This window comes from Bacillus sp. FSL R5-0431, from assembly GCF_038002985.1.
GTDB lineage: Bacteria > Bacillota > Bacilli > Bacillales > Bacillaceae > Bacillus.
Genome location: NZ_JBBOOG010000001.1, coordinates 1 through 57,671, shown reverse-complemented (window position 1 = coordinate 57,671; position 57,671 = coordinate 1). Strand labels below are relative to the sequence as shown.

Here is a 57,671-nt window from a genome sequence, read left to right as displayed (position 1 = left end):
AATATCTCCATTTACAAAGTCTCCAGCTGGCGTTAATGGAATCTGCCCTGAGCTGTAAAACATGTTATTGACAATAATCCCTTGAGAGTAAGGTCCAATGGCTGCTGGTGCATGTTTGGTTTGAACAACTTTTGTCATATCAATCTCTCCCATTCAACTACATGTTTGATCAAAGCTTAAGCTTTCGAATGAAAAAACTCGTGGAAATTGCCTTCATTGATCTCAATGATCTTCTGCTTCATATCAATGGTTGAAAGCTTTAAAAGCGATACATATTCATCAACGAGACGTTCATTTACGCCTTCATCTTCTAAAAGAACACCGATCCCTGCAACATTTGCATTAAATTCCTCAAGCAAATTCATCATGCCGTTAATGGTTCCGCCCGCTTTCATAAAGTCATCAATGATTAGGACATTGGATCCTTTATCTAAACTCCGCTTTGCAAGTGACATGGTTTGAATTCGGTTAGACGAACCTGACGCGTAGTTAATACTTACAGTTGATCCTTCGGTTACCTTATTATCTTTTCTAACGATCACAACAGGCACATTTAAATAACCCGCAACAGAATAGGCAATTGGAATACCCTTTGTCGCAACGGTCATGACGACATCAATCGCACGGTCTGCAAAGATGGTCGCAAACAGCTTACCGATTTTCGCAAGAATTGATGGATTACCTAAAACATCGGTTAAATATAAATAACCGCCAGGAAGTACACGTTCAGGAGTCGATAGAGCCTCTCCGATATCGTTTACTACGTCGTCTGCTTCTTTTAGGTGAATCTTTGGAATATATTTCACTCCGCCAGCAGCACCAGGTACAGTAAGCAATGTGCCTATTCCCTGCTGTTCGAAGGTCTGTTTGATAATCGTTAAGTCTTCACTAATGGAGGACTTCGCAGATTGATATCTTTCTGCAAAAAAAGTTAATGGTACTAGTACGTGCGGGTGGGCTAACAAATAATTTGTTAAGTCCACCAATCTGCCGCTTCGACGAAACTTCATGAACTTACCCCCAGAACCCGAATAATTTATGATAAATATAACTTAATATACGGATTTAATCAAGGGCATTTTGTTCGCCGATCATGCGGACAGCGTATACTTGATCACAAAATCCTCTCAGTCCGTTATATATTCTTTGTACCTTCGATTCATATTGAATCAAGCCAAATACTGTAGGGCCGCTTCCACTCATTAAAACAGCGTCAGCACCGAAACGCTTCATCTGTCTTTTGATCATATCTACTTCTGGGTACATCTTTAATGTCACAGACTCTAGAACGTTGCCGAGTGAGCCGCACATCTCTTTATAATCTTTCGCTTCAATCGCTTCAATCATACGCTTTACATTTGGGTGTTCTACTTTGCTTGCGTCATATTGTCTATAGACTTCAGCTGTAGATACCCCAATCACCGGCTTCGCTAAAATCACCCAGCAATGCGGCGGTGTCGCAATATGCTTCAGCTTTTCTCCACGTCCTGTCGCTAGTGCTGTGCCTCCGTGTACACAAAAAGACACATCTGAGCCGATCTCCGCTCCAAGATCAGCTAGTTCATCTAACGTGAGGTTTAATTTCCACAAACGATTTAAGCCGCGAAGAGCTGCTGCCGCATCACTGCTGCCCCCAGCTAAACCTGCTGCGACTGGAATTGCTTTTGTGATGACAATTGATACACCTTTTTGAATACCGAACCTTGTTTTGAGTAATTTAGCCGCCTGATAAGCCAAATTACGCTGATCATCTGGCACGAATCGATTATGAGATGATACACGGATTTCATCCTTGTCCAGCTCCGTCAGCTCTAGTCGATCTGCAAGGTCTATTGTTGTCATCACCATCTCCACTTCATGATATCCATCCGGTCTTTTTCCATGAACATCAAGTGAGAGATTAATTTTTGCCGGTGCTTTTTCTAAAATACGCAAACATTTCACCTACTTCTCCATCTAAACATAAGTATCAATATTGTATCACATTTGATGGATCTGATGAATATAGGCTTTTACGCCGAGCACACTGACTTTTTCATCAAAAAAAGCCAGAGACACCCGAGGTATCCCTGACCGTTTTTCTATCGTTGATTCTCATCCTGAGCCATGTGCTGTTGAGCTAATTCAATGGCACGTTTGACCATATTACCTGCGTCACGCGCACGAATCTCTCCCCAGCCTCCATTTTTGACGGTATCATAAAATCCAAGATCCTTCGCCAGCTCGTATTTGAACTCATCTGACATAATGCCTCGGCGTCTACCCAAACGAAACAGCCCCTTTAGTCGAGAATTCGAATCAGTGCCACTGCTTTTGTGGCTTTCTTATTTTGTATCGATTCCTTCCTTTTACCCCTTTCAAAAAATGGACAGACTCCCATTCAGAAAAAAAGGCAAAACAAAAAGCAGTAAACAAGAAGTTCACTGCCCATTAATAGGCGACTGAGCTAGCGGTATCATCGAACGTTAATTCGACCGTCTCAGTCAGTATATCTGCATAACTATAAGAAACTCTTTCAAACGAATTCTCATCTTGATCTAATTGAATCACAAATACAGAAGGGTACGTTTCAGCTAAAATGCCCGAACGCTCAATTGTTTTACGGCGGCCCCCGTTAGCCTTTAACGTCAAACGTTTACCTAAGTTACCATCAAGCGATCTTTTGATGTCGGACAAAGTCTTCGCCATTGCATCCACCTCACTGAGATAATTATACAACAACGGCCCGTTTTTGTCAAATAAAAATTAAATTATATCAACGAACACGAGCCATTGTCAACAAAATAATTTTGACAAACTTCTACCTTTTCTTCTCCCTATTTTTCTCAAATTCCGGTGAATTATGTATCCTTTTGCAATTTCTTTTTGAACATAAAAAAAACCAGACTGAAATCAGTCGGGTTGTGTCGATTCATGGTCTCTTTTATATGGCATACCTACCCTTAGAACGCCCTTCGTCTCGATGCCTCCGAGGCCTTTTTCTCTTGTTAATGTATTTCGGAGCACATCCCACACGTTGATTCGATCTACAAATGGAGTGAAGCTGATCTTCGCAACGATATAGACGGGGTCGAGCGCATGGATATTCACACGGGAAGGCGAGCTCGCAAAATTGGCACCTGCTTGGATCAATGATTCGAAATGAGATTGACAGGCACCTGCAAAGATCACAAGCTGATCTAAATGAGGAATTTTCCGTCTTGCTTTTTGAACCGTTTCAACGAAATGACGAGAATGGCGATAGGCACTGATATCATGTACGCCGCCCTTTTGCTTGGAATACGCATCATGTCCTGTGATAACCAAGATATCTGGTCGATATTGATCAATTAACGAGTCAATCATGCTTGGCATTTTCTTCTCATGGCAATGCACACCGTACACAGGTACACCAATTCGTTCATATACATCCAAGCATTTCTTTAAGTATGAAGCATCTCCATCTAAATGAAGGACCTTTCCAGGCATGTGAAAATACTGCTCCTGATGCTGATATTGTCCAGAAGTATAATACTCTTGTTTTTCCCGCAGCAGCTGATAATCCTGTCTAAGTAAGTCAAGCGATTCATTGATTTTTCGTTCGTCATTTTTCTCTCTAGTCAGCTGTTCCTCTTTTTGAACCTTGACGAGATCTGACAACTTGGCATCAGCAATCAGCCTCACTTCATTCCCATGCAATATGGCGGTAGCTTCGTGCTGATCGGTCTCATCAATTCGAATGATTCGAAACAAAATATCCATTTGATAGGATGCCCTTGTCACCATATCTCCTATTTGAAATTGCATGCTTTTCACTCCACAATCAGGCTCATATCCTGTTGGTATCGTCTTACGCTAAAATATGTTCTTCTTTCATGTGTGCTGTTCTTTCTAGCCTATGCCCGAACGAACAAAGTGGTGAAAAACAAAAGAAAAAAGCCCTTAAGACAGGGCTTTTTGTAAAACGTTCGACAAACGGGCAAATTCCTCAATGGATAATGACTCGCCGCGGCGCTTTCCATCAATGTCTGCTGTTTGAAGTGCTTCTTCGATGATGGCTTTATGTTTTTTTCCATCAGGTAAATTGTTCATGAGATTATTCATCAATGTTTTTCGGCGCTGACCAAAGCTCGCACGGATCAATTGAAAGAAAAACGCATCATTTTCTACTGAGACAGCAGGCGTTTCACGAACGGTTAGTTTAATCACAGCCGAATCCACATTAGGCTGTGGAACAAAAACGGTTTTAGGCACAACCATTACTGTTTTCGCTTCCGTATAGAATTGAACTGCGATAGACAGCGAATTGTATTCCTTTGATGAAGGGACTGCTGCCATACGATCTGCTACTTCTTTTTGCAGCATGACCACAATCCCTTTCAATGGAAGGTTTTCTTCAAGCAGCTTCATAATAATCGGTGTCGTCACGTAATATGGAAGGTTGGCGACAACCATCACTTCTTTACAGTCAGCAAAATTTTCCTCGATGACCTTCCTCACATCCGCCTTTAATACGTCTTGATGAATGATCGTGACATTATCATATGGAGAGAGTGTATCGTTTAAAATGGGCAATAAACGCTGATCGATTTCAAAAGCGGTGACTTTCTTTGCACGCTTAGCGAGCTGCTCGGTCAATGCACCGATACCAGGCCCAATCTCAATCACGCCGGTCTCATCCGTCACCTCTGCGTGATCGACAATACGATCGAGTATATTTGTATCAATTAAAAAGTTCTGCCCTAAGCTCTTTTTAAAAGAGAAACCGTATTTCTTCAGTATTTCCTTCGTTCTGATGGGTGTCGCAATATCTTTATTCATCGACTTCCTCCTGCATGACGGTCTTTAAAGCCGCAATAAAATCATGTTTGGTTATTTGGAACATGTGAAGGCGCTTTTGCAGCTGCTTCGCATTGGTATATCCTATATTTAAAAGCACACCTAGTCGTTCGCGGCGGCGTTTCGATGCTTCGCCTCCGATAAGGCCTGCGTCAAATAAATCATCTAATGTAATGTCACTTTCCGATTCTTCCATTTCCTCATGGACATGGGCAAGGCATTCCCGAATACTGTCCACGGAAGCATGCTCGACACCAATTCCTTTGTCCCTCTTCGCCTTCGCAAGATGTTTTGGCAAAAATGCGTGCTTACAGCCAGGAACCGCTTCTGCGATGGTTTTTCGGATCTTCTCACCAGGGAAATCAGGATCAGTTAAAATAATGACCCCTCTCGTCTCCTGAGCAAGACGCACTTGTTGAATAACTGTATCACCAATGGCTGATCCGTTTGTTTCGATCGTATCTGCATCAACTGCCATCTTCACTCTGGCAGTGTCATCACGACCTTCCACCACAATGATTTCTTTGATTTTCATGTATTCCTCCGCTTGCAAAAACAATAAACAATTTTTGGTTAAAAAATGAAACCTTTCATGCTGTTTTTGCGTCTAATTAATTAGAAAACAGTGCTTCTATTATAACCAAAAAAACAGAGGGTGCGCAAAGCCCTCTGTTCATATAAATGATTTGATGTGTTTATTTGAGTACTCTAATTTTCACTCGTTTATTTCCCCATTGATAAGCTGCCGACTTATTTGGGACGAACACATCGATTTTATTCCCTTTTATAGCAGATCCAGTGTCTGATGCAACGGCATATCCATAGCCTTCCACATACACTTTAGAGCCTAGCGGAATGACACTCGGATCTACTGCTATGACCTTTGCACCCGGATTTGCTTTTAAATCAAAGCCTGTTGACGTTCTGCCCGTACATCCAGCACAGCTCGCTGTATAGGCTGTCGACGCCACATAAAATTCTTTTCCAGACGATTCATTGCTTCTTGAAACGGCAGGTGTCGCTTTAGGCTCTTTTTTGGATACTTGTGTACCAATAGCCACTAAACGATCCTTGCTATCTTTTTCAGTCACTTCTTTAATCAATTCTTTAGACACCACTTTGCCGTTTTCTTTCACAATGGCATAGTGCTTCTTCAATTTACCTTCTTCACCTTTTTTAAGCACCTTCTCTTTTCCTTTTTCAAGAGAACGATCCTTTTTATGTTTGGTATCAAAAGCAATTTTCTCTTCCACTACATCGGTGACTTTTTCCACCCGAGTGATCTGGATATCTGCGCTTTTTTTAGAAATATGACTATGTAACGCAGGCTTGATCTTATCGTGCTTCTTGAGCCTCAGCTCTTGTTGCTTTAAAAAGTCAGCGACCGTAGTCGAAGTGGTCCACACCTTTTTATCTTTGCCTCCATCATTTACGCTGACCTGGAAGGCCTGCTGAACCACAAGATTCATATCCTTTCTAATCTTGTCATGCTTTCCTGGAGTTACTTGATCGTGCTTCCCAATATCTATCTTCTCATTCTTCAATAATGCTCCAACCGTCTGATCTGTTGTCCATATCGTTTTCTCTTTCCCATCTAGGGTCAGATGAACCGGTATAGCCGCATCATACACAATGTTCATGTTGTCTTCAATTTTTGTATTTAGACTTGGAGAGATATGATCCTCCGCCCTGGTCTTTATTCCAAGGTCTGAAAGCAGCTGTGCTACTGTCTCTTCATGTGTACGAATTGTCTTCTCTTTACCATTGATTGAAATGGTAATAGACTGCTTAGTGAGCTCATGCGCACCGTAAGCCGTCCCAGTTCCAGCTAAAAGCAAGCAAACAACTAGTAATAAAACCTTGCCTTTTCCTAGCTTAACAGAAAACAGATTTTTCATTTTTTGTACGATGAAAAACGCCTCCTTCTCCTCGGAGAGATTATATAGAGTATCTCAAAACCTGTCAACCCTTCCTCCCACTGTACAAAAATGCTCGATTGTAACCCTATTATGGGAGATTGATGGAAGGAAGGGAAGAAAGACTTATCGACAACTTATCCTATGAGGAGGCGCAAACGTGTAGAACATTTTCGTTATGTTTCACAATTGGACAAGCTTAAACAAGGATTGACATCATATACTGTCAGTTTATACCGAAAACTTTTTTTGCATTTTTTGTGGTCAATTCAGCAAGCTCTTCAAAGCTTGTTTCTCGTAACTCCGCGATCTGTTCTGCGATATATTTCACATAACTTGGCTCGTTACGTTTCCCTCTAAATGGCGCTGGCGTTAAGTAAGGGCAGTCTGTTTCAATTAAAAGCCGGTCACTTGGTATGTCCTTGACAACTTCCTTCGGTTTTTTGGCATTTTTAAATGTCACGGGTCCACCGAATGAAATATAAAAGTTCATATCCATACACGCTTTTGCGATTTCTAGGCTGCCCGTAAAGCAATGCATAATCCCTCCAACATCAGCCGCTCCCTCTTCCTTTAAGATCGTCACGACATCTTCCGTTGCGTCACGATTATGAATAATGATTGGAAGATTCACTTCCTTCGCAAGAGCAATTTGACGTCTAAAGACTTCCTTTTGTACATCTTTTGGCGACTTCTCCCAATAGTAATCCAGACCCATTTCTCCAATCGCAACGACTTTTTCATGTTGAGATAATTCTTTGATCCACAGCAAATCCTCATCTGTCATATCAATGGCATCGACTGGGTGCCAGCCAATGGCTGCATAGATGAAATCATACTCTTCAATTAATTCCATTGCTCTCGTAATTGTCGGGCGGTCAAACCCCACCACCACAATTTTTTCGACTTTTTCACTTTTCGCTCTTTCGATCACCTGCTCTAAGTCTTCATTATATTGTTCAGCATTTAAATGGGCATGTGTATCAAATAACATCGTTGATTGCTCCTTTCGACAATTCTTCTAAAAAACAAAAGGTGTTCGACGAAATGTTACACGTGGAACACCTTTTGTTGATTTATAAAATTTTTGTTCCATTTGCTAGAGATCGGTCTACTTCAAGAACCTGCAATTTCCCATCAGTTTCTCCAGTTAAAATCATTCCCTGGGAAATTTCCCCTCTGAGTTTGACTGGTGTCAGATTCGCTACGCAAACGAGCTTTTTCCCTACTAATTCCTCAGGTTGATAATGCTTGGCAATCCCTGAAACAATTTGTCTTTTTTCAAATCCAAAATCAAGCTGAAGCTTTAAGAGACGATCCGCTTTTTTCACTGGGGCTGCTTCCAGTACCTGTGCTACTCGAAGATCAACTTTTGAGAAATCATCAAATGCAATTTCTGCTCCAAGCTCAGGTAATTCCGTTTCTTCTATTTCTACTTTCTCTTCTTCCTTTGGTGCACTTCCCTGCATTTTCTCTTTAATATACGCTACTTCTTCTTCAACCTCTAAACGAGGGAACAAAGGCTCTCCTTTTTGTACCGTCGCTTGTTGAATGGCACCAAAAGATAGAATGCTATCCCAGCTTTTAAGCTTCTCTTCTTCAATGCCAAGCTGGAAGAAGATTTTCTCAGGTGTTTTCGTTAGGAATGGCGTTAAGAGAACCGCTGTGATGCGCAGTGATTCTGCTAAATGATACATGACAGAATGCAGCTCTTTTCGTTTTGTTTCATCCTTTGCCAGCACCCATGGAGCTGTCTGGTCAATATATTTATTGGTTCTGCTGATTAATGTCCAAACATTTGAAAGAGCCACCGAGAATTCAAGGTTTTCCATCGCTTCTTCATAGGCTTTGACTGTTTGCTCAGCTACCGCTTTCAGCTCCTCATCAAACTCATTAACTGGACCCTTATAGCTGCTTAATGTACCGTCAAAATATTTTTGTACCATCGCAACTGTACGGTTAAGCAAGTTACCTAAATCATTGGCAAGGTCATAGTTTACACGTTCCACGAATCCTTCTGGTGTAAACACACCATCCGCACCAAATGGTACTTCACGAAGGAGGTAATAACGAAGGGCATCAAGGCCATAGCGATCAATTAATGTGACGGGATCTACTACGTTCCCTTTTGATTTAGACATCTTACCATCTTTCATCAGCAGCCAGCCGTGTGCGAAAATTTGTTTCGGCAGCGGCAGATCTAGTGCCATCAGCATAATTGGCCAATAAATCGTATGGAAGCGTACAATTTCTTTCCCTACGAGATGCACGTTAGCAGGCCAATATTTTTTATATTTTTCATCCTGATCAGTTCCGTAGCCAATCGCAGTTAAATAGTTGAATAACGCATCAATCCATACATAGATGACGTGTTTTGGATTGTTAGGAACTTTAATTCCCCAATCAAAGGTTGTTCTTGATACAGCCAAATCCTCTAAACCTGGTTTAATGAAGTTATTGATCATTTCATTTTTTCTTGATTCAGGCTGAATGAACGTTGGATTCTTTTCGTAATAGTCTAGTAAACGATCCGCGTACTTACTCATACGGAAGAAATATGATTCCTCCTTAATTAATTCGACAGGATGTCCGCTGTCAGGGCTCTTCCCGCCAATGACTTCTCCTTTTTCATTCCGCTCAACATCCACAAGCTGTGTTTCCGTATAGAATGTCTCATCAGGAATACTGTACCAGCCTTCATATTGATCTAAATAAATATCACCTTGATCAAGCAGCTTTTGAAACACTTGCTCAATGATTTTCGTATGTCTTTTTTCTGTTGTACGGATGAAATCATCATTCGAAATGTCGAGTTTCTTCCATAATGATTGAATGTCTGCTACGACCGGATCTAAATACTCGATCGGTGTAATATTTTGTTCTTCAGCTTTTTGCTGAATTTTTTGTCCGTGCTCATCTGTACCCGTTAAATACATCACATCATAGCCTTGAAGACGTTTATAACGAGCCATAGCATCCCCTGCTACTGTCGTATAAGCATGTCCAATATGTAATTTTCCGCTCGGATAGTAAATAGGTGTTGTCAGATAAAACGTTTTTTTCTTTTCCGGCATGTCGGAACCTCCTGCGTGTGTGTAAATGTCAAAAACTCCCGCCCAATGGACGAGAGCGGTTATCATCATTACATGAAAATGTGTTAGATCAATTCATTAAATTTTGCACTTGTGCTTTCTCTATGATACCATCTTAGCCTTTAAGATCAAGCATATATACATAGAACAAGATGAAATGATCGAAAAAGATGAGTTTTTCGAAAAAAACGACAAACCTGTCGACATTTTGTCGAATATTGTCGTATGAAATCTATTTCCAGATTTACAATTGTCTAATTTAGGGCAAAAGTCTTGTTAATCTGAACTCGTCATTTCTCATATTTTCATAGAAAAAACCCGAGAAATCCTTATAAATCAATAGTTTCAAGGTCTTTTGACTTTAAGAGTCATATTTTACAAACAATAGTAAACAAAATGATTGACGATTTATGGAAACCTTGTTATGCTATGAATGTAAGGAATTTGTCGAATAATGACGAAGATAATATTATATTAAGAATAAGAACTCTTTGGGAGGAGAATGAAGATGAAATCTACAGGTATTGTACGTAAAGTTGACGAATTAGGACGCGTGGTGATTCCAATCGAACTTCGCCGTACTCTAGGAATCGCTGAAAAAGACGCTTTGGAAATTTATGTTGATGATGAAAAAATTATCCTAAAAAAATATAAACCAAACATGACTTGCCAAGTTACAGGTGAAGTATCAGACGATAACCTTAAACTTGCTAATGGTAAATTAGTTCTTAGCCGTGAAGGTGCAGAGCAAATCATTAACGAAATCCAAAACCAACTTCAATCACAAAAATAAGTTTGATATAAAAAAGGTTCTTGCACCGTTTGCAAGAACCTTTCTTTATTGTTCAATATGATAGGCATCGTATATCATGCGCTTTGGTACACCACGTTCGACGGCTGTACGTTTAATGGCTTCCTTCGACGTTAACCCTTCTTCTATGTAATGGATCACGTGTTCCTTTTCAGATAAGGGCTTCCACCAGACATTTTCATTTAGCTCTTCTTCATCTTGATCATTACCTTGTACGACAAGACAGAATTCACCCCGGATTTGATGCTCTGCGGCCCATGTCAGCACAGACTCTAAATCTCCACGAATAAACTCTTCAAATTTTTTCGTCAGTTCTCTCGTAATGGCGATATTCCGGTTGCCCCACACTTCCTTCATCAAAGTCAGCGTTTCTTTTAATCGATGGGGCGCTTCATAGAAAATGATTGTTTCTTGACGCTTCTTCAAAGCTTCGAGCTGTTTTTTCTTTTCCTTTTTTTGTCGGTCAAGAAAACCATAAAAGAAAAATGGCTGAGGTGTAATCCCTGATGCAATGAGTGCTGTAAGTGCAGCATTTGCTCCAGGTAACGGAACGACATAGCCGCCGATATTAGTAAAGTCTCGAACCACTTCAGCACCTGGATCTGAGATCGTCGGTAAACCAGCATCGCTCACGAGCGCGATGTTTTTTCCTTCTTTTAACCATTCGATTAACTTGTGGCCGCTGCTGTCTTTGTTATGCTCATGATAACTCGTTAATGGCGTATCAATTTCATAGACATGACAAAGTTTTTTCGTTTGTCTTGTATCTTCTGCGGCAATATAGTCTACATCTTTTAATGTTTGTATGGCTCGAAACGTCATATCTTCTAAATTGCCAATTGGGGTTGGGACGAGATACAGAATGCCCATATCTGATTGACCATCAAAGCTTTTCTGTGTTTTCATGTGCCGCCTCCTTTTCTATTCGCATTTCTTCTATATAAAGGTCTTTCTTTTTCCGCGTCCACGTTTTAAAACGGTATTCTTGCTGCATGGCTTCTCTTTTGGTTGCAAAACATTCATGATAATACAGCTCAACCGGCCGTCTTGCTCTTGTATACTTTGCTCCCTTTCCACTATTGTGGATCGTCAGTCTTTTTTGCAAATCATTTGTATAACCTGCATACAGGCTGCCATCTGCACATTTCAATACATAGAAGTAATGATTATGCTTCTCCATACAGTATCGTCCTGATTTCTTCTGTATACTCTTGATCATCTCCATAAACAAAAAGAGGCGGGAGGATTTTCAGATCTGGTTTTCCATCTTTTATACCCTCTACTAAGATGGTATTGGCTTCTTTCCCCTGTTTGGGATAAACAAATTGAATTCGTTTTGGCTCAATTCGGTACTTCTTCATCAATTCCACAATCTCAAGCAGCCGACCCGGCCGATGAACCATCGCCAGTTTACCCCCCTGCTTCAGCAGCGTGGAAGAAACGCGAATGACATCTTCTAATGTACAATGGATTTCATGCCGAGCAATTGCCAAGTATTCATTTTCATTGATTTCTTCCTTAGAAGGTGTCTTAAAATATGGCGGATTACATGTGATGACATCTACTTTGTGGTTGCCGTAGCGTGCTGGCATATCATTCAAATCACCATGAATCAATTTAATCTGCTTTTCAAGTTGATTATACGCCATACTTCTTTTTGCCATATCAAACAGCCGTTCTTGAATTTCGACCCCAGTAATGGAGGCTTTAGATCGAGTCGAAAGCAGCAATGGCACAATGCCATTTCCCGTACAAAGATCAATGATCTCTCCTTTTTGGATTGGCACATACGCAAATTTCGCTAATAATACTGCGTCCAATGAAAAGGCGAAAACCGTTTTACTTTGAATAATCTTCATATCTTCGGCGAGCAAGTAATCTAATCGTTCATCTTCTCTTAACGAAACCATGATGTATCCTTTCTTTTCCTGTGAAAAAGGCTTCCGATTCAGCGGAAGCCTTTTCTCATTTTTTATTTAAAAATGACAGACAGAACAAACAGTCTCCCTCTTTACGAATGCTCCCATAATGTACATTACAAATATGGAAGCCCTCCTGATATAACCGAGCCAGGTTATCATGACCTTCTCCTATATCAGAATGACCTGGCTTCTGAGCAGAATCATTCTCTGTCTCAGACGATTTGTCCCGATCAGACTGATCCAGACGTTCACGCAAGTGCTGATTCTCCATCTGCAGCTGATGATTTTCTTCAATCACTTCACCGATATGATTTTTCAAATCACCTAACTGGCGATAAAGAGAACCGATTTGTTCTTCTAAATTGATCACCGTATCAAATAGTTCCTTTTTATCCAAGGTGGCACACCTCGTTACTCAGTTGTTTGTGCAGATACAACGCCTTCTTGTAATAATTCTTCCCAAGTATATTCTATCACTTTTTCTTGCCCGGTTAATTCAACTTGCAAAATTCGTTCTAAAATATTGAGCCCTACTACCTTTGCAGAGCCACTAGATGTCTGAATCGTTTCACCGATATCGGGCAATTGTTCTTTCGCTGTTTCATACTCATCATTCTCATATTTCAAGCAGCACATCAAACGGCCGCAAAGCCCTGAAATTTTTGTAGGATTTAGCGACAGGTTTTGATCTTTTGCCATCTTAATGGATACTGGTTCAAAGTCTCCTAAGAATGTCGAACAGCAAAGCATTCGCCCGCAAGGACCTATGCCGCCCAGCATTTTTGCCTCGTCTCTTACACCAATCTGGCGAAGTTCAATTCTCGTCTTGAAAATTGAAGCAAGATCTTTCACTAGCTCGCGGAAATCTACTCTTCCATCCGCTGTGAAGTAGAAGATGACCTTGTTTCGGTCAAATGTAAATTCAACATCGACCAGCTTCATTTCTAGCCCGTGTTCACTTACCTTCTGAAGACATGTATCAAAGGCTGTCATCGCTGCTTCTTTGTTTTCCTCAACGATGAGCCGGTCTCGTTCGTCTGCTACACGAATCACCTTACGCAGAGGAAGAACGACATCGTGTTCATCTACTTTTTTATTAGCGATGACCACTTGTCCGTACTCAACTCCTCTGACCGTCTCTACAATGACACAACTATCATTTTCTATATGAAATCCATTAGGATCGAAATAATAGATTTTGCCCGCTTTTTTAAAACGAACACCAATTACGTTGTACAAACTTATCCCTCCTGCAACATCAACACCAATTGCTCCATCAGCCCTTGGGCATTCACGTTGGATTGAAGTCTCTTTTTCGCTTCTAATACAGCAAGGATCTGGTTCGTCACCATCTGCTGTGTGGAATGCAGCGCGTGCTGCTTCATTGTCTGGAATAAGTCTTGATAAATGACTTTATCTTCATTTCCTATTTGAATCGACAATACATCACGATATATAAATAAAAGCATATCCAGACCTGTTTCTTGAAGGTCTTTCTCTTTGAAAAAAGGCATCCATTGATCCTGTATATAAAAAAATGCATGTTCTTTTCGCTGGTGTAAGACTTCATACAATTTTATCACTTTCGCTCTAGACTCTGCAAACTGATCATTTCGACTTAATTCGAGTGCTTCTGCTAAATTGTTGGTTAAATTCGACAAAAGCCTTGCAAGATGCTGAGATACGCCTTCTTGTAATAGCTGCTGCTCCAAGGATTGCGGCTGCAGCGGCTGAAAGCTAAGCATCTGACATCTTGAAATAATCGTATCCAGCATTTTATGCGATTGCTCAGTGATTAAAATTGCCATCGTTTCCCGGTTAGGCTCCTCTAGGAACTTCAATAAACTGTTCGCGGCATTGACTGTCATTTTGTCCGCATGAAGAATGATATACATTTTTCGGTGAGATTCCACACCTGCTTTTGTAAATTCCTCTTGCAATGCCTGCACTTGCGCTTTCTTAATCGATTGACCATCAGGCTGCACGAGATGTAAATCGGGATGGTTCCCTGACTCAATCCTTTTGCAGTTTTGGCAGGATTCACATGGTTTCACTCCTGCTTTCAAGCAAAAAAAGCTCTTAGCCAAAAGCATCGCAGCATCCAGCTTTCCCGTCCCTTTTTTTCCTTCAAATAAGTAGGCATGCGCAAGTCGGTCTTTATCAATACTATTAAAAATCAGCCGCATGACGCGCGGCTGCAAATCATTCATGTCATCCCAGCTAATTGCCATGTTATCACTCTCTATGTGTAAAGGTTAATCAATAAACCTTTTATTTCTCCAATACGTTCAAGCAAATCAATAGAAGGTTTCTCTTGGTCCATCATATCCTCTGTTAATTCAATCAGCTTTTCATCTAATGCTTTGACTAAAGCGAGTGTACGCGTGTTGCCATAAATGTCAAAGCTCCTTGATGTTTCTATATTGAATCCATTATCGACTGTCTCTTTTACAAAGCGCTTCACAAGCCCTTTAAACCTAGCCAAGTCCTTTAGGTTTCGTGACTTTGTCAGCTTTTTACCGAACACTTCGATATCACTCAGCATGACCGTCAGCTGCTCTAAGCGCATTTTGCCGCTTTGCGTCTCCATCGATGCTTTAAAGGAGGCAGATGTTTGGCTTCCTTTAATGCCTTGGAGTTCACGCTTTTCTAAAAGCAGCCGCATATCTTGATTAATTTTCACAGCAACCCATCCTTAGAATTGATGAAATTGTTCAACTGGCAGAATAAAGACAGTAGCTCCACCAACTTCAACCTCAACAGGGTATGGTACATATGAATCTGCGTTACCACCCATTGGAGATACAGGTGCAATCATTTGATCACGTTTGCGGCAATTTTCTTTTATAAGCTGTAATGCTTTATCCACTCGGACATCTTCACAACCAATGATAAAAGTCGTATTCCCAGACTTTAAAAACCCACCAGTTGAAGCTAATTTTGTCACTCCGAAATGATGTTCAGTCAATATTTTCAACAACTTGCTGCTATCTTGGTCCTGTACAACGGCAACAATTAATTTCATTTGATTGGCCTCCTTTGTTTTAGGCACAGGTGACATGCCGATGTCTTCCTCTATATTATAACAACGATTGGGAATGAGGTCATATTTGATTTTTCTTTAATGTGTCCTGAATCACCCGAAGTACTTCTTCATAGACATCCTGCATCGGCTGAGACGCATCTACTACACGGAATCGTTCTGGCGATTGCGCAATAAGCAGTTCATAGCCTTCTCTGACCAACTGGTGGAAATTCAGCGTCTCCATGTCTAATCTGTTTTTTTCTCTTCCTTGATTGGCGTGAATTCGTTTTAACCCTTCTTCAGGTGTAATGGAAAAATAAATGGTCATTTGCGGCATCGTGCCATCAATAGCAAAGTCGTTAATTGATCTGACTTGGTCAATTCCAAGCCCTCTCGCATAGCCTTGATAAGCGAGAGAGCTATCAACAAAACGATCACATAAGACTGTGTCTCCGCGCTGTAATGCCGGTTCTACCTTTTCAGCCAAATGCTGCCTTCTCGCTGCTGCATACAGCAATGCCTCTGTTTTCGCATCCATTTTCGTGTTTTTTTCATTTAAAATGACTTCACGAATCTGCTCAGCAATCTCAATGCCTCCCGGCTCACGTGTCGCCATGACTGCATATCCTTGACGTTCCATTTCTTCGTACACTTTTCGAATCACTGTCGTTTTTCCGGCGCCCTCTGGCCCTTCAAACGTAATAAACATACCGCTCATAGTGTCTCCTCTTCTATATAAACATATAATTTTCTCTGATGAATGACCTGACTTGCTTGAACATGAACCTGATGTCCAAGCAAACGGCTTAACGCCTCAATTTGATCTATCTCAATACGCTCTCCCTTAATCATCAAAGGAATACCAGGCGGATAGGGAATAATTGATTCTGCACTCATCCGGCCTGCTGCATGTTCAAATGGGACAGCCTCTATGTCTTGATTTTGCTCATCAGTCTCAATAGATAACGTCTCATTTTGGATATGTTTTTTTCCTTTGAGCAATGAATCACTTTGCTTAAGAGCCTGCTCGATCCGCTTGAAAGGAACGTCCTTCCTCTGTTCTAAGCTAAGAATAAGTAAAATCTGATGTTCGTCCGCAAGCTCTGGATGAACATCCACTGATTCAAGCACCCGTTTTAGTTCGTAACCAGTCAGTCCTTTTGTTGATCGAATGACGCATTTTAATGGATCGGAAAGCAGCGAGTCAGGCTCAACCACTTCAAGATGAGTCATACGGTTGAACTGATCTTTCAGCTCTGTCAGTTCTTTCATGATTACATCCAATGTCCCTTTTCCTTTGATCTCCTCGACATAAGCTCTCGCCACATCTAATGAGGCCATAATTGGATAAGACGGCGAACTGCTTTGAAGCATCGTGAGCAATGTTTTCAATCGCTTCGCATCGATTCGGCCCCCTTGAAGATGAAGATAGGAACCCATCGTCATTGCCGGAAGGGTTTTATGTGCTGATTGTACCACCACGTCCGCTCCATAGGAAAGAGCAGATGGAGGAAATGCGCCGCCTAATACAAAATGCGCGCCATGAGCCTCATCAACCAAAACAACCACATCTGCTTCATGACACATGTGAATCAGCTTTGATAAATCAGCTGCATGTCCATAGTAGTTCGGATAAGTCAAAACGATTGCTCGGCAATTAGGATGTCTTGCTATGGCTTTTCTGACTGTATCATCCGTCACATGTGTTGGAACATGCAAGTGTGGGTCTATCTCAGCATCTACCAGAATAGGCGTTGCCCCTGCAAGCTCGATCGCATGGAAGACAGACTTATGGCAATTACGCTGGACAAAAATCTCGTCTCCCGTGCGGCATGCCGCCATCACCATCGCCAAATTTCCGACTGTTGTGCCATTTACAAGGAAAAAGCTTTGATCTGAACCATATAGCTTAGTCAATAAATTTTCTGCCTCTTGAATCACACCAGTCGGGTGATGGAGGTCATCTAGACCTTCAAGCTCCGTCACATCCAGCTGAAGGATTGAAGCATAGTGGGACCGTGCCTCATCAAAAAAGACATCTCCATTGTGATGTCCTGGAACGTGAAAAGAATAAGGCTTCTTTTCCGCATGCTGTGCTAATGCTGTATATAAAGGTGTTCTCAAACAAATCGACCCTTTTCACTTTAACGATATCTTAAGTCTATTATAACGTTCAAACAAGTGAACCGAAAGATGGTTTCTCATTCCTTTATTGGATTCGCCAGCTGCTGCTCTGCCTCATACATACTGCTTTTCAATTGAGCTCGCTCTTGGCTTCCATGCTCTTTCACCTGTAACGTTTCCTGTAATGTTTCAGCTAATTGACGTTGGACCTTTTTCAACGTATCTATAGGAGCAAAAGATGCCTCTTCAAGAAGCTGTTCCTGTTGCTTCGATACCTTTTCATATGTTTTTTGGATTCGGTTCTCAAGAGCTGAATTGGCCCGTTGCTGAATATGCGTTAACGCAATCGACATTTGGTTGATCCATAGAGGAATAGACGCAGAAACAGTTGATTGAATATGATTGGCCAATGTATGATTCGTATGCTGGATCATCCGAATTTGTGCATTACATTGCAATGCAATTTGCCGGCTTAACAGCAAATCATACTTTCGTTCCTTTAGTCTCTCCACATACTCTTCTTCATTGACTTCTTGACTCATCAATTGCTCCTCTATTGGCCGGTCAACAGAAAGTTGCGTTTCTGAAATAGGCCGCTGCTCTAACGTTGTCATTTTCGCTTCAACTGCTGCGACCTGCAGCGTCATCTCTTGAAAATAAGTTTGATTTTCTTCAAATAAACGCTCTAATAACATATGGTCCGAGATTAATACGCCTCTTGCATAACGAAGTCTTGCTGACAATCTCTCGATCTGTGATTTTGCATGTTGAAAACGCGATATGATCTCCTGAGTAGATCGTTTATCCCGTTGAAACCATTTTAAAAAAATGCCCTGTTTCTTTGGCAGTAAATCCTCAGGCTCCACTACATGCAGCTGCTGCAAAAAGGTCTCAAGCACGTCTCCTATTTGATCGATATCTTTTTTCTCAACATATTTCATCATCTGTTGTGATTGTTCCAATAATTGTTCCTGCACACGTGTACCATAGAAAAGCAGCTTTTGCGGATTGTCAGGGATCTGCTTAGCACGTTGCACGGCTTCTTTTTTCTCCTCATCAGATAAGGTATCAAACACCCGAAACTGAAGATCTGTAGTGGAGGCAGGTGATGGTGTGGCGTGATCTTCCGGTTTCATCGAGTTTGACTCCTTTCATCTATTTCTTCATCATTTTATCTGCTACTTCAAGCTCAATATGAAGAGCTTCTATGTCTCTTCCTAAGACTTGCTGCAAATCATTGGTCAATTGCTTTTGCAGCTCTGTCAATGTCACTCGGGTTTGGCTCAATGTCATTTCCAGCTCATGACTACGATTAGGCTGATTATACAATAGTGCATATTTCTCAGTTAGTTCAACGACAGAATCCAAGCTTTCGAAATAAAAACGCTGTGCATCATAAAATCGATTTGGCTCTTTTTTTGTTATTGTATAGATTCGTCGTGCAAGCCGAAGAACTTCATAATTATGTTTGATCGTTTGTACGTTTTTCACAGCAAATAAAGCTTTTTTTAAACGCACAAGTTTTTGCCCTGCTTCTTTTAAATGCTGTTTGATATATACATAATCACTACGAGACAGTCCGTGTTTCTTTAAAAACAATTGGAAAGCAGCCCATCTGCCCCCTGCAAACATCACACCCCACCCAATCATCGCATACAGTATCGATAATCCAGCATGATGATGGAAAACCCCAATACTGACGGTTAAAATCACAAGCGAAAAAAAAGTAGAGAGGATGGCCCATATAAATGTATAAAAGATTAATTTCATGTTTATCGACTCCTATGAATAATCAGGCTCTCTGTTTATCTTATTATGAATTACGGGTGATGTCCAAACTAAGTTCCCAAAAAACAAGCCCAATCCTTCATAGCTCATAAAAAAAGACCATCTAATGGTCTATGAATACAAAGGCGGCGTATGAAGATTTTTAAGCTTTCTCACATAATCGGCATAGCTAGGATCCGAGGTCGATGTAGAAATTAACTTTCGCTCACAGTCTCGGCACAAAAACTGATGATATAAATAAATTCCCTTTGTCTTTTTCTCTTCACAAATCAAACAAATCGCTTCTCGCTCTTTTTTGCTCATTGTGACACCTCCACTTATAGCTTCAGTATGCCCTAGCGCTTTCAATTGTATACAAAATTAAGAATGTTTTAGATGGTAGTTTAGTATATGTATCCATGTCAGATCGGGTGTTTGTTCCTTTTCTTAAAAAACAAAAAAGACCAGTTCGTATGGAACTGATCCTTAGAAAAGCTTGGCGGCGTCCTACTCTCACAGGGGGAGACCCCCAACTACCATCGGCGCTGAAGAGCTTAACTTCCGTGTTCGGTATGGGAACGGGTGTGACCTCTTCGCTATCGCCACCAAACCTGATGGAGAGAATGTTCTCTCAAAACTAGATAACAATGTTCAAGCTTCACATTAGAATATAGGTTAAGTCCTCGATCTATTAGTATCTGTCAGCTCCACGTGTCACCACGCTTCCACCTCAGACCTATCAACCTGATCATCTTTCAGGGATCTTACTTCCTTGCGGAATGGGAAATCTCATCTTGAGGGGGGCTTCATGCTTAGATGCTTTCAGCACTTATCCCGTCCGCACATAGCTACCCAGCGATGCCCTTGGCAGAACAACTGGTACACCAGCGGTGCGTCCATCCCGGTCCTCTCGTACTAAGGACAGCTCCTCTCAAATTTCCTGCGCCCGCGACGGATAGGGACCGAACTGTCTCACGACGTTCTGAACCCAGCTCGCGTACCGCTTTAATGGGCGAACAGCCCAACCCTTGGGACCGACTACAGCCCCAGGATGCGATGAGCCGACATCGAGGTGCCAAACCTCCCCGTCGATGTGGACTCTTGGGGGAGATAAGCCTGTTATCCCCGGGGTAGCTTTTATCCGTTGAGCGATGGCCCTTCCATGCGGAACCACCGGATCACTAAGCCCGACTTTCGTCCCTGCTCGACTTGTAGGTCTCGCAGTCAAGCTCCCTTGTGCCTTTACACTCTGCGAATGATTTCCAACCATTCTGAGGGAACCTTTGGGCGCCTCCGTTACATTTTAGGAGGCGACCGCCCCAGTCAAACTGCCCACCTGACACTGTCTCCCTGCCCGATAAGGGCAGCGGGTTAGAAGGTCAATACAGCCAGGGTAGTATCCCACCGATGCCTCCACCGAAGCTAGCGCTCCGGTTTCCAAGGCTCCTACCTATCCTGTACAAGCTGTACCAACATTCAATATCAGGCTGCAGTAAAGCTCCACGGGGTCTTTCCGTCCTGTCGCGGGTAACCTGCATCTTCACAGGTACTATAATTTCACCGAGTCTCTCGTTGAGACAGTGCCCAGATCGTTGCGCCTTTCGTGCGGGTCGGAACTTACCCGACAAGGAATTTCGCTACCTTAGGACCGTTATAGTTACGGCCGCCGTTTACTGGGGCTTCAATTCGCACCTTCGCTTACGCTAAGCGCTCCTCTTAACCTTCCAGCACCGGGCAGGCGTCAGCCCCTATACTTCGCCTTACGGCTTCGCAGAGACCTGTGTTTTTGCTAAACAGTCGCCTGGGCCTATTCACTGCGGCTTCTCGGGGCTTTAACACCCTAAGAAGCACCCCTTCTCCCGAAGTTACGGGGTCATTTTGCCGAGTTCCTTAACGAGAGTTCTCTCGATCACCTTAGGATTCTCTCCTCGCCTACCTGTGTCGGTTTGCGGTACGGGCACCTCTCACCTCGCTAGAGGCTTTTCTTGGCAGTGTGGAATCAGGAACTTCGCTACTAAATTTCGCTCGCCATCACAGCTCAGCCTTTACGGGAAACGGATTTGCCTATTTCCCAGCCTAACTGCTTGGACGCGGATATCCAATACCGCGCTTACCCTATCCTCCTGCGTCCCCCCATTGCTCAAATGGTGAGGAGGTGGTACAGGAATATCAACCTGTTGTCCATCGCCTACGCCTTTCGGCCTCGGCTTAGGTCCCGACTAACCCTGAGCGGACGAGCCTTCCTCAGGAAACCTTAGGCATTCGGTGGACGGGATTCTCACCCGTCTTTCGCTACTCATACCGGCATTCTCACTTCTAAGCGCTCCACCAGTCCTTCCGGTCTGACTTCACAGCACTTAGAACGCTCTCCTACCACTGTTCGTAAGAACAGTCCGCAGCTTCGGTGATACGTTTAGCCCCGGTACATTTTCGGCGCAGAGTCACTCGACCAGTGAGCTATTACGCACTCTTTAAATGGTGGCTGCTTCTAAGCCAACATCCTGGTTGTCTAAGCAACTCCACATCCTTTTCCACTTAACGTATACTTTGGGACCTTAGCTGGCGGTCTGGGCTGTTTCCCTTTCGACTACGGATCTTATCACTCGCAGTCTGACTCCCAAGGATAAGTCATCGGCATTCGGAGTTTGACTGAATTCGGTAACCCGGTAGGGGCCCCTAGTCCAATCAGTGCTCTACCTCCGAGACTCTTACCTTGAGGCTAGCCCTAAAGCTATTTCGGAGAGAACCAGCTATCTCCAGGTTCGATTGGCATTTCACCCCTACCCACACCTCATCCCCGCACTTTTCAACGTGCGTGGGTTCGGGCCTCCATTCAGTGTTACCTGAACTTCACCCTGGACATGGGTAGATCACCTGGTTTCGGGTCTACGACCACGTACTCATGCGCCCTATTCAGACTCGCTTTCGCTGCGGCTCCGCATCTTCTGCTTAACCTTGCACGGGATCGTAACTCGCCGGTTCATTCTACAAAAGGCACGCCATCACCCATTAACGGGCTCTGACTACTTGTAGGCACACGGTTTCAGGATCTATTTCACTCCCCTTCCGGGGTGCTTTTCACCTTTCCCTCACGGTACTGGTTCACTATCGGTCACTAGGGAGTATTTAGCCTTGGGAGATGGTCCTCCCGGATTCCGACGGAATTTCACGTGTTCCGCCGTACTCAGGATCCACTCTGGAGAGAACAACATTTCAGTTACAGGGCTGTTACCTTCTTTGGCGGGCCTTTCCAGACCTCTTCGCTTATATCGTTCCTTTGTAACTCCGTATAGAGTGTCCTACAACCCCAAGAGGCAAGCCTCTTGGTTTGGGCTGTTCCCGTTTCGCTCGCCGCTACTCAGGGAATCGCATTTGCTTTCTCTTCCTCCGGGTACTTAGATGTTTCAGTTCCCCGGGTATGCCTTCTCATACTCTATGTATTCAAGTATGGATACTACTCCATTACGAGCAGTGGGTTTCCCCATTCGGAAATCTCCGGATCAAAGCTTGCTTACAGCTCCCCGAAGCATATCGGTGTTCGTCCCGTCCTTCATCGGCTCCTAGTGCCAAGGCATCCACCGTGCGCCCTTTCTAACTTAACCATTTCTTACTTTAGAAAGAATCACTATGTGTGATGAACTTTGCATTGCATTCAATGTGAATGTATTACTTATTGTTATCTAGTTTTCAAAGAACACGTTGGTGGAGCCTAGCGGGATCGAACCGCTGACCTCCTGCGTGCAAGGCAGGCGCTCTCCCAGCTGAGCTAAGGCCCCGATTTAATAGAAGATGGTGGGCCTGAGTGGACTCGAACCACCGACCTCACGCTTATCAGGCGTGCGCTCTAACCAGCTGAGCTACAGGCCCATCTTTCATATCGAAGATATGATATTGTAGGATCTTTTGCAAGTTCCTTCAAAACTAAACAAGACGAAAACGCACACTGCTCCATATATCCTTAGAAAGGAGGTGATCCAGCCGCACCTTCCGATACGGCTACCTTGTTACGACTTCACCCCAATCATCTGCCCCACCTTCGGCGGCTGGCTCCATAAAGGTTACCTCACCGACTTCGGGTGTTGCAAACTCTCGTGGTGTGACGGGCGGTGTGTACAAGGCCCGGGAACGTATTCACCGCGGCATGCTGATCCGCGATTACTAGCGATTCCAGCTTCACGCAGTCGAGTTGCAGACTGCGATCCGAACTGAGAACAGATTTATGGGATTGGCTAAACCTTGCGGTCTCGCAGCCCTTTGTTCTGTCCATTGTAGCACGTGTGTAGCCCAGGTCATAAGGGGCATGATGATTTGACGTCATCCCCACCTTCCTCCGGTTTGTCACCGGCAGTCACCTTAGAGTGCCCAACTAAATGCTGGCAACTAAGATCAAGGGTTGCGCTCGTTGCGGGACTTAACCCAACATCTCACGACACGAGCTGACGACAACCATGCACCACCTGTCACTCTGTCCCCGAAGGGAAAGCCCTATCTCTAGGGTTGTCAGAGGATGTCAAGACCTGGTAAGGTTCTTCGCGTTGCTTCGAATTAAACCACATGCTCCACCGCTTGTGCGGGCCCCCGTCAATTCCTTTGAGTTTCAGTCTTGCGACCGTACTCCCCAGGCGGAGTGCTTAATGCGTTAGCTGCAGCACTAAGGGGCGGAAACCCCCTAACACTTAGCACTCATCGTTTACGGCGTGGACTACCAGGGTATCTAATCCTGTTCGCTCCCCACGCTTTCGCTCCTCAGCGTCAGTTACAGACCAGAGAGTCGCCTTCGCCACTGGTGTTCCTCCACATCTCTACGCATTTCACCGCTACACGTGGAATTCCACTCTCCTCTTCTGCACTCAAGTTTCCCAGTTTCCAATGACCCTCCCCGGTTGAGCCGGGGGCTTTCACATCAGACTTAAGAAACCGCCTGCGAGCCCTTTACGCCCAATAATTCCGGACAACGCTTGCCACCTACGTATTACCGCGGCTGCTGGCACGTAGTTAGCCGTGGCTTTCTGGTTAGGTACCGTCAAGGTGCGAGCAGTTACTCTCGCACTTGTTCTTCCCTAACAACAGAGCTTTACGATCCGAAAACCTTCATCACTCACGCGGCGTTGCTCCGTCAGACTTTCGTCCATTGCGGAAGATTCCCTACTGCTGCCTCCCGTAGGAGTCTGGGCCGTGTCTCAGTCCCAGTGTGGCCGATCACCCTCTCAGGTCGGCTACGCATCGTCGCCTTGGTGAGCCATTACCCCACCAACTAGCTAATGCGCCGCGGGTCCATCTGTAAGTGACAGCCGAAACCGTCTTTCATCCTTGAACCATGCGGTTCAAGGAACTATCCGGTATTAGCTCCGGTTTCCCGGAGTTATCCCAGTCTTACAGGCAGGTTACCCACGTGTTACTCACCCGTCCGCCGCTAACATCCGGGAGCAAGCTCCCTTCTGTCCGCTCGACTTGCATGTATTAGGCACGCCGCCAGCGTTCGTCCTGAGCCAGGATCAAACTCTCCGAAAAAGTACAAAACCGAAGTTTTGTTTTTCGCCAGTTTGACTGACTACCTATGATGTTTCATAGGATTTTTTTATAAAAACTCGAATTAACAGGTACGTTTTGTCTTGTTTAGTTTTCAAAGAACTTGTTTACCGCTTCAGAAGCGACTAGAACATCTTACCACATTTAAATTGTTAATGTCAACAACTTTTTTGTTATAATGTTTTTTCGTTTCTTCGTCATCAGCGACGTATATTAATTTACCACCATACAGGATCAAAGTCAACAATATTTCTCATTAAATAATAAACTTTTCAATTACGACTAAAGCTGCTACGCCTGGGATGCCCAATAAACCACTAATTCCACTCGTTACAGGGTTAATAGAGACATGTAATCCTAGACTCTCTCCAAATAGATTGAGGCAAAATAAAAAAAGAGCGCCTGCCACAAACTTTACTCCGATCAGCCCTAACCATTTGAAGGGGTTCGCTTGAACACCTGACATAAACAACAATAGTACAGCTAGCAAAATTGACCCGATCACAATAACAGGTTCCATAATCCTCTCATCTCCTCTTCATATGAATAGTACAAGCATATGAGAGGACTATGTAAAATAGACCTGCTATCTCCAGTTGTTTAAACGTAAATTCCTCTTTTTCGCTTCTCTTAGATAGAAAAAGTACTTCGCTTGAGCAAGCTTTAATTCGAATAGAATGTCCGGTGAAGGCTCAACGCTATTTGCGACAAGCTTTTTTTGTCTGTTCCATTCTTCCTTTTGCTTAAAAAGCTGTTGAATTAATTTCTCATCGAATTCTTTTCGAATTGATTTTCTGCGAAGAAAACCCATGTACCGTACTTCTCCTTCCTACATCTCACGTCTGCCTTCTAGAGCTTTAGACAGTGTGACTTCATCCGCATACTCTAAGTCTCCACCTACTGGAAGTCCGTGAGCAATGCGAGAGAGTTTAATTCCTGATGGTTTCAACAGTCTAGAGATATACATGGCTGTAGCCTCTCCTTCAATGTTTGGATTGGTTGCAAGGATCACCTCTGTCACTTGATCGTCTTGCAATCTTTTTAACAGGTCAGGAATTTTAATATCCTCTGGGCCAATTCCATCCATCGGTGAAATGGCACCATGAAGCACATGGTATAAGCCGTTGTATTCTTTCATCTTTTCCATTGCGATCACATCTTTTGGGTCTTGCACTACACAGATAACAGATTGATCTCTTCTTGTATCTTCACAAATATAGCAAGGATCTTGGTCTGTGATATGGCCGCATACCGAACAATAAGTTAAATTACGCTTTGCATTAACAAGCGCCTTCGCGAAATCTAGTACGACATCTTCCTGCATACTAAGAACAAAAAAAGCCAGACGAACCGCAGTTTTCGGTCCGATTCCTGGCAATTTCATAAAGCTGTCAATCAGCTTTGATATTGGTTCAGGATATTGCATCTTCAGTTATTCCTCCTAGAATAAACCTGGCATGTTCATTCCTTTTGTGAATTGACCCATTGTTTCATTCGTTAACTCATCGACTTTTTTCAATGCGTCGTTTGTTGCTGCAAGTACAAGATCTTGAAGCATATCGATATCTTCTGGATCAACAACTTCTTCATTAATTGCTACATCAACAACTTCTTTTTGTCCATTTACTTTTACAGTGACCATACCGCCACCAGCTGTACCTTCAAGGACTTTTTCTGCAAGCTCTTCTTGAGCCTTAGCCATATCCTTTTGCATTTTTTGCATTTGTTTCATCATTTTTTGCATATTTCCCATTCCACCGCGCATATGAACACCACTCTCTTTCATTTTTATTAATCTTTAATTTCAATTAAATCGTTTCCTACTAACTTCTTTGCTTCTGCAATCAATGGATCCTCTTCAGCAGAAGTCCCCTGACCATCTGCCTGTTCATCCGGCTGATGATCTCTTAAAAATTCTTCTCTTATTTTACCCCATTGAGCGTCAGGAACGCCAACTAATTCCACTCTTTTTCCTAACATAGACTCTAATAGCTGCTCAAGGTTGGTTCGAACACCGCTTTTATCTTCGGCAACCATTTTACAGTGTATTTCAAACTTGAATTTTAAAACAAAGGCATGAGAAGCAGCAGCAACTGGTTCACTATCCGTTAATAGCGCAGCATGAGACACCTTATTCTGCTGTTTCAAGTGGGCAAGGAGTTCTCCCCATTTACCTTTAATTTTTTCTAGCTCTGGACGTTTTGCTTCTTTTAGAATCTCGTGAATTCGGCCGACAGGTGCACGGTATCCATTTTTGTTACTCGTTTGTGGTCGGGGTGTTTCCTTTTTTTCTTGAGGATGATGAGAATGAGACATTGGCACACCCTCAGCTCTTATCCTCGATAGCTCCTGTTCCAACCTGTCTATTTTATCCGTTAGCGCCGTTAAATCAGCGTTAGCATGAGCTTGTGTTATTCCAGCCGTTGATTGACATAGCTTGACAACAGCTACCTCAAAGAAAATCCTTGGATGATTCGTCCATTTCATTTCTTGGTGGCTTTTATTCAGCACTTCAATTGTTTCATATAGAAATTGAGGTGTCACACGATCCGAAAGCGTCACGAAATTTTCATCGACCTTTACCTTTTCAAGGACCCCCTCCAGATCTGGTGCCGTTTTATAAAGCAGCATATCTCTAAAGTAAAAGATCATGTCCTCTATTAATTTAGCAGCATCTTTTCCCTGCTGAAGTAATTCATTTAAGGTATCTAACGCTACAGCAATATTTTGATCAAAAATTGCTTCGGCTAGCTGACTAATGAAATGCTGAGAAACAGCTCCTGTAATGAGCAGCGCATCATCAATTGTCAGCTGCTCACCACTAAATGAGATCGCTTGATCTAAGAGGCTTAGTGCATCACGCATACCGCCATCTGCTGCACTAGCGATAATCTCGAGCGAGCCCTCTTGTACATTTAGGCTTTCTGCATCTACAATTTTCTTCATTCTTCCAACAATATCTTTTGTCGTGATTCGTTTAAAATCAAATCTCTGACAACGGGATATGATGGTAAGAGGAATCTTATGAGGCTCTGTGGTAGCCAAAATAAAGATACAATGAGCAGGCGGCTCCTCTAACGTTTTAAGGAGGGCATTAAATGCCCCGATAGAGAGCATATGTACTTCATCTATAATATAAACCTTATATGTAACCGCCGAAGGAGCAAATTTCACTTTATCACGTATATCACGGATTTCATCTACCCCGTTGTTTGAGGCAGCATCTATTTCAATCACGTCTGAAATCGAGCCGTTTGTAATCCCTTTACAGGCATCACATTCATTACAAGGTTCACTCACAGGTGACTTTTCACAGTTCACTGCCTTCGCAAAGATTTTGGCAGCACTTGTTTTACCTGTTCCTCTAGGACCTGAAAATAAGTAAGCATGAGAAAACTTCTTCTGCAAAAGGGCATTTTGCAACGTTTTTGTGATGTGTTCTTGTCCAACAACATCCTCAAAAACTTGAGGTCTGAACACTCGATATAAAGCTTGATAACTCACAAATACGCCCTCCTCCATTTATCATCATTTTCATTATACATGATGCACCGATCAATTCAAAAGCACACCTTTATTTTCTAATAAGCGAAAATGATGATTTCAACTATAGATTTTCTACTTTCTATGAATTAAAAACGTGTTTTCTAGATTTTCGAATTGTTTTGCAACACCATGGAGAACTTTTGTTCCTATTGTGATTAATGAAAAAACAAAAAGACTCTAAAAAGGTTTTTTGCCTATTTGTATAAACAAAGCAGCTGAGCTATTCTTTAAACAGCAACAAAAAACTCACCTAGATTAACTAGATGAGTTACATTTAATATTGATTTACCGTGCACCTTCTGTCGATTCGCTACCCCAAGCGTTACTTAAACAGTTAGCTCGGCCCAGGCAACCCTGCGGCACATGAGAGGTTTCACTTAATGCTGCTTCCTTCCGGACCTGACATGGTTCATGAATTCCCATTGCGCAGGACCCAGACGTCAACACCACTTATTTAAGGCAGACCTTGAAGTAAACGAACCTTGAGAAGGGATTCGGCCTCGCTAGAGCGGATTGCGAGTACAGGGCACCGCTACCTCCCCGCTTAGCACGGCAAAATGAATATTAAATTGTTAGTGACGCAGACATAAGTATACCTTCTTATAGCTGAAATTGCAAACGACATCCATTCATTTACTTTTGGCTTGTTTCTTTCGCTGACGGAGATTTCGGAAGAACTGACTTAACAGCTCACCGCACTCATTTTCAAGTACACCACCAATGACTTCAGACTGATGATTGAACCGTTCATCATCCAGTAAATTCATTAAAGTACCTGCACATCCACCTTTTGGATCGTATGCACCGAAAACGACCTTTTTCACTCTAGAAAGGACAATCGCTCCCGCACACATAGGACACGGTTCAAGCGTCACATAAAGTACAGCATCTTCTAAACGCCAGCTTCCAGTCGTTTTACACGCTTCATCAATAGCAAGTAATTCTGCATGTGCAATTGAACGCTGCTCTGTTTCCCTTAAATTATGAGCGCGGCTCACAATTTGGTCATCAACAACGATGATGGCACCGATTGGTACTTCTCCTATTTGTTCTGCTTTTAAGGCTTCAGAAATAGCTTCTTGCATAAACTGTTCATCTCTCGTCATAGCACGGCTCTCTTTTCATGTTTTTTAAAAGGATATTGAGGTTAACATATTAGCACAATCTTTTAAAGGGGGTCTTACTTTGTCAAAGCATCAAAAGGCACTGCTTATTATCGACATGATTAATAATTTTGATTTTGAAATGGGACATGTGCTCGCTAATAAAACAGAGCAAATGACCAATAAGATTTTAGCTCTTAAAGATCATGCTTTCAAGGAAAATTGGCCGATCATCTATATCAATGACCACTATGGTCTCTGGAAGGCTGATATTCAAGCTGTGATGGAAACATGCAAAAACGAAAGAAGCGCCCCTATTTTAGAGAAAATGGCACCATCTAAAGATGATTACTTCTTAATTAAACCGAAGCATTCGGCCTTCTACGGAACTGCACTAGAAACACTCTTAAATGAATTAGGTGTACAAGACATCATTTTGACTGGAATTGCAGGAAACATTTGCGTTCTGTTCACTGCAAATGACGCATACATGCGAGAATACAACTTAATTGTACCTAAAGATTGTATCGCATCAAATGACGACAGAGATAACGAATATGCTTTAACGATGATGGAGAACGTTCTACTAGCAAAAATCACCACTGCTAAAGAGATCACGAATGAAAATCAAACATGATTTATCCATAACCCTCATAAATTGTTAGCAATAACAAAGGGGGCGTTGACTATTCAAATTTATGTTGTCAAAAGAGGAGATACTTTAAACGAAATTGCCATGCGCTTTAAAACAACAGTCAATGAAATCATCCGTACCAACGATATTGAAACACCAAATCAACTCGTCATTGGACAAACAATTGTCATTCCAATTAGAGGACAATTTTATGAGGTCAAACAAAATGACACACTTTATCAAATTGGAAGACGATTTCGAATTTCAGTGGAGGAGTTGGCACGTGTGAATAGAATTCGGCCTGAAGCGATACTACCTATTCGCTTCTTGCTCTATATTCCTCAAAGACCGAAAAGGAACATTAATTCGAATGCTTACATTGAACCAAGGGGAAATCAAGTCAGTGAAAACTTAAAACAAGCAGCTAGAGAGGCCTCTCCATATTTAACCCATTTAGGCGCCTTTAGTTTCCAAGCGCAAAGAGACGGAACACTGAAAGAACCACCGTTAGATCAGCTACCTCAAATAGCCGCTCAGAGCAGAACCGTTTTATCCATGGTAGTGACAAACCTAGAGAATGAAAAATTCAGTGATGAACTTGGGCGAATTCTTTTGAATAACCAATCTGTCAAAGCCACATTTTTAAATGAAATCGTTCGTGTTGCTAAAAAGTATCAATTAAAAGAAATCCATTTTGATTTTGAATATTTACGTCCCGCTGATAAAGATGCTTACATTCAATTTTTAAGAGAGGCAACAACCCGCTTCCATCAAGAAGGATGGACAGTATCTGTTGCACTTGCCCCTAAAACAAGCAGTCAGCAAAAGGGAAAATGGTATGAAGCTCATGACTATGAAGCCATCGGGAAGATCGTCGATCATGTTGTGTTAATGACCTATGAATGGGGATACAGCGGCGGCCCTGCACAAGCTGTCTCTCCCATTGGACCTGTCCGCCAAGTCATTGAATATGCACTGACCGTCATGCCGGCCAATAAAATTGTTATGGGGCAGAATTTATATGGCTATGATTGGACGCTTCCTTACGTCCAGGGCGGCCCCATTGCTAAAGCCGTCAGTCCTCAACAAGCGATTGCAATTGCCAGAGAGAATAATGCCTCCATTCTATACGACGAAACAGCACAAGCACCTTATTTTCGTTACACAGATGCCACTAATAAAGAGCATGAGGTATGGTTCGAAGACGCTAGATCGATTCAAGCAAAGTTCAATCTCATCAAAGAGTTAAACTTGAACGGAATTGCTTATTGGAAATTAGGTCTATCCTTCCCACAAAATTGGCTCTTATTATCAGATCAATTTAATATTGAAAAAAGAACGACATCGTAACCCATTCGCTCTATCTCTCGGAAGGGGTATGGTACAATATACATTGGTTTGACAACTTTATAGATAGAGGAGAACGCCTATGTATCCTGCCCCTTTTATTGCAGTGGAAGGCCCAATTGGAGCCGGAAAAACAACTTTGGCTACAATGCTTGCGAAGGAATTTCAATTTCCTTTAGTAAAAGAGATTGTAGAAGAAAATCCATTCTTAGATAAATTTTATGAAGATATGGAACAATGGAGCTTTCAGCTTGAGATGTTCTTTTTATGCAATCGGGTCAAACAGTTAGAATCTATTGAAGAAAACTATGTGAGTCAACAGCAGCCGATTGTCACTGATTATCATGTCTATAAAAATATGATATTTGCAGAAAGAACATTATCAAAAAAGCACATGGATAAATACAGAAAGATCTATCACCTGCTAACAGATGATCTGCCTAAACCAAATGCCATAATCTATATAAAAGCCAGCCTTCCTACCTTACTTGAAAGAATACAGATGAGAGGACGCTCTTTTGAAGAAGACATCGACCCAGCTTATTTAAAAACACTCATTGAAGATTATGAGCTGGCCATTGAACATTTAAAACAGACTGACCCAGGGCTTCCTATCATTACAATTGAAGGAGATCATACAGACTTCGTTTCCTCACAGCAAGATTACCAGCAAATTGTACAGAACATAAAGGAGCAAGTACTATGAACAATATCGAAATACCAAAGGATGCATTGATCACAATCGCCGGGACTGTTGGTGTCGGAAAATCCACTATGACTAAAACGATAGCGGACAAGCTAGGCTTTCAAACCTCTCTTGAAAAAGTAGATGACAACCCATACTTAGAGCCCTTTTATTCAGATTTCCAAAGATGGAGCTTCCATTTACAGGTCTATTTCCTAGCCGAGCGTTTTAAGGAACAAAAGCGGATTTTTGAATCTGGTGGAGGATATGTGCAAGATCGTTCAATTTATGAGGACACAGGCATTTTCGCGAAAATGCATGCGGACAAAGGTACGATGTCTGAAGTAGATTATGAAACGTATACGAGTCTATTCGAGGCGATGGTGATGACACCTTACTTCCCTCACCCTGATGTACTCATCTATTTACACGGGGATTTAGATCATATTTTGAATCGTATTGAAGAACGCGGCAGAGAGATGGAAACTCAAACTGATCGAGCCTATTGGGAAGAAATGTACACTCGATATACGGAATGGATCGAACAATTCGATTTATGCCCAGTGATTAAAATTAACATTGAAGATTACGACTTACTTCATGATGAAAGCTCACTTGATCCCATTCTTCATGAAATTGCTTCTGTTATACAAAAAAATCGCTCTAAAACAAAATAAAAAAAACCGCTGCATTTCGCGAATGCAGCGGTTTGACAATTCCAATTTTTATGCTTGCGTTTTAATTCAACTAAGGTAAAAAATCAATATGGCGGAGGAAGAGGGATTCGAACCCCCGCGGGCTTTGACACCCCTGTCGGTTTTCAAGACCGATCCCTTCAGCCGGACTTGGGTATTCCTCCGTATCGACAAGAATTAATATACCATATCATTTTAATTCAAGTCAACATCTTTTCGAAAAAATTTTCAATAAGTTGTTTTGGTATGAGAATCTGCCCATAAAAAAGCAGCCATTAACGGCTGCTCTTGATCTATTTTGTATCCTGTCTAATCTCTTCAATAAACTGATTCATCTCTTCTTTAAACTCATTTAATGATTCAATAATTTTCGTAAAGTCTGTCACTTGTTTGGCTTGTTCATTTGTTGAGCTGCTGATTTGTGAGATGTTTTCAGACAAAGTGCTAATACTGTCTTGGATTTCCTTTAAGAAGGTATTAATGGTTTCAGCCGCTTCCTTTGAGCCATCTGATAATTTACGAACTTCATCAGCTACGACAGCAAACCCTTTTCCATTCTCGCCTGCTCTTGCTGCTTCAATTGCAGCATTTAGACCTAGCAAGTTTGTTTGTCTAGCGATCCCGCCAATGGTTTTGACGACTTCTTCAATATTTGCAGATTTCTCTTCCGCTCTTCCTGCCTGTTCGCTTATTTCTAAACTTGTGGCAGCCAGCTCTTGTGAATGCGCAGCAATTTGCTCGATTCCACCTTGGAGTTCTTTCGCTACATCATTGATATGCTCCATATAACCGCTTAATTTCTTTTCACGATGATGTGAAAATGCCACTAAAAAAGAGCCAATTACTTTTCTATCTTCATCAAAAATCGGGTAACCTTTTACAGCAATTTCATAACCATATAAAGACTCTGGTAAATGACCGTCATATTCTTGTCCTCTTAATGTCGTCGCCACGTTTTGGTCTTCTGGGTTCAATGGGTCCCCAACTTTCACGCCAAAATCTATTGTGTTAGACGGGTAGTAACAAAGCACCTTCTCTGTATCAGTGATGCCGAAAAGAATACTTTCATCTAGAACTTTTCTAATTAATTGAGCCATTTCAACATAATAGTCAAGCCTATTCAAGGTTATTCCTTCTTTCCTAGAAGCTTTTATTTTTTTATCGGCTAAATTTAGGAAAACTGTAGGACTTTTGGTAAAAAGAAATAAGATGCCATAGCGGCATCTTATTTCATCACTTCTTTATTTCCCATATAAGGACGCAGTACTTCAGGAATAATTACTGTGCCGTCCTCTTGTTGATAGTTTTCTAAAATGGCCGCCACGGTTCTTCCTACTGCTAAACCAGATCCATTTAACGTGTGGACATGCTCTGGCTTCGCTTTAGGCTCTGGACGGAATCGAATGTTTGCGCGTCTTGCTTGGAATGCTTCGAAGTTACTGCAAGAAGAAATTTCACGATACGTATCTTGGCTCGGAATCCATACTTCGATGTCGTATTTCTTCGCAGCCGTGAAGCCTAAATCTCCCGTACACATGCTCATGACACGGTATGGCAGGTTTAATAGCTGTAGGACTTTTTCTGCTTGATTTGTTAGTTTCTCTAATTCTTCATAAGAATCTTCAGGTCTAACAAATTTCACAAGCTCTACCTTATTAAATTGGTGCTGACGGATGAGTCCGCGTGTATCTCTTCCGGCAGATCCAGCCTCTGATCTAAAGCAAGCACTGAATGCTGCATAATTGATTGGCAGCTGTTCCCCTTCAAGAATTTCATCACGGTGCATGTTAGTAATAGGTACTTCAGCTGTTGGAATGAGGAAATAATCTTCTTCTCGGATTTTAAAGGCATCCTCTTCGAATTTTGGAAGCTGCCCAGTCCCTGTCATGCTAGCTCTATTGACCATGTAAGGTGGGAGCACTTCAGTAAAACCAAACTCATCGACATGTAGATCGAGCATAAAGTTATATAGTGCGCGCTCTAAGCGTGCGCCAAGCCCTTTATAAAAAACGAATCGGCTTCCTGTGACTTTTCCTGCGCGTTCAAAATCAAGAATGTTTAGCTCATCCGCTACATCCCAATGTGGTTTTGGCTCAAATGAGAAGGCCGGCTGTTCGCCCCATTTTCTCACTTCCACGTTGTCATCTTCTGTTTCCCCAACTGGTACAGTGTCATGAGGGATATTCGGAATAGAGAAGAGGATGTGCTGCAAGCTTTCTTCTACTGTTCTTAGCTCATCATCCAGCTTTTTAATCTCATCTCCTACCTCACGCATTTCTTGAATAATGTGATCGGCGTCTTTCTTTTCTCTTTTTAGAACGGCCACTTGCTGTGATACTTCATTTCTTCGGCTCTTTAATTCTTCTGTTTTCCCGATTAGTTCTCTTCTTTTTTGATCTAGCTCACCAAACTTATCAAAATCTGCTAAATCTTCGCCTCGGTGTGCTAATTTTTCTTTGATTTGATCAAAGTCCGTGCGCAGTTGTTTAATATCCAGCATGTGTAACACTCCTTTTTTTATCGAAAAATAAAAAGAGCCCTCATCCCATGAAAGGGACGAGAGCTCTCGCGTTGCCACCCTGATTGAAAACATGCAGAAGTATGCTTTCCTCTTTCCTCTGTAACGGTATCACCGTAAATGCTTACTTCTCGTGTTTCAGCATTTCGCTCAAGGATGGATTCAGACTGCATCTTTCACCGATTCGCACCAACCATCGGCTCTCTGAGAAAGAGGGGCTTCTTACTATTTCCCGTCAACGCTTTTTCGATCTTTGATTGTGATTTTAATGTACTATAAGTTTTATCTCTTTTCAACCGTTTTATACAGCGAGCTTCGTTTTGTAGGACTTCACCATTTCCACAAACAGCTGTGTTAACCGGTGATCGTCTGTCAGCTCTGGATGAAAAGAACAACCTAAGATATTGTTTTCTTTCGCCATCACAATCCTGCCATCATATTCAGCCATGATTTCTACGCTCACATCTGCGCTGATGATATGAGGCGCACGGATGAACACCCCTGTAAACGGCGCATCCAGCCCTTTTACTTCTAGATCTGCTTCAAAGCTGTCTACCTGTCTGCCAAATGAATTCCGTGCAACAGATACATTTAACAATCCAAGATGGGCATCTTCTCGATCTTCAATATGTTTTGCGAGCATAATCAAACCGGCACATGTCCCGAAAATCGGTTTCCCTTCTGCAGCGAACGCTTTAATCGGTTCAATGAATTGGTACGTATCCATGAGTCTCCTCATCGTCGTGCTTTCTCCACCAGGGATAATAAGACCGTCAACGGATGCTAGCTCTTCTGCTCGTTTAATGATCTTACCTTCTGCATCGCAAGCTTCAATCGATTGAATATGCTCTCTCACGGCTCCTTGAAGCCCTAGTACACCAATTGTTAGCATGTTCATTTGCGCTCCCTTAATTACCAGCCACGCTCTTGCATACGCTCTTCTGGCAGTAGATTTGAGATTTCAATTCCTTTCATGGCTGTTCCAAGCTCTTTTGAAAGTTCTGCAATGAGACGGTAATCTGTGAAGTGAGTCGTTGCTTCAACAATCGCTTTTGCAAATTTCGCCGGATTGTCTGATTTAAAAATACCAGATCCAACAAATACACCGTCTGCTCCAAGCTGCATCATTAACGCAGCATCTGCTGGTGTCGCAACGCCTCCAGCTGCAAAGTTAACAACTGGGAGCTTGCCATCTTTTTTGATTTGAAGCAATAATTCATAAGGTGCTCCTAGGTTCTTGGCTTCTGTCATCAGTTCATCTTCATTCATTGCTGCTACTTTACGAATCTGAGCATTGACCTTTCTCATATGACGGACAGCTTCTACAATGTTGCCTGTCCCAGGTTCCCCTTTCGTACGAAGCATCGAAGCGCCTTCTGCGATACGGCGGGTTGCTTCACCTAAGTCACGGCAACCACAGACAAAAGGTACTGTGTATTCATTTTTATTTAAATGGAATTCCTCATCTGCGGGCGTCAGCACTTCACTCTCATCGATATAATCAACACCAAGTGCTTCAAGAACACGAGCCTCGACAATGTGGCCGATACGTGCTTTTGCCATGACTGGAATCGTTACTGCATTTTGTACTTCCTCTACGATTCTCGGGTCTGCCATACGGGCTACACCGCCGGCTGCACGGATATCAGCTGGTACTCGTTCTAGTGCCATAACTGCCACCGCACCTGCTTCTTCTGCGATCTTTGCCTGCTCAGCATTGACGACATCCATAATGACGCCACCCTTTTGCATTTCTGCCATTCCACGTTTCACTCGTTCAGTTCCCTTATTGCTCACAATAGTTTCCTCCCATTTGTCAATTCGATTGATTTACCTCTTTATCATACAAGCGAGACAGTATAACAATAAAGAGAATAGTATAACAATTCAATCAGCCGACAAAAAAGCCTAAACCCTTGTATATAAACGATTTCTGGCTAAAAATAAGTCGTTTTTTCTTTGAAGTGTGATTTACATGCTATAATGCAACTATAACAATTGAAATTCATGTATAACAATTTTGCACTCAATGGAGGTTTCTCATGCATATTGATATCCATCGACATTCTGATACATCTCTTTCAAATCAGATTTACTTTTCGATCATTGATCATATCCAATCGGGTTTGCTTCAGCAGGGAGATAAGCTGCCAACTGTACGTGATTTAGCAAAGCAGCTGAATGTGAGTCTTGTCACGGCAGCAAAAGCATACACACGGCTGAAGGACGACGGATATTTAACGACTGTGCAAGGTAAAGGGACGTTTGTGGATGAGCTGCAAAAGCAGTCAGATATTCCGGTTCCATCATCTACCTCTTTTGATTGGCAGTTATCCATTCCGGATTATTTACCACGGTCTCAATTTGCTCAGTATCACTATGTCGAAGAAGCGATCAACCTTTCTTCCTCTATGATTGATCCAGGGCTTTTGCCAAACCGGTATTTAGAAAAAGAAATGCAGCATGTACTAGCCAGACATCCTCAAATCATGTCGAAGTATGGGGAAATTCAAGGGGATCTTCAGCTTAGGCAAGTCATTCAGTCTTTTTTAGAAAAGCTGGGTGTGCCTTCTACTCCTGAAAATATCCTTGTAACTAGTGGTTCTCAGCAAGGGCTTGATTTGGTTGCACGTGCGTTTATCGGTCCTGATGATGTAGTTGTCATGGAAGCACCAACCTATCCAGGCGCCATTGATGTCTTTATGGGTAGAGGGGCAAGAATTATTACAGTCCCTGTTGATCATGAAGGAATGAACATGAAGCAGCTTCAAAGCATTTGTGATAAATATAAACCAAAGCTCATTTACACGATTCCTACTTTTCACAGTCCGACAGGCGCCAGTATGTCAATGAAACGCAGAAAACAACTTCTCTTACTGGCTCAAAGTATTGATTGTCTCATTGTAGAGGATGATCCTTATCGTGAGCTATATTTCGAAAAGAAGCCGCCTACACCTATTAAAAGTCTGGATCATGATGGACACGTCATTTATTTACGAGGTTTAAGTAAAACACTTGCTCCAGGATGCAGAATTGGGATTATCACTGCTTCAGGCTCGATATTTAATCGTTTATTAGCTGCAAAGGCCAATAATGATTTAGGCAGCCCTCTTCTCACACAAAAAGCCATTCTGCCATTTCTGACTTCAAAGAAAATGATTGATCATACAAAAAAGCTGCGAACCGCCTTGAAGGTGAGACGTGATTTAATGATAGATGTGTTAACGAAGCATGCACCAAAAGATGTGACGTGGCAAATTCCTCAGGGCGGGCTCAATTTATGGCTTAGCTTTCCTTCCTGGGTCGATACACGTGCACTGCTGCATGAGGCACGTAAGCAGCAAATTACCTTTCTGCCTGGCTCTGTGTGCTATCCTGGAGAGCCGAAGCAAAACTATATCCGCCTCAGCTTTTCTTATGTGAATGAAAAGGCACTGACCGAGGGCGTGGAAAAGTTATGTGGTATTTTTCAGCAAGCCTTGTCCACTCCTCAAAATCAAAAACAATCGCTTTTCTTTTAACGATAAAAAAACTGCTCTCATGCATAGAGAGCAGTTTTTTATTAGAACCAACCTTTTACTGTGTCAACAATTCCGCCCCAAATGCCAGCGAAGAATCCACCTACACTACGCATTGCAAGGATGAACCAGTTGGCTTTTTCATCGCCTGTTTTCGTTATAAGCTCAACACCTGATTGATCTTTATTCAAATAGCCGTAGTCCTTCTCATCACCAGAATAAGAAGTCGTCAGCATGCCAACCTTCGTTCCTTTTTTAATAGGAGCTTCTAGTTTCTTTTTCTCGATATTTACTTTTGCTTTAAAGCTCTTTTCGTCGCCATTTTTTACTGGCACAGAGAAAGCTTCTTTCGTGACGACGGGTACTTCTTTGTCTTTGCCTTTATCGACTTCGATGTTTTCATGTCCTTTGATCTGTTGACCTTTTTTGTACATTTCTTTCATCGTGAAGTTTTTAAATGCATAGTCGAACAGTTTTTTCGCCACGTCGAAACGTGCTGTATGAAGATTACCTTTTGCATTCAAGATCACAGCGATGACACGCATGTCACCTTGTTTTGCGGTACCTGTGAAGCTAGAACCAGCTGAATCCGTAGAGCCTGTTTTCAGACCGTCTACACCTTCATATTCCTTCACAAGTCCTTTAAGCATGAAGTTCCAGTTAGGCATGTCCATTTCATCGTCTGTGCCTTCTCTGAACTTTGTTTTCGCGATACTTGATGTTTCAAGAATTTCTGGATGGTCTTTGATGAGATGCTGTGCAAGCAATGCCATATCTTTCGCAGATACTTCACTTTCTTCATCAGAACCTGTACCTTTTGGCTGTTTGCCATGTAAATCTTTATTTTCTAGTCCAGTTGCATTCACGAATTTGTAGTTAGTTAAACCAAGTTCTTTCGCTTTTGCGTTCATTTTTTCAACGAACTTCGATTCTGATCCAGCGATCACTTCTGCTAAGCCAATCGCTGCTGCATTTGCCGAATAAATAGCCGTTGCTTGATAAAGTTCTTTCACTGTATACGAGCCATCTTTTCTCAAAGGAACGTTTGATAAACTGCGGTCCTGAGAAATTTCGTATACATAATCATCTGGCGTATACGTTTGATCCCATTTCACTTTGCCTTCAGCAATCGCCTCTAGTAATAGATACTCTGTCATCATCTTTGCCATACTTGCAATAGGCAGTCTTTGTTCTGCGTTTTTACTATAAAGAATTTTACCTGTAGAAGCTTCAATTAGGATTGCTGCTTTCGCATTCACATTGAATGGATCTTCAGCTGCTTTTGCTTTGGACATTGGTGTAAATGCTGTCACAATCAATGCCAGTGCAAGGATAGAGACCATAAGCTGTTTCAACATCTTGCTGTTCAATCGTCATACCTCCGTATTCATCTTTTTTCGACGTATTTCATATATATTTAATCCACAAGGGCTTATTTCAACACAACAGTATAAATTTTATCACAATAAAGACAAAAAAAATAGACAGAGTCATAGACCCTGTCAAATGTAATTTGATTGTCACAATTTATCAAGAAATTGTGTAGTTTGGTGATTCTTTTGTAATTTGTACATCATGTGGATGACTCTCACGAAGTCCTGCACCAGTCATGCGAATGAACTGTGCATCTTCTCTAAGTGCGCGTAAGTCCTGAGTTCCACAATAGCCCATACCAGAACGGATACCGCCAACTAGTTGATACACTGTATCAACGACTGGTCCTTTGTACGGTGTACGGCCTTCAATACCTTCTGGAACGAACTTTTTATTATCTTCTTGGAAGTAACGATCTTTACTTCCTTTTTCCATTGCAGCGACTGACCCCATACCGCGATAAACTTTGAAGCGTCTACCTTGGAAAATTTCTGTGTCTCCTGGGCTTTCAGATGTACCAGCTAGAAGGCTTCCAAGCATAACAGCATGTCCACCAGATGCTAGAGCTTTTACAATATCACCTGAATATTTAATTCCACCATCTGCAATAATAGCTTTACCATGTTTTCTTGCTTCTGTTGCACAGTCATAGATCGCTGTGATTTGTGGTACACCAACACCTGCAACAACACGTGTTGTACAAATAGATCCTGGTCCGATACCGACTTTCACAATATCTGCTCCTGCTTCAAACAATGCTTTTGTTGCTTCGGCTGTTGCAACATTACCAGCAATGATATTAAGAGAAGGATACGTTTCACGGATTTTCGATACAGTGTTAAGAACACCTTGTGAATGACCATGTGCAGTATCAATGACAACGACATCCACATTGGCTTCGACTAATTTTCTCACACGAGTCATTGTATCGCCAGTGACACCAACAGCGGCACCAACAATTAAACGGCCATGTGCATCTTTAGAGGAGTTAGGGAATTCGATCACTTTTTCAATATCTTTGATGGTGATGAGACCTTTTAACGTTCCTTCGTCATCTAAAAGAGGTAATTTTTCAATTTTATATTGCTGTAGGATTTTTTCAGCTTCTTCTAACGTCGTACCTACAGAAGCTGTCACAAGTTCCTCTTTTGTCATCACGTCGCTAATCTTCATTGAATAATCCGAAATAAAACGAAGGTCACGGTTCGTAATAATACCAACAAGCTTTTGATCTTCTTCGTTATTTACAATCGGTACACCTGAAATACGGTATTTACCCATTAGGTGCTCTGCATCAAATACTTGATGCTCAGGTGTTAAGAAGAATGGATTTGTAATAACGCCGCGCTCTGAACGTTTTACTTTATCCACTTGTTCTGCTTGTTGCTCAATAGACATGTTCTTATGAATGATACCAAGACCACCTTGACGTGCCATTGCAATCGCCATTTGTGATTCCGTCACCGTGTCCATTCCTGCACTGATAATTGGAATGTTTAGTTTTAATGTGCTTGTTAACTCAACTGATAAATCGACATCACGCGGAAGTACTTCAGACTTAGCTGGAACAAGCAAAACATCGTCAAACGTCAAACCTTCTTTTGAAAATTTACTTTCCCACATTAGTAAATCCCCCTCTTTTCGGCAAAATATTATATGTAGATTATCAACTAGGAAACAGCATGTCAAGGAAGCAACAAACAGTTGCAATTTTTAGAAAATATAAAGAGAGTTGAGGAAGAAGATGAAAAGTTCAGGATGGAAGGATTTAAAACGTTTTTACTCACTCGAAACTTCCCAAAAGTTTCTATATCAACAATATGAGAAACGAAGCATTCAAGATGCAAACCAGCAAGCCTATAAAAACTGTGAACGGTTTATTTACTTTTTAAAGCATGGCCATACGTTCTATGAACAGGCAGCTATCGCTCCACTCGAACTGAAGCCGATTTTATTGTTTTATGGAATGGCTCAGTTGCTAAAGGCATGTTTACTGACAGTTGATCCTCACTATCCTTCTCAAACCTCTGTTTTGGCCCACGGCGTAACATCGAGAAAGAGAAAGAAGCAGCACTACCGTTTTAGTGAAGATGAAGTGAAAATTCAGCGAAATGGACTATGCATGCATGTGTTAAAGCATCTATTTCATTTAAATGGTCTTGAAGATGAGCGATTTACGATGATTCATCTCCTTTCAAAGATACCTGAAATGAGTCATATTCTGGAGTTTCAAAAGCAGCCCTCGACATTAGTTAAAGTGGAAAAGGTTAATGGGATGATGATTCAAGATCATATTCCATTGCTTTATAACATGTCTGCTGAACGCTTTATTGAATACTTTGAGTTCCATACAAGTTGGAAACTCAAGCAAAGAGAAGCCAAAAAGCTGACGTTTGATGTAGCTCTAGAAGAAAATCCAGCGCTCGCTACTCATCTACATTATGATTTAGAAATGGATCAATGGTTTATTCCGTCAACTCGTGATTCATTTTTAGGGATTCCTGAGATCATCAGCCATTACTTATTAATGTATAACCTCAGTATGATTGCCCGCTACGAAACTGAATGGTGGTACGAGCTGCTGTCTCAATACATTAGTGATGATTACGTCATGATTGAACGCTACATGGAGATTGCCGAAGAGAAGTTCCCAGCTTATATCATGATGCTGTTAGAAGAAAATACAAAAAAGACCAGTTCCGTATGGAACTGATCCTTAGAAAAGCTTGGCGGCGTCCTACTCTCACAGGGGGAGACCCCCAACTACCATCGGCGCTGAAGAGCTTAACTTCCGTGTTCGGTATGGGAACGGGTGTGACCTCTTCGCTATCGCCACCAAACCTGATGGAGAGAATGTTCTCTCAAAACTAGATAACAATGTTCAAGCTTCACATTAGAATATAGGTTAAGTCCTCGATCTATTAGTATCTGTCAGCTCCACGTGTCACCACGCTTCCACCTCAGACCTATCAACCTGATCATCTTTCAGGGATCTTACTTCCTTGCGGAATGGGAAATCTCATCTTGAGGGGGGCTTCATGCTTAGATGCTTTCAGCACTTATCCCGTCCGCACATAGCTACCCAGCGATGCCCTTGGCAGAACAACTGGTACACCAGCGGTGCGTCCATCCCGGTCCTCTCGTACTAAGGACAGCTCCTCTCAAATTTCCTGCGCCCGCGACGGATAGGGACCGAACTGTCTCACGACGTTCTGAACCCAGCTCGCGTACCGCTTTAATGGGCGAACAGCCCAACCCTTGGGACCGACTACAGCCCCAGGATGCGATGAGCCGACATCGAGGTGCCAAACCTCCCCGTCGATGTGGACTCTTGGGGGAGATAAGCCTGTTATCCCCGGGGTAGCTTTTATCCGTTGAGCGATGGCCCTTCCATGCGGAACCACCGGATCACTAAGCCCGACTTTCGTCCCTGCTCGACTTGTAGGTCTCGCAGTCAAGCTCCCTTGTGCCTTTACACTCTGCGAATGATTTCCAACCATTCTGAGGGAACCTTTGGGCGCCTCCGTTACATTTTAGGAGGCGACCGCCCCAGTCAAACTGCCCACCTGACACTGTCTCCCTGCCCGATAAGGGCAGCGGGTTAGAAGGTCAATACAGCCAGGGTAGTATCCCACCGATGCCTCCACCGAAGCTAGCGCTCCGGTTTCCAAGGCTCCTACCTATCCTGTACAAGCTGTACCAACATTCAATATCAGGCTGCAGTAAAGCTCCACGGGGTCTTTCCGTCCTGTCGCGGGTAACCTGCATCTTCACAGGTACTATAATTTCACCGAGTCTCTCGTTGAGACAGTGCCCAGATCGTTGCGCCTTTCGTGCGGGTCGGAACTTACCCGACAAGGAATTTCGCTACCTTAGGACCGTTATAGTTACGGCCGCCGTTTACTGGGGCTTCAATTCGCACCTTCGCTTACGCTAAGCGCTCCTCTTAACCTTCCAGCACCGGGCAGGCGTCAGCCCCTATACTTCGCCTTACGGCTTCGCAGAGACCTGTGTTTTTGCTAAACAGTCGCCTGGGCCTATTCACTGCGGCTTCTCGGGGCTTTAACACCCTAAGAAGCACCCCTTCTCCCGAAGTTACGGGGTCATTTTGCCGAGTTCCTTAACGAGAGTTCTCTCGATCACCTTAGGATTCTCTCCTCGCCTACCTGTGTCGGTTTGCGGTACGGGCACCTCTCACCTCGCTAGAGGCTTTTCTTGGCAGTGTGGAATCAGGAACTTCGCTACTAAATTTCGCTCGCCATCACAGCTCAGCCTTTACGGGAAACGGATTTGCCTATTTCCCAGCCTAACTGCTTGGACGCGGATATCCAATACCGCGCTTACCCTATCCTCCTGCGTCCCCCCATTGCTCAAATGGTGAGGAGGTGGTACAGGAATATCAACCTGTTGTCCATCGCCTACGCCTTTCGGCCTCGGCTTAGGTCCCGACTAACCCTGAGCGGACGAGCCTTCCTCAGGAAACCTTAGGCATTCGGTGGACGGGATTCTCACCCGTCTTTCGCTACTCATACCGGCATTCTCACTTCTAAGCGCTCCACCAGTCCTTCCGGTCTGACTTCACAGCACTTAGAACGCTCTCCTACCACTGTTCGTAAGAACAGTCCGCAGCTTCGGTGATACGTTTAGCCCCGGTACATTTTCGGCGCAGAGTCACTCGACCAGTGAGCTATTACGCACTCTTTAAATGGTGGCTGCTTCTAAGCCAACATCCTGGTTGTCTAAGCAACTCCACATCCTTTTCCACTTAACGTATACTTTGGGACCTTAGCTGGCGGTCTGGGCTGTTTCCCTTTCGACTACGGATCTTATCACTCGCAGTCTGACTCCCAAGGATAAGTCATCGGCATTCGGAGTTTGACTGAATTCGGTAACCCGGTAGGGGCCCCTAGTCCAATCAGTGCTCTACCTCCGAGACTCTTACCTTGAGGCTAGCCCTAAAGCTATTTCGGAGAGAACCAGCTATCTCCAGGTTCGATTGGCATTTCACCCCTACCCACACCTCATCCCCGCACTTTTCAACGTGCGTGGGTTCGGGCCTCCATTCAGTGTTACCTGAACTTCACCCTGGACATGGGTAGATCACCTGGTTTCGGGTCTACGACCACGTACTCATGCGCCCTATTCAGACTCGCTTTCGCTGCGGCTCCGCATCTTCTGCTTAACCTTGCACGGGATCGTAACTCGCCGGTTCATTCTACAAAAGGCACGCCATCACCCATTAACGGGCTCTGACTACTTGTAGGCACACGGTTTCAGGATCTATTTCACTCCCCTTCCGGGGTGCTTTTCACCTTTCCCTCACGGTACTGGTTCACTATCGGTCACTAGGGAGTATTTAGCCTTGGGAGATGGTCCTCCCGGATTCCGACGGAATTTCACGTGTTCCGCCGTACTCAGGATCCACTCTGGAGAGAACAACATTTCAGTTACAGGGCTGTTACCTTCTTTGGCGGGCCTTTCCAGACCTCTTCGCTTATATCGTTCCTTTGTAACTCCGTATAGAGTGTCCTACAACCCCAAGAGGCAAGCCTCTTGGTTTGGGCTGTTCCCGTTTCGCTCGCCGCTACTCAGGGAATCGCATTTGCTTTCTCTTCCTCCGGGTACTTAGATGTTTCAGTTCCCCGGGTATGCCTTCTCATACTCTATGTATTCAAGTATGGATACTACTCCATTACGAGCAGTGGGTTTCCCCATTCGGAAATCTCCGGATCAAAGCTTGCTTACAGCTCCCCGAAGCATATCGGTGTTCGTCCCGTCCTTCATCGGCTCCTAGTGCCAAGGCATCCACCGTGCGCCCTTTCTAACTTAACCATTTCTTACTTTAGAAAGAATCACTATGTGTGATGAACTTTGCATTGCATTCAATGTGAATGTATTACTTATTGTTATCTAGTTTTCAAAGAACACGTTGGTGGAGCCTAGCGGGATCGAACCGCTGACCTCCTGCGTGCAAGGCAGGCGCTCTCCCAGCTGAGCTAAGGCCCCGATTTAATAGAAGATGGTGGGCCTGAGTGGACTCGAACCACCGACCTCACGCTTATCAGGCGTGCGCTCTAACCAGCTGAGCTACAGGCCCATCTTTCATATCGAAGATATGATGTTGTAGGATCTTTTGCAAGTTCCTTCAAAACTAAACAAGACGAAAACGCACGCTGCTCCATATATCCTTAGAAAGGAGGTGATCCAGCCGCACCTTCCGATACGGCTACCTTGTTACGACTTCACCCCAATCATCTGCCCCACCTTCGGCGGCTGGCTCCATAAAGGTTACCTCACCGACTTCGGGTGTTGCAAACTCTCGTGGTGTGACGGGCGGTGTGTACAAGGCCCGGGAACGTATTCACCGCGGCATGCTGATCCGCGATTACTAGCGATTCCAGCTTCACGCAGTCGAGTTGCAGACTGCGATCCGAACTGAGAACAGATTTATGGGATTGGCTAAACCTTGCGGTCTCGCAGCCCTTTGTTCTGTCCATTGTAGCACGTGTGTAGCCCAGGTCATAAGGGGCATGATGATTTGACGTCATCCCCACCTTCCTCCGGTTTGTCACCGGCAGTCACCTTAGAGTGCCCAACTAAATGCTGGCAACTAAGATCAAGGGTTGCGCTCGTTGCGGGACTTAACCCAACATCTCACGACACGAGCTGACGACAACCATGCACCACCTGTCACTCTGTCCCCGAAGGGAAAGCCCTATCTCTAGGGTTGTCAGAGGATGTCAAGACCTGGTAAGGTTCTTCGCGTTGCTTCGAATTAAACCACATGCTCCACCGCTTGTGCGGGCCCCCGTCAATTCCTTTGAGTTTCAGTCTTGCGACCGTACTCCCCAGGCGGAGTGCTTAATGCGTTAGCTGCAGCACTAAGGGGCGGAAACCCCCTAACACTTAGCACTCATCGTTTACGGCGTGGACTACCAGGGTATCTAATCCTGTTCGCTCCCCACGCTTTCGCTCCTCAGCGTCAGTTACAGACCAGAGAGTCGCCTTCGCCACTGGTGTTCCTCCACATCTCTACGCATTTCACCGCTACACGTGGAATTCCACTCTCCTCTTCTGCACTCAAGTTTCCCAGTTTCCAATGACCCTCCCCGGTTGAGCCGGGGGCTTTCACATCAGACTTAAGAAACCGCCTGCGAGCCCTTTACGCCCAATAATTCCGGACAACGCTTGCCACCTACGTATTACCGCGGCTGCTGGCACGTAGTTAGCCGTGGCTTTCTGGTTAGGTACCGTCAAGGTGCGAGCAGTTACTCTCGCACTTGTTCTTCCCTAACAACAGAGCTTTACGATCCGAAAACCTTCATCACTCACGCGGCGTTGCTCCGTCAGACTTTCGTCCATTGCGGAAGATTCCCTACTGCTGCCTCCCGTAGGAGTCTGGGCCGTGTCTCAGTCCCAGTGTGGCCGATCACCCTCTCAGGTCGGCTACGCATCGTCGCCTTGGTGAGCCATTACCCCACCAACTAGCTAATGCGCCGCGGGTCCATCTGTAAGTGACAGCCGAAACCGTCTTTCATCCTTGAACCATGCGGTTCAAGGAACTATCCGGTATTAGCTCCGGTTTCCCGGAGTTATCCCAGTCTTACAGGCAGGTTACCCACGTGTTACTCACCCGTCCGCCGCTAACATCCGGGAGCAAGCTCCCTTCTGTCCGCTCGACTTGCATGTATTAGGCACGCCGCCAGCGTTCGTCCTGAGCCAGGATCAAACTCTCCGAAAAAGTACAAAACCGAAGTTTTGTTTTTCGCCAGTTTGACTGACTACCTATGATGTTTCATAGGATTTTTTTATAAAAACTCGAATTAACAGGTACGTTTTGTCTTGTTTAGTTTTCAAAGAACTTGTGTGTCACTCTCTTAAAGCGACCACTTAAATATATCATGTATCTCTATCAACAGTCAACACTTTTCTTAAAAAACATTTTGTTTTTTTAAGAAGTTTTTACTGAGAATGAGATAAAAAATAGAGCCTCTTTTTGCTCCTTTGAAAGATTAACACATATCTATGAAAAAAGCATTATAAATTTCAAAAAAAATGATGTTTTTCAAAAAAAAATAAAGCCGGTGAAGAACCGGCTTCATTTTTACTCAGATTGCTCTTGATCTGACTCTATATTTTCTACGTTCTCTTCACTAATCTCTTCATCGTCTTCTTGTGATTGTTCAACTAATGCCACTGTAGCGACATGTTCCTCATCACCGAGGCGGATTAGGCGGACACCTTGAGTGACTCGACCTGTTGTCGAAATGTCAGAAACGGCCATACGAATGATTACACCGCTTCCTGTAATAATCATCAAGTCTTCTTCGGCTTCAGCATTAGTTGCCTTCACTGTGACAAGCGGACCATTGTTATCAGTGATTTTGCACGTTTTAAGACCTTTACCTCCACGACTTTGAACACGGTATTCTTTTTCAGGGGTTAGTTTGCCATATCCTTTTTCAGTTACAATCAATACGTTTGCATCTGGCTCAAGGATTTCCATACCCACGACAATGTCATCTTCGGAAAGTGTGATACCTTTCACTCCAGCTGCCGTACGTCCCATTTCACGAACATCTGTCTCGTCAAAACGGATCAGCATCCCCTTTTTCGTTCCAATGATGATTTGTTTTTCTCCATTGGTTAAACGAACAGCCATCAGTTCATCTTCGTCACGAAGACTGAGTGCAATAAGACCGTTGTTTCGAATGTTAGCAAACTGAGACAATGTCGTCCGTTTTGATACACCGTGTCTTGTTGTAAAGAAGAGATACGAATTTTCATCAAATTCGCTTACTGGAATAATGGCGTTAATCCATTCTCCCTTTTCTACTTCAAGAAGGTTAATGATCGGAATCCCTTTCGCTGTCCGTCCGAATTCAGGAATCTCATACCCTTTCGCACGATAAACCTTCCCTTTATTAGAGAAGAAAAGAATCGTATCGTGGGTCGATGTTGAAATCAACTGTTCAACGAAATCATCTTCGTTGGTTCCCATTCCTTGGACACCTTTACCGCCTCTTTTTTGACTGCGGTATGTTGATGCAGGGAGACGCTTGATATAACCATTATGCGTCAGCGTAATCACGATGTTCTCAACAGGAATCAAATCTTCGTCTTCAATTGTTTCAATACCCGCTGTCACAATTTCAGTCCGGCGCGTATCATTGAAGCGTTCTTTAATTTCTGTTAATTCTTCTCTAATGATTTCAAGTACTTTCTCATTGTCTGCTAAAATGGCTTTTAATTCAGCAATCAAATCAACAAGTCCTTTATATTCATCTTCTATCTTTTCTCGTTCTAGGCCAGTCAAACGCTGAAGTCGCATATCAAGAATGGCCTGTGCCTGTTTTTCAGACAAGCTATAGTTTTCCATCAAACCATTTCTCGCAATTTCCGCAGTTTGAGAGCCTCTAATTAAAGCAATGACTTCATCTAAGTGATCAAGTGCAATTCTGAGGCCTTCTAAAATGTGTGCTCTTGCTTCTGCTTTACGCAGCTCATACGCCGTTCTTCTGCGAATGATCACTTTTTGATGCTCTAGATAATACTCAAGACATTGTTTGAGGGACAAGACTTTCGGCTGTCCATCAACAAGTGCTAATAAGTTGATACCAAATGACGTTTGAAGTGTCGTTTGTTTATAAAGATTGTTTAATAGAACATGGACGTTTGCGTCTCTTCGCAGTTCAATGACAATACGCATACCATTACGATCTGATTCATCACGCAAATCTGTAATGCCATCAATCTTTTTATCACGCACAAGATCAGCAATTTTTTCAATCAAACGGGCTTTGTTGACTTGGTACGGGATCTCATTGATAACAATGCGCTGTTTACCGCTAGATGTTTCCTCAATATTCGATTTTGCTCTTAATGTAATAGAGCCGCGCCCTGTTTCATACGCCTTTCGAATACCACTTCGGCCAATGATTTGACCTGCTGTTGGGAAATCTGGCCCTGGGATGATATCCATAAGCTCCTGTGTTGTCATTTCCGGGTTTTGACTGATGGCCAATACCCCATCAATCACTTCACCTAATTGGTGCGGCGGAATATTGGTCGCCATTCCTACAGCAATTCCTGTCGCTCCGTTGACCAATAAGTTCGGGAATCTTGCAGGCATCACCATTGGCTCTCTTTCACTGCCATCATAGTTATCTTGATAATCAATGGTATCCTTTGTGATATCACGGAGGATTTCCATAGAAATCTTCGATAGACGTGCCTCGGTATAACGCATCGCCGCTGCTCCGTCTCCATCGACTGAACCAAAGTTTCCATGACCATCAACTAACATATAACGATAGTTGAAGTCTTGCGCCATACGAACCATTGCTTCGTATACAGCGCTGTCACCGTGAGGGTGATACTTACCGATAACTTCCCCAACGATACGTGCAGATTTCTTAAATGGTTTATCACTTGTCATACCTAGGTCATTCATCGCATACAAAATTCTTCGATGCACGGGCTTTAATCCGTCTCGCACATCTGGTAATGCACGCGACACAATCACACTCATTGCATAATCTAAAAAGGACGTACGCATTTCTTGACTAATATTCACTTCGCGTACATTTGGTGTATGTTGTTCACTCACTATAAGAACCTCCCTTTACGTATCACATGAAATAAATTATGTGGGAGTAAAATATGTATTTATCTTCACAAGACTATTCTCCATTATATCAATAATCTCGTCTTTATACACATTTATTTACTAGAAAATCAACGAAAACACGGAAAAACAGGACATTGGTTATACGCCCCTATTTCTTGAAAAACAACCTTATTCCAAACAAGAAATAAGGTTGTTCTCAGTAGGGATCTATCTAAATATCGAGGTTTTTCACGTATTGCGCGTTTTCTTCGATAAAGTTTCTTCTCGGCTCTACTTTATCTCCCATGAGCATTTCAAATGTCTCATCAGCATCGATCGCATCCTCAAGTGTGACTTGAAGAAGTGTTCTCGCATCAGGGTCCATTGTTGTTTCCCAAAGCTGAGTAGCATTCATCTCTCCAAGACCTTTATAACGCTGAAGTCCAGGTTTTGGTGTTTGAGGAAGTGTTTTTAACAGCTCATCTAGCTGTTTGTCGTTATACACGTACTCAACACGTTTTCCTTGCTGCACTTTATATAAAGGCGGCTGTGCAATATACACATAACCGTTTTCAATAATTTCACGCATGTAGCGATAGAAGAATGTTAAAAGCAGCGTTCGAATGTGCGCTCCATCCACATCGGCATCCGTCATGATCACAACTTTGTGATAGCGAGCTTTCTCTAAAGTGAAGTCTTCTCCGATTCCAGTTCCTAATGCTGTAATCATTGAACGAACCTCGTTGTTCGATAGAATTTTATCTAGTCGCGCTTTTTCAACGTTTAGGATCTTCCCTCTTAACGGTAAGATCGCTTGGAAGTGACGATCACGGCCTTGCTTAGCAGATCCGCCCGCAGAATCTCCCTCTACGATATAGAGTTCAGAGATGGAAGGGTCTTTAGAAGAACAGTCCGCCAGTTTCCCTGGTAAGCTGGAGACTTCCAGTGCACTTTTACGTCTTGTCAGCTCACGTGCCTTTTTGGCAGCCATTCTTGCACGAGCTGCCATCACACCTTTCTCCACAATTTTCTTTGCAGCATCAGGATTCTCTAAGAGGAATTTCTCAAGTGCTTCAGAGAAAAGGGAGTCGGTAATGGTTCTTGCTTCTGAGTTCCCAAGCTTTGTCTTCGTTTGTCCTTCGAATTGAGGATCTGGATGTTTGATGGAGATAATGGCTGTTAAGCCTTCTCGCACATCTTCACCGCTCAAATTCGAGTCTCCATCTTTGAATACGCCATTCTTACGAGCATAATCATTGATAACACGCGTCAAACCTGTTTTAAAGCCTGCTTCGTGCGTGCCGCCTTCATACGTGTTGATATTGTTGGCGAAGGAATAGATGTTGCTTGTATAGGAATCGTTATATTGTAATGCCACTTCAATCGTGATTCCGTCTTTTTCACCTTCGATATAAACGGGTTCTTCGTGAACGACTTCTTTTGAGCGATTTAAATGTTCTACATAGCTCTTAATACCGCCTTCATAGCAGTATTCATTTCGTCGTTCTTTACCTTCACGTAAATCTTCAATAATGATGTTTACACCTTTTGTTAAGAAAGCTAACTCACGTACACGGTTGGCAAGTGTGTCGTAATCAAATTCAATGGTTTCAGTAAAAATTTCTGGATCTGGCACAAAATGAGTGGTTGTCCCTGTAACATCTGTTTCACCAATGATCTCTAAATCTCCAGCTGGAACACCGCGTTTGAATTGTTGATAATGAATTTTCCCGTCACGATATACGGTCACGTCTAAGGTCGTAGATAACGCATTAACAACAGATGCCCCTACGCCATGCAGACCGCCAGATACTTTATAACCGCTGCCGTCAAATTTACCGCCAGCGTGAAGAACAGTCATAATGACCTCTACAGCAGGACGTCCCATTTTCTCATGAATCCCAACCGGAATCCCGCGGCCATTATCTTTCACTGTAATGCTATTATCCTTTTCAATTTGCACCGTAATATCTGTGCAATATCCAGCTAAAGCCTCATCAATACTGTTGTCGACAATTTCCCATACAAGATGGTGAAGTCCTTTTGCACTGGTTGACCCGATGTACATTCCTGGACGTTTTCTAACAGCTTCTAGTCCTTCGAGCACCTGTATCTGATTTTCATCATAACTATTATGTTGCTGTTCCATTGCCACGTACATTCACCTACACTTTTCTTAAACGATATATTTATATGAATTGAGCTTTTAGACTTCAATTTCAATCACAAATGAAGCACGTTTTTTGAGCGTGCTTGAGGAAAGAGGAGAGTAATAAACAGATTCAGTTGTGACGACGATGGATTTGGGTGTTCCTTGTGATAACGAAATGATTTGTTCTTCTTGTTTTTGGAGAAACTCTTCTACAACAGAAGACGACCTCATTTTGTAATCAACAATTGCGACAATCTCTCGTGTAGAAACAACACAATCATCACCTAAATGAATATACAAGACTCACACCTCATTTATCAGTCAATTACTTTTCCACTGGCTACTCTGAAAATTTCCGCTTCTTTCAAGGTGGCGTGATCGATGCCTTCAACACTTGTTGTGGTGACGAAGGTCTGTACACGTCCCTGAATGGTATGGAGCAAATGAGACTGTCTGTAATCATCAAGTTCAGATAAAACATCATCGAGTAGAAGAATGGGATATTCTCCGATTTCTTCATGTATCAGGTCGATTTCTGCCAGCTTTAGTGAAAGAGCTGTTGTTCTTTGCTGCCCTTGAGAGCCATATGTCTGAACATCCCGACCATTCACAAAGAAAAGAAGGTCATCTCTGTGAGGCCCCCACAGTGTCACTCCTCGGTCTATTTCTCTGTCTCTTAGTTTCTGAAACGATTCATCATAGCTATTCTTTATTTTCGACAAGTCTGACGCTTCTGATACCTCTATCGCCGTCTGGTATTGGAGCGTGAGTGTTTCTAGCTCTCTAGAAATGCCAAAATGCAACGGCTGCGCCCATTTCTCGAGCTGTTTCGTAAAAGTCAGTCGTCTTTTGACAACTTTCGCTGCCGCATCAATCAACTGCTCTGTTAAAACCTCCAGCATCGCTTGATCCGTTTGCTTTCTTGTCTGCAATTGTTTCAAGTAATGATTCCGCTGAGAGAGGATTTTTTGATAGAGCGATAAATCATGCAAGTAGACAGCCGAAACTTGTCCAATCTCCATATCGAGGAATCTTCTGCGGATTTGCGGGCTGCCCTTCACAAGACTTAAGTCCTCTGGTGCAAACATGATGGTGTTTAACGCACCAACATAATGACTGAGCTTCTGTTGTTCAATGTGATTGACCTTTCCCTTTTTCCCTTTTTTTGAGATCACGAGCTGCATTGGGAGTGGACCATTTTTTTTGATGACTCTACCTTCTATTTTAGCATAGTCTTGGTCCCATCGGATAAGTTCTTTATCATTTGACGTACGATGCGACTTTGCCATCGACAATACATAGATCGCTTCCATCAAGTTCGTTTTACCTTGGGCATTCTCACCGATCATGACATTCACCTTGTTGTCGAATTGAAGCTCGGTGTGTTCATAGTTTCGGTATGAAGTTAACGCCAGACTTTGAATGTACATGTATTGTCACCCGTTTCTAATTCACAACTTGAAATGTGCCATAACCTTCTATCTCGACAACATCTCCTGGGTATAGTTTGCGTCCCCGTCTATTATCTGGCTCTTGATTAATGAACACCTCATGTTCACTTAAAAACCATTTCGCCATTCCGCCAGATTGGATGACTTCGGCTAATTTCAAAAACTGCCCTAATGTAATCATTTCTTTCTCAATGGTTATAAGATTAGGCATTATATCGACCTCTTTCAATATCACTAATATCTAATTGTACTAAAAAACAAGACAAGAAGGAAAGGGGGAAAGCGAACTAGGATGAAAGAAAGCATGGTAAACGAGAAGAAAAGCTGCTGTGCACTCACACAGCAGCTATTTTAGATTGGATTAATATGTTCTCACTGGGAGAATCAACTGCAAGATTGAATCATCATTTGGCGTGCGCAACAGGAACGGTCTCATGGCACCAGTGAAGCTTACATGAATTTCTGTTCCCTCTAATACTTTTAACGCATCCAGCATATATTTTGGACTGAAGGAGATTTTGAGGTCCTCCCCTTTAATGTCATCCGCTTGAACCGTTTCGACTACTTTACCGATTTCAGGTGAATTAGAAGAAATCTCAAGGCTTTGTTCAGGATCAGCTGACAGCTTTACAACATTATTGCGTCCTTCTCTTGCCAAAAGTGATGCACGGTCAATAGCTTGAAGGAATTCCTTCGTGTTGACCACGACATCCGTTTTACTTTCTTGCGGGATCAGGCGAGCTGTATCTGGATAATTACCATCCAGCAATCTTGAGAAGAACAACACGTTTTGTGCTTTAAAGAGAACTTGCGTTTCTGTAATCACGATGCTCACAAGATCTTGTCCGTCATCAAGGATTCTACTTAGCTCTGTTAAACTCTTCCCTGGAATTACGACATTGTATGAGCTTTCCTCGTCAATATCCAACTTCGCTTTTCTTAAAGCAAGACGGTGGCTATCCGTCGCTGTGCATATTAATTCACCTTTCTCTACCTTCCAGTTTACACCTGTCAAGATAGGTCGTGTTTCTGAGGTGGACACTGCAAAAACGGTTTGACGAATTAAGTTTTTAAGCAAATCTGTCGGGACTTGAAATGCATGATGCTCTTCAATTTGCGGCAGATGCGGATATTCCTCAGCATCTAAGCCGTTTAAGTTAAATTCCGCTGAACCAGAACGGATGATCGTGAGGTGATTTTGTTCTACTTCAATTTCGACAGTAGCCATTGGCAGTTTCTTCACAATTTCACTAAAGAAGCGGGCCTGAAGCACAATACTCCCTGGACGGTCAATCGTGATTACTTCTAAATCTCCATCTCTTTGAGGAATAAAGGATTCAATTGAGATATCAGAGTCGCTTCCTGTTAGAGAAACCCCCTCATCAGATGCAACAATTTTAATCCCTGTCAAAATAGGTATCGTTGTTCTAGAGGATACGGCCTTTAATACATCTTGGACACTTTCGACAAGACGATCTTTTTGAATCGTGAATTTCATAGTGGTCCTCCTAAATTTTCTTAATGACATGTATATATATTTTATTAATAAAAATCGTAGAAGTAATAGTAGGGCTTGTGAATATGTGGATAAGTCGGTAAAAAGAAAGGAAAGACAGCCTATCCACATGTGGACAGACTGTGTATGACTATGCTCTAGTTATTCACATTTTCCCGTACTTATTATATCAGCTTGGTTATTTTAATTGTTCTTTGATTTCTTTCACATGCTGCTGAAGCTGTTCATCCTCAACCATTAATTTCGAAATCTTCTCATGAGCATGAATGACAGTCGTATGATCACGACCTCCAAATTCTTCTCCTATTTTAGGCAGAGAGGAATCGGTCATTTCTCTAGAGAGATACATGGCAATTTGTCTTGGATAAGCAACTGACTTCGTACGTTTCTTCGCTTTGAAATCCTCTAAGCGAATATTAAATTGCTGCCCTACAATTCTTTGAATATCTTTAATTGTAATGACTCTTGGCTTCGATGAAGGAATGATGTCCTTTAGGGCCTCAGCTGCTAGATCCGCATTGATGTCTTTATTGATTAAAGAAGAGTAAGCAACGACACGAATCAAAGCACCCTCCAGTTCACGAATGTTGCTGTCGATTTGATTGGCAATATAAAGCATGACTTCATTCGGAATGTCTAAGCCTTCTGCTTTTGCCTTTTTTCGCAAAATTGCAATACGTGTTTCTAAATCTGGCGGGGTAATGTCTGTGATTAAGCCCCATTCGAATCGAGAGCGTAATCTGTCTTCAAGTGTCGGAATTTCTTTCGGCGGCCGGTCACTAGAAATGACGATTTGCTTACTTTCTTCGTGAAGTGTGTTGAATGTATGGAAAAACTCTTCTTGTGTTTGTTCTTTTCCTGCTAAAAATTGAATATCATCTATCAAAAGCACATCTACATTCCGATAGCGATTACGGAAATCGACAGCTTTGTTGTCTCGGATTGAGTTGATAAATTCATTTGTAAATTTTTCAGATGATAGATAGACCACTTTGGCTGATGGATTATGGTCGATGACATAATGACCAATCGCATGCATCAAGTGAGTCTTTCCTAAACCAACGCCCCCATAAATAAAGAGCGGGTTATATGCTTTTGCCGGTGCTTCCGCAACTGCAAGTGAAGCGGCATGCGCAAATCGGTTGCCTGAACCAATAACAAAAGTATCAAATGTATATTTTGGATTCAGCATATTTTGTGGAATATCAACGGCCTCTTCTTTAGACATTTTTTTAATTGGAGACTTTGGCATGGCTTCCACTTCATCCTGATTTTGAGGAATAATAAATTTAATGCTGAGCTCTTCACCTGTCAGTTCGTAGATGGTATCAGCAATTAAGTGGAGATATCTTGATTCCAGCCAGTCTCTAGCAAATTCATTAGGTGCCGTAATTGTAAGCGTATCGCCTTGAAGAGAATGGGCTTTTGTCGATTTCATCCATGTCTCAAAACTGGGTTTGCTCAACTTTGTCTCTATTTTTTGAAGTGCTTTATTCCACAGATCCAAAATATTTTCCAT

The 57,671-nt window shown here is 42.8% G+C and carries 49 protein-coding genes, 5 tRNA genes, 6 rRNA genes, 1 other RNA gene, 1 pseudogene and 1 other annotated feature (1 of these 63 running past the window's edge); of the genes and pseudogenes, 7 read left to right on the top strand and 55 right to left on the bottom strand.

Annotated features, from left to right (window positions below):
- The 11 genes from ridA to metG form a co-directional block, all read right to left on the bottom strand.
- Positions 1–138, bottom strand: the 5' portion of a protein-coding gene (gene ridA / locus MKZ03_RS00310) for a 2-iminobutanoate/2-iminopropanoate deaminase (RefSeq protein WP_334750979.1). 240 nt of this gene lie to the left of the window's left edge; the window shows 138 of its 378 coding nt (coding positions 1–138); its start codon is at positions 136–138; its stop codon lies beyond the left edge, outside the window.
- 38 nt (positions 139–176) lie between these two features.
- The gene (gene purR / locus MKZ03_RS00305; protein ID WP_034665706.1) at positions 177–1,010 is read right to left on the bottom strand and encodes a pur operon repressor; all 834 of its coding nucleotides are present in this window, start codon (positions 1,008–1,010) and stop codon (positions 177–179) included.
- A gap of 55 nt (positions 1,011–1,065) precedes the next feature.
- Entirely contained in the window at positions 1,066–1,935 is an 870-nt protein-coding gene (ispE, locus tag MKZ03_RS00300; RefSeq protein WP_034665703.1) for a 4-(cytidine 5'-diphospho)-2-C-methyl-D-erythritol kinase, read from the bottom strand.
- Between the two features lie 146 nt (positions 1,936–2,081).
- Positions 2,082–2,267 (bottom strand): small, acid-soluble spore protein, alpha/beta type, encoded by a 186-nt coding sequence (locus tag MKZ03_RS00295; RefSeq protein ID WP_012008653.1) that lies wholly within the window; start codon positions 2,265–2,267, stop codon positions 2,082–2,084.
- Between the two features lie 163 nt (positions 2,268–2,430).
- On the bottom strand, positions 2,431–2,688 hold the full coding sequence (gene veg / locus MKZ03_RS00290) for a biofilm formation stimulator Veg (protein ID WP_003217979.1): 258 nt from the start codon (positions 2,686–2,688) through the stop codon (positions 2,431–2,433).
- A 204-nt stretch (positions 2,689–2,892) separates the two neighbouring features.
- On the bottom strand, positions 2,893–3,786 hold the full coding sequence (yabG, locus tag MKZ03_RS00285; RefSeq protein ID WP_106039738.1) for a sporulation peptidase YabG: 894 nt from the start codon (positions 3,784–3,786) through the stop codon (positions 2,893–2,895).
- A 135-nt stretch (positions 3,787–3,921) separates the two neighbouring features.
- Entirely contained in the window at positions 3,922–4,800 is an 879-nt protein-coding gene (rsmA, locus tag MKZ03_RS00280) for a 16S rRNA (adenine(1518)-N(6)/adenine(1519)-N(6))-dimethyltransferase RsmA (protein WP_307498822.1), read from the bottom strand.
- Positions 4,793–5,353, bottom strand: coding sequence for a ribonuclease M5 (rnmV, locus tag MKZ03_RS00275; RefSeq protein WP_307498821.1), 561 nt, complete (start codon positions 5,351–5,353; stop codon positions 4,793–4,795). The genes rsmA and rnmV overlap by 8 nt, the downstream gene beginning before the upstream one ends.
- A 160-nt stretch (positions 5,354–5,513) precedes the next feature.
- Positions 5,514–6,716: a G5 and 3D domain-containing protein gene (locus MKZ03_RS00270; RefSeq protein WP_307498820.1), complete on the bottom strand. Its 1,203-nt coding sequence runs from the start codon at positions 6,714–6,716 to the stop codon at positions 5,514–5,516.
- A 244-nt stretch (positions 6,717–6,960) separates the two neighbouring features.
- A complete protein-coding gene (locus tag MKZ03_RS00265) occupies positions 6,961–7,728 on the bottom strand; it encodes a TatD family hydrolase (protein WP_340974235.1) in 768 nt (255 codons plus the stop codon).
- 82 nt (positions 7,729–7,810) lie between these two features.
- Positions 7,811–9,808 (bottom strand): methionine--tRNA ligase, encoded by a 1,998-nt coding sequence (gene metG / locus MKZ03_RS00260; RefSeq protein ID WP_034665685.1) that lies wholly within the window; start codon positions 9,806–9,808, stop codon positions 7,811–7,813.
- Between the two features lie 520 nt (positions 9,809–10,328).
- On the opposite strand from metG, the gene MKZ03_RS00255 reads away from it, so the two are divergent.
- Positions 10,329–10,619, top strand: coding sequence for an AbrB/MazE/SpoVT family DNA-binding domain-containing protein (locus MKZ03_RS00255; RefSeq protein ID WP_087975202.1), 291 nt, complete (start codon positions 10,329–10,331; stop codon positions 10,617–10,619).
- A gap of 45 nt (positions 10,620–10,664) precedes the next feature.
- Here the strand turns inward: MKZ03_RS00255 and rsmI are convergent, their stop codons facing one another.
- The 25 genes from rsmI to tadA all read right to left on the bottom strand — a co-directional run bounded on the left by rsmI (position 10,665) and on the right by tadA (position 29,656).
- Positions 10,665–11,543, bottom strand: coding sequence for a 16S rRNA (cytidine(1402)-2'-O)-methyltransferase (gene rsmI / locus MKZ03_RS00250; RefSeq protein ID WP_341030637.1), 879 nt, complete (start codon positions 11,541–11,543; stop codon positions 10,665–10,667).
- Entirely contained in the window at positions 11,521–11,817 is a 297-nt protein-coding gene (locus MKZ03_RS00245; protein ID WP_307498816.1) for a GIY-YIG nuclease family protein, read from the bottom strand. Before MKZ03_RS00245 ends, rsmI begins: the two co-directional genes overlap by 23 nt.
- Complete coding sequence (locus MKZ03_RS00240) at positions 11,804–12,547, bottom strand: tRNA1(Val) (adenine(37)-N6)-methyltransferase (RefSeq protein WP_340974231.1); 744 nt, start codon at positions 12,545–12,547, stop codon at positions 11,804–11,806. Before MKZ03_RS00240 ends, MKZ03_RS00245 begins: the two co-directional genes overlap by 14 nt.
- 55 nt (positions 12,548–12,602) lie before the next feature.
- Entirely contained in the window at positions 12,603–12,956 is a 354-nt protein-coding gene (gene yabA / locus MKZ03_RS00235; protein WP_003217957.1) for a DNA replication initiation control protein YabA, read from the bottom strand.
- A 14-nt stretch (positions 12,957–12,970) separates the two neighbouring features.
- A complete protein-coding gene (locus MKZ03_RS00230; RefSeq protein WP_012008643.1) occupies positions 12,971–13,798 on the bottom strand; it encodes a PSP1 domain-containing protein in 828 nt (275 codons plus the stop codon).
- Between the two features lie 2 nt (positions 13,799–13,800).
- A complete protein-coding gene (holB, locus tag MKZ03_RS00225) occupies positions 13,801–14,790 on the bottom strand; it encodes a DNA polymerase III subunit delta' (protein WP_106037503.1) in 990 nt (329 codons plus the stop codon).
- A gap of 11 nt (positions 14,791–14,801) precedes the next feature.
- The gene (locus MKZ03_RS00220; RefSeq protein ID WP_034665673.1) at positions 14,802–15,242 is read right to left on the bottom strand and encodes a YaaR family protein; all 441 of its coding nucleotides are present in this window, start codon (positions 15,240–15,242) and stop codon (positions 14,802–14,804) included.
- A gap of 12 nt (positions 15,243–15,254) precedes the next feature.
- On the bottom strand, positions 15,255–15,584 hold the full coding sequence (locus MKZ03_RS00215) for a cyclic-di-AMP receptor (RefSeq protein WP_340974229.1): 330 nt from the start codon (positions 15,582–15,584) through the stop codon (positions 15,255–15,257).
- 79 nt (positions 15,585–15,663) lie between these two features.
- Positions 15,664–16,302: a dTMP kinase gene (tmk, locus tag MKZ03_RS00210; RefSeq protein WP_307498812.1), complete on the bottom strand. Its 639-nt coding sequence runs from the start codon at positions 16,300–16,302 to the stop codon at positions 15,664–15,666.
- Positions 16,299–17,708 carry an aminotransferase class I/II-fold pyridoxal phosphate-dependent enzyme gene (locus MKZ03_RS00205; protein WP_307498810.1) on the bottom strand — a complete coding sequence of 470 codons (1,410 nt, stop codon included), beginning with the start codon at positions 17,706–17,708 and terminating at the stop codon, positions 16,299–16,301. Before MKZ03_RS00205 ends, tmk begins: the two co-directional genes overlap by 4 nt.
- 77 nt (positions 17,709–17,785) lie before the next feature.
- Entirely contained in the window at positions 17,786–18,844 is a 1,059-nt protein-coding gene (locus tag MKZ03_RS00200; RefSeq protein ID WP_341030633.1) for a toxic anion resistance protein, read from the bottom strand.
- A gap of 19 nt (positions 18,845–18,863) precedes the next feature.
- On the bottom strand, positions 18,864–19,478 hold the full coding sequence (locus MKZ03_RS00195; RefSeq protein ID WP_334750985.1) for a 5-bromo-4-chloroindolyl phosphate hydrolysis family protein: 615 nt from the start codon (positions 19,476–19,478) through the stop codon (positions 18,864–18,866).
- A gap of 129 nt (positions 19,479–19,607) precedes the next feature.
- Positions 19,608–19,799, bottom strand: coding sequence for a sigma factor G inhibitor Gin (locus MKZ03_RS00190; RefSeq protein WP_017359334.1), 192 nt, complete (start codon positions 19,797–19,799; stop codon positions 19,608–19,610).
- A 170-nt stretch (positions 19,800–19,969) separates the two neighbouring features.
- A 5S ribosomal RNA gene (gene rrf / locus MKZ03_RS00185) occupies positions 19,970–20,085 on the bottom strand.
- A 61-nt stretch (positions 20,086–20,146) separates the two neighbouring features.
- Positions 20,147–23,077, bottom strand: a 23S ribosomal RNA gene (locus MKZ03_RS00180).
- Positions 23,078–23,175: 98 nt separating this feature from the next.
- Positions 23,176–23,251 (bottom strand) — tRNA-Ala (locus tag MKZ03_RS00175).
- Positions 23,252–23,265: 14 nt separating this feature from the next.
- Positions 23,266–23,342: transfer RNA gene (locus MKZ03_RS00170), tRNA-Ile, on the bottom strand.
- 95 nt (positions 23,343–23,437) lie between these two features.
- Positions 23,438–24,986, bottom strand: a 16S ribosomal RNA gene (locus MKZ03_RS00165).
- Together the 16S, 23S and 5S rRNA genes with 2 tRNA genes alongside form the textbook arrangement of a ribosomal RNA operon.
- Positions 24,987–25,260: 274 nt before the next feature.
- The gene (locus MKZ03_RS00160) at positions 25,261–25,524 is read right to left on the bottom strand and encodes a pro-sigmaK processing inhibitor BofA family protein (protein ID WP_008342006.1); all 264 of its coding nucleotides are present in this window, start codon (positions 25,522–25,524) and stop codon (positions 25,261–25,263) included.
- Between the two features lie 66 nt (positions 25,525–25,590).
- A complete protein-coding gene (locus MKZ03_RS00155; protein WP_003218088.1) occupies positions 25,591–25,815 on the bottom strand; it encodes a YaaL family protein in 225 nt (74 codons plus the stop codon).
- A gap of 18 nt (positions 25,816–25,833) precedes the next feature.
- Positions 25,834–26,430 (bottom strand): recombination protein RecR, encoded by a 597-nt coding sequence (gene recR, locus MKZ03_RS00150; RefSeq protein WP_003218094.1) that lies wholly within the window; start codon positions 26,428–26,430, stop codon positions 25,834–25,836.
- A 15-nt stretch (positions 26,431–26,445) separates the two neighbouring features.
- Positions 26,446–26,769: a YbaB/EbfC family nucleoid-associated protein gene (locus tag MKZ03_RS00145; RefSeq protein WP_008342011.1), complete on the bottom strand. Its 324-nt coding sequence runs from the start codon at positions 26,767–26,769 to the stop codon at positions 26,446–26,448.
- A 26-nt stretch (positions 26,770–26,795) separates the two neighbouring features.
- Positions 26,796–28,508, bottom strand: coding sequence for a DNA polymerase III subunit gamma/tau (dnaX, locus tag MKZ03_RS00140; protein WP_334750989.1), 1,713 nt, complete (start codon positions 28,506–28,508; stop codon positions 26,796–26,798).
- A gap of 330 nt (positions 28,509–28,838) precedes the next feature.
- An RNA gene (gene ffs / locus MKZ03_RS00135) (signal recognition particle sRNA large type) lies at positions 28,839–29,103 on the bottom strand.
- A gap of 76 nt (positions 29,104–29,179) precedes the next feature.
- Positions 29,180–29,656, bottom strand: coding sequence for a tRNA adenosine(34) deaminase TadA (gene tadA, locus MKZ03_RS00130; protein WP_003218102.1), 477 nt, complete (start codon positions 29,654–29,656; stop codon positions 29,180–29,182).
- A gap of 79 nt (positions 29,657–29,735) precedes the next feature.
- Here tadA and MKZ03_RS00125 point away from each other — a divergent pair, with 79 nt between their 5' ends.
- The 4 genes from MKZ03_RS00125 (at position 29,736) to MKZ03_RS00110 (ending at position 32,996) form a co-directional block, all read left to right on the top strand.
- The gene (locus MKZ03_RS00125; protein WP_106043953.1) at positions 29,736–30,290 is read left to right on the top strand and encodes an isochorismatase family cysteine hydrolase; all 555 of its coding nucleotides are present in this window, start codon (positions 29,736–29,738) and stop codon (positions 30,288–30,290) included.
- Between the two features lie 99 nt (positions 30,291–30,389).
- Positions 30,390–31,637, top strand: coding sequence for a glycosyl hydrolase family 18 protein (locus MKZ03_RS00120; RefSeq protein ID WP_445662031.1), 1,248 nt, complete (start codon positions 30,390–30,392; stop codon positions 31,635–31,637).
- Positions 31,638–31,716: 79 nt separating this feature from the next.
- Positions 31,717–32,340 carry a deoxynucleoside kinase gene (locus MKZ03_RS00115; protein WP_034666096.1) on the top strand — a complete coding sequence of 208 codons (624 nt, stop codon included), beginning with the start codon at positions 31,717–31,719 and terminating at the stop codon, positions 32,338–32,340.
- Positions 32,337–32,996 carry a deoxynucleoside kinase gene (locus MKZ03_RS00110; protein ID WP_341030631.1) on the top strand — a complete coding sequence of 220 codons (660 nt, stop codon included), beginning with the start codon at positions 32,337–32,339 and terminating at the stop codon, positions 32,994–32,996. The genes MKZ03_RS00115 and MKZ03_RS00110 overlap by 4 nt, the downstream gene beginning before the upstream one ends.
- An 89-nt stretch (positions 32,997–33,085) precedes the next feature.
- Here the strand turns inward: MKZ03_RS00110 and MKZ03_RS00105 are convergent.
- The 5 genes and pseudogenes from MKZ03_RS00105 to pdxS all read right to left on the bottom strand — a co-directional run bounded on the left by MKZ03_RS00105 (position 33,086) and on the right by pdxS (position 37,329).
- Positions 33,086–33,178, bottom strand: a tRNA-Ser gene (locus MKZ03_RS00105).
- A 129-nt stretch (positions 33,179–33,307) separates the two neighbouring features.
- Positions 33,308–33,640 (bottom strand): annotated as a pseudogene (locus MKZ03_RS18940) (methyl-accepting chemotaxis protein); the annotation flags it as partial.
- A 599-nt stretch (positions 33,641–34,239) separates the two neighbouring features.
- Positions 34,240–35,514 carry a serine--tRNA ligase gene (gene serS, locus MKZ03_RS00095; RefSeq protein WP_060595637.1) on the bottom strand — a complete coding sequence of 425 codons (1,275 nt, stop codon included), beginning with the start codon at positions 35,512–35,514 and terminating at the stop codon, positions 34,240–34,242.
- Between the two features lie 49 nt (positions 35,515–35,563).
- Positions 35,564–35,780, bottom strand: a binding site (T-box leader).
- Positions 35,781–35,833: 53 nt separating this feature from the next.
- On the bottom strand, positions 35,834–36,424 hold the full coding sequence (gene pdxT / locus MKZ03_RS00090; RefSeq protein ID WP_034666104.1) for a pyridoxal 5'-phosphate synthase glutaminase subunit PdxT: 591 nt from the start codon (positions 36,422–36,424) through the stop codon (positions 35,834–35,836).
- 20 nt (positions 36,425–36,444) lie between these two features.
- Entirely contained in the window at positions 36,445–37,329 is an 885-nt protein-coding gene (pdxS, locus tag MKZ03_RS00085; protein ID WP_341030630.1) for a pyridoxal 5'-phosphate synthase lyase subunit PdxS, read from the bottom strand.
- Between the two features lie 245 nt (positions 37,330–37,574).
- Between pdxS and pdxR the strand changes: the two genes are divergently transcribed.
- The gene (gene pdxR / locus MKZ03_RS00080; protein WP_307500638.1) at positions 37,575–39,053 is read left to right on the top strand and encodes a MocR-like pyridoxine biosynthesis transcription factor PdxR; all 1,479 of its coding nucleotides are present in this window, start codon (positions 37,575–37,577) and stop codon (positions 39,051–39,053) included.
- 41 nt (positions 39,054–39,094) lie between these two features.
- On the opposite strand, the gene MKZ03_RS00075 is transcribed toward pdxR, so the two are convergent.
- Positions 39,095–40,420 (bottom strand): D-alanyl-D-alanine carboxypeptidase family protein, encoded by a 1,326-nt coding sequence (locus MKZ03_RS00075; protein ID WP_106031971.1) that lies wholly within the window; start codon positions 40,418–40,420, stop codon positions 39,095–39,097.
- Positions 40,421–40,580: 160 nt separating this feature from the next.
- Complete coding sequence (gene guaB, locus MKZ03_RS00070; protein ID WP_066031457.1) at positions 40,581–42,047, bottom strand: IMP dehydrogenase; 1,467 nt, start codon at positions 42,045–42,047, stop codon at positions 40,581–40,583.
- A gap of 121 nt (positions 42,048–42,168) precedes the next feature.
- Here guaB and MKZ03_RS00065 point away from each other — a divergent pair, with 121 nt between their 5' ends.
- Complete coding sequence (locus tag MKZ03_RS00065) at positions 42,169–43,137, top strand: YaaC family protein (protein WP_060595635.1); 969 nt, start codon at positions 42,169–42,171, stop codon at positions 43,135–43,137.
- 11 nt (positions 43,138–43,148) lie between these two features.
- Here the strand turns inward: MKZ03_RS00065 and rrf (MKZ03_RS00060) are convergent.
- The 12 genes from rrf (MKZ03_RS00060) to dnaA form a co-directional block, all read right to left on the bottom strand.
- Positions 43,149–43,264: ribosomal RNA gene (rrf, locus tag MKZ03_RS00060) — 5S ribosomal RNA — on the bottom strand.
- A gap of 61 nt (positions 43,265–43,325) precedes the next feature.
- Positions 43,326–46,256: ribosomal RNA gene (locus MKZ03_RS00055) — 23S ribosomal RNA — on the bottom strand.
- A gap of 98 nt (positions 46,257–46,354) precedes the next feature.
- A tRNA-Ala gene (locus MKZ03_RS00050) sits at positions 46,355–46,430 on the bottom strand.
- Between the two features lie 14 nt (positions 46,431–46,444).
- Positions 46,445–46,521, bottom strand: a tRNA-Ile gene (locus MKZ03_RS00045).
- A gap of 95 nt (positions 46,522–46,616) precedes the next feature.
- Positions 46,617–48,165 (bottom strand): 16S ribosomal RNA (locus MKZ03_RS00040).
- A gap of 363 nt (positions 48,166–48,528) precedes the next feature.
- A complete protein-coding gene (gene gyrA, locus MKZ03_RS00035; RefSeq protein ID WP_066031458.1) occupies positions 48,529–51,033 on the bottom strand; it encodes a DNA gyrase subunit A in 2,505 nt (834 codons plus the stop codon).
- 232 nt (positions 51,034–51,265) lie between these two features.
- Positions 51,266–53,182, bottom strand: coding sequence for a DNA topoisomerase (ATP-hydrolyzing) subunit B (gyrB, locus tag MKZ03_RS00030; protein WP_034660746.1), 1,917 nt, complete (start codon positions 53,180–53,182; stop codon positions 51,266–51,268).
- Positions 53,183–53,239: 57 nt separating this feature from the next.
- Positions 53,240–53,485, bottom strand: a complete 246-nt coding sequence (remB, locus tag MKZ03_RS00025; RefSeq protein WP_008360920.1) for an extracellular matrix regulator RemB — start codon at positions 53,483–53,485, stop codon at positions 53,240–53,242.
- A gap of 17 nt (positions 53,486–53,502) precedes the next feature.
- Entirely contained in the window at positions 53,503–54,615 is a 1,113-nt protein-coding gene (gene recF / locus MKZ03_RS00020; protein WP_106031706.1) for a DNA replication/repair protein RecF, read from the bottom strand.
- A 16-nt stretch (positions 54,616–54,631) separates the two neighbouring features.
- Positions 54,632–54,847 (bottom strand): S4 domain-containing protein YaaA, encoded by a 216-nt coding sequence (gene yaaA / locus MKZ03_RS00015; RefSeq protein ID WP_003215257.1) that lies wholly within the window; start codon positions 54,845–54,847, stop codon positions 54,632–54,634.
- 150 nt (positions 54,848–54,997) lie between these two features.
- Positions 54,998–56,134: a DNA polymerase III subunit beta gene (gene dnaN / locus MKZ03_RS00010; RefSeq protein ID WP_034660670.1), complete on the bottom strand. Its 1,137-nt coding sequence runs from the start codon at positions 56,132–56,134 to the stop codon at positions 54,998–55,000.
- A gap of 196 nt (positions 56,135–56,330) precedes the next feature.
- A complete protein-coding gene (gene dnaA, locus MKZ03_RS00005) occupies positions 56,331–57,671 on the bottom strand; it encodes a chromosomal replication initiator protein DnaA (RefSeq protein ID WP_034660669.1) in 1,341 nt (446 codons plus the stop codon).

Excerpts from the sequence above, each read along its gene's own strand:
- metG (WP_034665685.1), bottom strand. The coding sequence starts at position 9,808 with ATGCCGGAAAAGAAAAAAACGTTTTATCTGACAACACCTATTTACTAT.
- recR (WP_003218094.1), bottom strand. The coding sequence starts at position 26,430 with ATGCAATATCCTGAACCAATATCAAAGCTGATTGACAGCTTTATGAAA.
- MKZ03_RS00195 (WP_334750985.1), bottom strand. The coding sequence starts at position 19,478 with ATGAAATTAATCTTTTATACATTTATATGGGCCATCCTCTCTACTTTT.
- MKZ03_RS00270 (WP_307498820.1), bottom strand. The coding sequence starts at position 6,716 with ATGAAAAATCTGTTTTCTGTTAAGCTAGGAAAAGGCAAGGTTTTATTA.
- MKZ03_RS00240 (WP_340974231.1), bottom strand. The coding sequence starts at position 12,547 with ATGGTTTCGTTAAGAGAAGATGAACGATTAGATTACTTGCTCGCCGAA.
- tmk (WP_307498812.1), bottom strand. The coding sequence starts at position 16,302 with ATGAGCGGTATGTTTATTACGTTTGAAGGGCCAGAGGGCGCCGGAAAA.
- gyrB (WP_034660746.1), bottom strand. The coding sequence starts at position 53,182 with ATGGAACAGCAACATAATAGTTATGATGAAAATCAGATACAGGTGCTC.
- dnaN (WP_034660670.1), bottom strand. The coding sequence starts at position 56,134 with ATGAAATTCACGATTCAAAAAGATCGTCTTGTCGAAAGTGTCCAAGAT.
- MKZ03_RS00145 (WP_008342011.1), bottom strand. The coding sequence starts at position 26,769 with ATGCGCGGTGGAATGGGAAATATGCAAAAAATGATGAAACAAATGCAA.
- purR (WP_034665706.1), bottom strand. The coding sequence starts at position 1,010 with ATGAAGTTTCGTCGAAGCGGCAGATTGGTGGACTTAACAAATTATTTG.
- pdxR (WP_307500638.1), top strand. The coding sequence starts at position 37,575 with ATGCATATTGATATCCATCGACATTCTGATACATCTCTTTCAAATCAG.
- MKZ03_RS00065 (WP_060595635.1), top strand. The coding sequence starts at position 42,169 with ATGAAAAGTTCAGGATGGAAGGATTTAAAACGTTTTTACTCACTCGAA.
- MKZ03_RS00245 (WP_307498816.1), bottom strand. The coding sequence starts at position 11,817 with ATGGAGAAGCATAATCATTACTTCTATGTATTGAAATGTGCAGATGGC.
- yabG (WP_106039738.1), bottom strand. The coding sequence starts at position 3,786 with ATGCAATTTCAAATAGGAGATATGGTGACAAGGGCATCCTATCAAATG.
- rnmV (WP_307498821.1), bottom strand. The coding sequence starts at position 5,353 with ATGAAAATCAAAGAAATCATTGTGGTGGAAGGTCGTGATGACACTGCC.
- MKZ03_RS00115 (WP_034666096.1), top strand. The coding sequence starts at position 31,717 with ATGTATCCTGCCCCTTTTATTGCAGTGGAAGGCCCAATTGGAGCCGGA.
- guaB (WP_066031457.1), bottom strand. The coding sequence starts at position 42,047 with ATGTGGGAAAGTAAATTTTCAAAAGAAGGTTTGACGTTTGACGATGTT.
- MKZ03_RS00265 (WP_340974235.1), bottom strand. The coding sequence starts at position 7,728 with ATGTTATTTGATACACATGCCCATTTAAATGCTGAACAATATAATGAA.
- MKZ03_RS00160 (WP_008342006.1), bottom strand. The coding sequence starts at position 25,524 with ATGGAACCTGTTATTGTGATCGGGTCAATTTTGCTAGCTGTACTATTG.
- MKZ03_RS00255 (WP_087975202.1), top strand. The coding sequence starts at position 10,329 with ATGAAGATGAAATCTACAGGTATTGTACGTAAAGTTGACGAATTAGGA.
- MKZ03_RS00200 (WP_341030633.1), bottom strand. The coding sequence starts at position 18,844 with ATGAAACCGGAAGATCACGCCACACCATCACCTGCCTCCACTACAGAT.
- MKZ03_RS00155 (WP_003218088.1), bottom strand. The coding sequence starts at position 25,815 with ATGGGTTTTCTTCGCAGAAAATCAATTCGAAAAGAATTCGATGAGAAA.
- holB (WP_106037503.1), bottom strand. The coding sequence starts at position 14,790 with ATGGCAATTAGCTGGGATGACATGAATGATTTGCAGCCGCGCGTCATG.
- dnaA (WP_034660669.1), bottom strand. The coding sequence starts at position 57,671 with ATGGAAAATATTTTGGATCTGTGGAATAAAGCACTTCAAAAAATAGAG.
- veg (WP_003217979.1), bottom strand. The coding sequence starts at position 2,688 with ATGGCGAAGACTTTGTCCGACATCAAAAGATCGCTTGATGGTAACTTA.
- yaaA (WP_003215257.1), bottom strand. The coding sequence starts at position 54,847 with ATGCCTAATCTTATAACCATTGAGAAAGAAATGATTACATTAGGGCAG.
- MKZ03_RS00110 (WP_341030631.1), top strand. The coding sequence starts at position 32,337 with ATGAACAATATCGAAATACCAAAGGATGCATTGATCACAATCGCCGGG.
- serS (WP_060595637.1), bottom strand. The coding sequence starts at position 35,514 with ATGCTGGATATTAAACAACTGCGCACGGACTTTGATCAAATCAAAGAA.
- rsmI (WP_341030637.1), bottom strand. The coding sequence starts at position 11,543 with ATGAAAACACAGAAAAGCTTTGATGGTCAATCAGATATGGGCATTCTG.
- MKZ03_RS00190 (WP_017359334.1), bottom strand. The coding sequence starts at position 19,799 with ATGAGCAAAAAAGAGCGAGAAGCGATTTGTTTGATTTGTGAAGAGAAA.
- tadA (WP_003218102.1), bottom strand. The coding sequence starts at position 29,656 with ATGACGAGAGATGAACAGTTTATGCAAGAAGCTATTTCTGAAGCCTTA.
- MKZ03_RS00120 (WP_445662031.1), top strand. The coding sequence starts at position 30,390 with ATGCGCTTTAAAACAACAGTCAATGAAATCATCCGTACCAACGATATT.
- rsmA (WP_307498822.1), bottom strand. The coding sequence starts at position 4,800 with ATGAATAAAGATATTGCGACACCCATCAGAACGAAGGAAATACTGAAG.
- MKZ03_RS00215 (WP_340974229.1), bottom strand. The coding sequence starts at position 15,584 with ATGAAATTAATTGTTGCCGTTGTACAGGACCAAGATAGCAGCAAGTTG.
- pdxT (WP_034666104.1), bottom strand. The coding sequence starts at position 36,424 with ATGCTAACAATTGGTGTACTAGGGCTTCAAGGAGCCGTGAGAGAGCAT.
- recF (WP_106031706.1), bottom strand. The coding sequence starts at position 54,615 with ATGTACATTCAAAGTCTGGCGTTAACTTCATACCGAAACTATGAACAC.